Origin of the sequence: Comamonas nitrativorans, assembly GCF_042654765.1 — a bacterium.
Taxonomy (GTDB): domain Bacteria; phylum Pseudomonadota; class Gammaproteobacteria; order Burkholderiales; family Burkholderiaceae_C; genus Comamonas; species Comamonas nitrativorans.
The window spans coordinates 167,431-223,319 of record NZ_JBHSEW010000006.1 but is presented as its reverse complement, the minus strand read 5'-3'; the positions used below and the strand labels follow the sequence as shown (position 1 = coordinate 223,319).

The 55,889-nt window shown below is 63.3% G+C and carries 53 protein-coding genes, 1 tRNA gene and 1 riboswitch (2 of these 55 only partly in view); of the genes, 31 read left to right on the top strand and 23 right to left on the bottom strand.

Annotation, left to right across the window (positions count from 1 at the left end):
* A protein-coding gene (gene hrcA, locus ACFO3A_RS08805) for a heat-inducible transcriptional repressor HrcA (protein WP_377725718.1) crosses the window boundary here: on the bottom strand, positions 1–644 show its 5' portion. 367 nt of this gene lie to the left of the window's left edge; the window shows 644 of its 1,011 coding nt (coding positions 1–644); the start codon lies at positions 642–644; its stop codon lies beyond the left edge, outside the window.
* A gap of 32 nt (positions 645–676) precedes the next feature.
* Here hrcA and ACFO3A_RS08800 point away from each other — a divergent pair, with 32 nt between their 5' ends.
* From ACFO3A_RS08800 to rapZ, 3 genes are read left to right on the top strand one after another with little or no spacing between them, the layout of a single operon-like run.
* The gene (locus tag ACFO3A_RS08800) at positions 677–1,585 is read left to right on the top strand and encodes an NAD kinase (RefSeq protein ID WP_377725717.1); all 909 of its coding nucleotides are present in this window, start codon (positions 677–679) and stop codon (positions 1,583–1,585) included.
* On the top strand, positions 1,582–3,252 hold the full coding sequence (gene recN / locus ACFO3A_RS08795; RefSeq protein WP_377725715.1) for a DNA repair protein RecN: 1,671 nt from the start codon (positions 1,582–1,584) through the stop codon (positions 3,250–3,252). The genes ACFO3A_RS08800 and recN overlap by 4 nt, the downstream gene beginning before the upstream one ends.
* Positions 3,249–4,130, top strand: a complete 882-nt coding sequence (gene rapZ, locus ACFO3A_RS08790; protein WP_377725712.1) for an RNase adapter RapZ — start codon at positions 3,249–3,251, stop codon at positions 4,128–4,130. The genes recN and rapZ overlap by 4 nt, the downstream gene beginning before the upstream one ends.
* A 103-nt stretch (positions 4,131–4,233) precedes the next feature.
* Here the strand turns inward: rapZ and ribB are convergent, their stop codons facing one another.
* From ribB to mutM, 4 genes are all read right to left on the bottom strand, one after another.
* Positions 4,234–4,914, bottom strand: coding sequence for a 3,4-dihydroxy-2-butanone-4-phosphate synthase (gene ribB / locus ACFO3A_RS08785; RefSeq protein WP_377725710.1), 681 nt, complete (start codon positions 4,912–4,914; stop codon positions 4,234–4,236).
* A gap of 96 nt (positions 4,915–5,010) precedes the next feature.
* Positions 5,011–5,199: riboswitch (FMN riboswitch) on the bottom strand.
* 109 nt (positions 5,200–5,308) lie between these two features.
* Positions 5,309–6,448 (bottom strand): A/G-specific adenine glycosylase, encoded by a 1,140-nt coding sequence (mutY, locus tag ACFO3A_RS08780; protein WP_377725709.1) that lies wholly within the window; start codon positions 6,446–6,448, stop codon positions 5,309–5,311.
* An 83-nt stretch (positions 6,449–6,531) separates the two neighbouring features.
* Positions 6,532–8,532, bottom strand: coding sequence for a dynamin family protein (locus ACFO3A_RS08775; protein ID WP_377725707.1), 2,001 nt, complete (start codon positions 8,530–8,532; stop codon positions 6,532–6,534).
* A gap of 88 nt (positions 8,533–8,620) precedes the next feature.
* On the bottom strand, positions 8,621–9,439 hold the full coding sequence (mutM, locus tag ACFO3A_RS08770) for a bifunctional DNA-formamidopyrimidine glycosylase/DNA-(apurinic or apyrimidinic site) lyase (protein WP_377725705.1): 819 nt from the start codon (positions 9,437–9,439) through the stop codon (positions 8,621–8,623).
* A gap of 47 nt (positions 9,440–9,486) precedes the next feature.
* Between mutM and ACFO3A_RS08765 the strand changes: the two genes are divergently transcribed.
* The 12 genes from ACFO3A_RS08765 (at position 9,487) to ACFO3A_RS08710 (ending at position 20,609) form a co-directional block, all read left to right on the top strand.
* Positions 9,487–11,280 carry a tetratricopeptide repeat protein gene (locus ACFO3A_RS08765; RefSeq protein WP_377725703.1) on the top strand — a complete coding sequence of 598 codons (1,794 nt, stop codon included), beginning with the start codon at positions 9,487–9,489 and terminating at the stop codon, positions 11,278–11,280.
* A 140-nt stretch (positions 11,281–11,420) separates the two neighbouring features.
* Entirely contained in the window at positions 11,421–11,816 is a 396-nt protein-coding gene (locus ACFO3A_RS08760; protein ID WP_377725702.1) for a lipoprotein insertase outer membrane protein LolB, read from the top strand.
* 27 nt (positions 11,817–11,843) lie between these two features.
* Positions 11,844–12,701 carry a 4-(cytidine 5'-diphospho)-2-C-methyl-D-erythritol kinase gene (gene ispE / locus ACFO3A_RS08755; RefSeq protein ID WP_377725700.1) on the top strand — a complete coding sequence of 286 codons (858 nt, stop codon included), beginning with the start codon at positions 11,844–11,846 and terminating at the stop codon, positions 12,699–12,701.
* Between the two features lie 21 nt (positions 12,702–12,722).
* Positions 12,723–12,799: transfer RNA gene (locus tag ACFO3A_RS08750), tRNA-Gln, on the top strand.
* Between the two features lie 49 nt (positions 12,800–12,848).
* Entirely contained in the window at positions 12,849–13,808 is a 960-nt protein-coding gene (locus ACFO3A_RS08745) for a ribose-phosphate pyrophosphokinase (RefSeq protein WP_377725699.1), read from the top strand.
* 98 nt (positions 13,809–13,906) lie between these two features.
* Positions 13,907–14,533, top strand: a complete 627-nt coding sequence (locus ACFO3A_RS08740; protein ID WP_377725696.1) for a 50S ribosomal protein L25/general stress protein Ctc — start codon at positions 13,907–13,909, stop codon at positions 14,531–14,533.
* A 121-nt stretch (positions 14,534–14,654) separates the two neighbouring features.
* Entirely contained in the window at positions 14,655–15,302 is a 648-nt protein-coding gene (gene pth, locus ACFO3A_RS08735; RefSeq protein ID WP_377725694.1) for an aminoacyl-tRNA hydrolase, read from the top strand.
* A gap of 44 nt (positions 15,303–15,346) precedes the next feature.
* A complete protein-coding gene (locus ACFO3A_RS08730) occupies positions 15,347–16,315 on the top strand; it encodes an ABC transporter permease (RefSeq protein WP_377725691.1) in 969 nt (322 codons plus the stop codon).
* On the top strand, positions 16,312–17,127 hold the full coding sequence (locus ACFO3A_RS08725; protein WP_377725689.1) for an ABC transporter permease: 816 nt from the start codon (positions 16,312–16,314) through the stop codon (positions 17,125–17,127). Before ACFO3A_RS08730 ends, ACFO3A_RS08725 begins: the two co-directional genes overlap by 4 nt.
* A 2-nt stretch (positions 17,128–17,129) precedes the next feature.
* Positions 17,130–18,170 carry an ABC transporter ATP-binding protein gene (locus tag ACFO3A_RS08720; protein ID WP_377725745.1) on the top strand — a complete coding sequence of 347 codons (1,041 nt, stop codon included), beginning with the start codon at positions 17,130–17,132 and terminating at the stop codon, positions 18,168–18,170.
* An 11-nt stretch (positions 18,171–18,181) separates the two neighbouring features.
* Positions 18,182–19,048, top strand: a complete 867-nt coding sequence (locus tag ACFO3A_RS08715; protein ID WP_377725688.1) for an ABC transporter ATP-binding protein — start codon at positions 18,182–18,184, stop codon at positions 19,046–19,048.
* A 73-nt stretch (positions 19,049–19,121) separates the two neighbouring features.
* A complete protein-coding gene (locus ACFO3A_RS08710; RefSeq protein WP_377725687.1) occupies positions 19,122–20,609 on the top strand; it encodes an ABC transporter substrate-binding protein in 1,488 nt (495 codons plus the stop codon).
* A 34-nt stretch (positions 20,610–20,643) separates the two neighbouring features.
* Here ACFO3A_RS08710 and ACFO3A_RS08705 read toward each other — a convergent pair whose 3' ends face one another.
* From ACFO3A_RS08705 to ACFO3A_RS08685, 5 genes are all read right to left on the bottom strand, one after another.
* Entirely contained in the window at positions 20,644–21,387 is a 744-nt protein-coding gene (locus tag ACFO3A_RS08705) for a hypothetical protein (protein ID WP_377725685.1), read from the bottom strand.
* Positions 21,388–21,513: 126 nt separating this feature from the next.
* Positions 21,514–22,311, bottom strand: coding sequence for an ATP-binding protein (locus ACFO3A_RS08700; protein WP_377725684.1), 798 nt, complete (start codon positions 22,309–22,311; stop codon positions 21,514–21,516).
* Positions 22,312–22,501: 190 nt separating this feature from the next.
* Positions 22,502–23,608 carry a porin gene (locus ACFO3A_RS08695; RefSeq protein ID WP_377725683.1) on the bottom strand — a complete coding sequence of 369 codons (1,107 nt, stop codon included), beginning with the start codon at positions 23,606–23,608 and terminating at the stop codon, positions 22,502–22,504.
* A gap of 211 nt (positions 23,609–23,819) precedes the next feature.
* Positions 23,820–25,016: an aminotransferase-like domain-containing protein gene (locus tag ACFO3A_RS08690; protein WP_377725682.1), complete on the bottom strand. Its 1,197-nt coding sequence runs from the start codon at positions 25,014–25,016 to the stop codon at positions 23,820–23,822.
* Between the two features lie 152 nt (positions 25,017–25,168).
* A complete protein-coding gene (locus ACFO3A_RS08685; protein WP_377725681.1) occupies positions 25,169–25,768 on the bottom strand; it encodes a LysE family translocator in 600 nt (199 codons plus the stop codon).
* 44 nt (positions 25,769–25,812) lie between these two features.
* On the opposite strand from ACFO3A_RS08685, the gene ACFO3A_RS08680 reads away from it, so the two are divergent.
* Complete coding sequence (locus ACFO3A_RS08680) at positions 25,813–26,238, top strand: rhodanese-like domain-containing protein (protein ID WP_377725680.1); 426 nt, start codon at positions 25,813–25,815, stop codon at positions 26,236–26,238.
* 71 nt (positions 26,239–26,309) lie between these two features.
* Here ACFO3A_RS08680 and ACFO3A_RS08675 read toward each other — a convergent pair whose 3' ends face one another.
* Positions 26,310–26,597 (bottom strand): DUF2249 domain-containing protein, encoded by a 288-nt coding sequence (locus tag ACFO3A_RS08675; protein ID WP_377725677.1) that lies wholly within the window; start codon positions 26,595–26,597, stop codon positions 26,310–26,312.
* Positions 26,598–26,827: 230 nt separating this feature from the next.
* On the bottom strand, positions 26,828–28,033 hold the full coding sequence (locus tag ACFO3A_RS08670; RefSeq protein WP_377725675.1) for an NnrS family protein: 1,206 nt from the start codon (positions 28,031–28,033) through the stop codon (positions 26,828–26,830).
* 238 nt (positions 28,034–28,271) lie between these two features.
* Here ACFO3A_RS08670 and ACFO3A_RS08665 point away from each other — a divergent pair, with 238 nt between their 5' ends.
* Complete coding sequence (locus ACFO3A_RS08665) at positions 28,272–28,706, top strand: hemerythrin domain-containing protein (protein ID WP_377725673.1); 435 nt, start codon at positions 28,272–28,274, stop codon at positions 28,704–28,706.
* 113 nt (positions 28,707–28,819) lie between these two features.
* Positions 28,820–30,760 carry an FTR1 family protein gene (locus tag ACFO3A_RS08660; RefSeq protein ID WP_377725672.1) on the top strand — a complete coding sequence of 647 codons (1,941 nt, stop codon included), beginning with the start codon at positions 28,820–28,822 and terminating at the stop codon, positions 30,758–30,760.
* 153 nt (positions 30,761–30,913) lie between these two features.
* Here ACFO3A_RS08660 and paeA read toward each other — a convergent pair whose 3' ends face one another.
* From paeA to hemA, 5 genes are all read right to left on the bottom strand, one after another.
* Positions 30,914–32,269 (bottom strand): polyamine export protein PaeA, encoded by a 1,356-nt coding sequence (paeA, locus tag ACFO3A_RS08655; protein ID WP_377725670.1) that lies wholly within the window; start codon positions 32,267–32,269, stop codon positions 30,914–30,916.
* Between the two features lie 198 nt (positions 32,270–32,467).
* A complete protein-coding gene (gene grxD / locus ACFO3A_RS08650; protein WP_377725668.1) occupies positions 32,468–32,785 on the bottom strand; it encodes a Grx4 family monothiol glutaredoxin in 318 nt (105 codons plus the stop codon).
* Positions 32,786–32,841: 56 nt separating this feature from the next.
* Positions 32,842–33,723, bottom strand: coding sequence for a peptide chain release factor N(5)-glutamine methyltransferase (gene prmC, locus ACFO3A_RS08645; protein ID WP_377725667.1), 882 nt, complete (start codon positions 33,721–33,723; stop codon positions 32,842–32,844).
* Positions 33,716–34,798 carry a peptide chain release factor 1 gene (prfA, locus tag ACFO3A_RS08640; protein WP_377725665.1) on the bottom strand — a complete coding sequence of 361 codons (1,083 nt, stop codon included), beginning with the start codon at positions 34,796–34,798 and terminating at the stop codon, positions 33,716–33,718. Before prfA ends, prmC begins: the two co-directional genes overlap by 8 nt.
* A 127-nt stretch (positions 34,799–34,925) precedes the next feature.
* On the bottom strand, positions 34,926–36,221 hold the full coding sequence (hemA, locus tag ACFO3A_RS08635; RefSeq protein WP_377725663.1) for a glutamyl-tRNA reductase: 1,296 nt from the start codon (positions 36,219–36,221) through the stop codon (positions 34,926–34,928).
* A 75-nt stretch (positions 36,222–36,296) separates the two neighbouring features.
* Here hemA and ACFO3A_RS08630 point away from each other — a divergent pair, with 75 nt between their 5' ends.
* On the top strand, positions 36,297–36,572 hold the full coding sequence (locus ACFO3A_RS08630) for a hypothetical protein (RefSeq protein WP_377725662.1): 276 nt from the start codon (positions 36,297–36,299) through the stop codon (positions 36,570–36,572).
* A gap of 81 nt (positions 36,573–36,653) precedes the next feature.
* Here the strand turns inward: ACFO3A_RS08630 and ACFO3A_RS08625 are convergent, their stop codons facing one another.
* On the bottom strand, positions 36,654–37,070 hold the full coding sequence (locus ACFO3A_RS08625) for a helix-turn-helix domain-containing protein (RefSeq protein ID WP_377725660.1): 417 nt from the start codon (positions 37,068–37,070) through the stop codon (positions 36,654–36,656).
* A 198-nt stretch (positions 37,071–37,268) separates the two neighbouring features.
* Here ACFO3A_RS08625 and ACFO3A_RS08620 point away from each other — a divergent pair, with 198 nt between their 5' ends.
* The gene (locus ACFO3A_RS08620) at positions 37,269–38,873 is read left to right on the top strand and encodes a methyl-accepting chemotaxis protein (protein WP_377725659.1); all 1,605 of its coding nucleotides are present in this window, start codon (positions 37,269–37,271) and stop codon (positions 38,871–38,873) included.
* 87 nt (positions 38,874–38,960) lie between these two features.
* Here ACFO3A_RS08620 and ACFO3A_RS08615 read toward each other — a convergent pair whose 3' ends face one another.
* Genes ACFO3A_RS08615 through ACFO3A_RS08605 form a run of 3 tightly spaced genes read right to left on the bottom strand, consistent with a single transcriptional unit; the run spans position 38,961 to position 41,896 of the window.
* Positions 38,961–40,001: a DctP family TRAP transporter solute-binding subunit gene (locus tag ACFO3A_RS08615; protein ID WP_377725744.1), complete on the bottom strand. Its 1,041-nt coding sequence runs from the start codon at positions 39,999–40,001 to the stop codon at positions 38,961–38,963.
* Positions 40,002–40,046: 45 nt separating this feature from the next.
* Positions 40,047–41,345 carry a TRAP transporter large permease gene (locus ACFO3A_RS08610; protein WP_377725657.1) on the bottom strand — a complete coding sequence of 433 codons (1,299 nt, stop codon included), beginning with the start codon at positions 41,343–41,345 and terminating at the stop codon, positions 40,047–40,049.
* The gene (locus ACFO3A_RS08605) at positions 41,342–41,896 is read right to left on the bottom strand and encodes a TRAP transporter small permease (RefSeq protein WP_377725655.1); all 555 of its coding nucleotides are present in this window, start codon (positions 41,894–41,896) and stop codon (positions 41,342–41,344) included. The genes ACFO3A_RS08610 and ACFO3A_RS08605 overlap by 4 nt, the downstream gene beginning before the upstream one ends.
* 142 nt (positions 41,897–42,038) lie before the next feature.
* On the opposite strand from ACFO3A_RS08605, the gene ACFO3A_RS08600 reads away from it, so the two are divergent.
* The 5 genes from ACFO3A_RS08600 to ACFO3A_RS08580 all read left to right on the top strand — a co-directional run bounded on the left by ACFO3A_RS08600 (position 42,039) and on the right by ACFO3A_RS08580 (position 46,311).
* Positions 42,039–42,983, top strand: coding sequence for a LysR substrate-binding domain-containing protein (locus ACFO3A_RS08600; RefSeq protein ID WP_377725653.1), 945 nt, complete (start codon positions 42,039–42,041; stop codon positions 42,981–42,983).
* A 146-nt stretch (positions 42,984–43,129) separates the two neighbouring features.
* A complete protein-coding gene (locus tag ACFO3A_RS08595; protein WP_377725651.1) occupies positions 43,130–44,029 on the top strand; it encodes an amino acid ABC transporter substrate-binding protein in 900 nt (299 codons plus the stop codon).
* A gap of 90 nt (positions 44,030–44,119) precedes the next feature.
* Positions 44,120–44,875, top strand: coding sequence for an amino acid ABC transporter permease (locus ACFO3A_RS08590; protein ID WP_377725649.1), 756 nt, complete (start codon positions 44,120–44,122; stop codon positions 44,873–44,875).
* Positions 44,876–44,877: 2 nt separating this feature from the next.
* Positions 44,878–45,549 (top strand): amino acid ABC transporter permease, encoded by a 672-nt coding sequence (locus tag ACFO3A_RS08585; protein WP_377725647.1) that lies wholly within the window; start codon positions 44,878–44,880, stop codon positions 45,547–45,549.
* Between the two features lie 24 nt (positions 45,550–45,573).
* Entirely contained in the window at positions 45,574–46,311 is a 738-nt protein-coding gene (locus ACFO3A_RS08580; RefSeq protein ID WP_377725645.1) for an amino acid ABC transporter ATP-binding protein, read from the top strand.
* A gap of 328 nt (positions 46,312–46,639) precedes the next feature.
* Here ACFO3A_RS08580 and ACFO3A_RS08575 read toward each other — a convergent pair whose 3' ends face one another.
* A complete protein-coding gene (locus ACFO3A_RS08575) occupies positions 46,640–47,830 on the bottom strand; it encodes a flagellin (protein WP_377725644.1) in 1,191 nt (396 codons plus the stop codon).
* Positions 47,831–48,022: 192 nt separating this feature from the next.
* Positions 48,023–49,213, bottom strand: coding sequence for a flagellin N-terminal helical domain-containing protein (locus ACFO3A_RS08570; protein ID WP_377725642.1), 1,191 nt, complete (start codon positions 49,211–49,213; stop codon positions 48,023–48,025).
* Between the two features lie 404 nt (positions 49,214–49,617).
* Between ACFO3A_RS08570 and ACFO3A_RS08565 the strand changes: the two genes are divergently transcribed.
* The 6 genes from ACFO3A_RS08565 to ACFO3A_RS08540 all read left to right on the top strand — a co-directional run.
* Complete coding sequence (locus tag ACFO3A_RS08565; protein ID WP_377725639.1) at positions 49,618–50,865, top strand: flagellin; 1,248 nt, start codon at positions 49,618–49,620, stop codon at positions 50,863–50,865.
* Positions 50,866–51,085: 220 nt separating this feature from the next.
* Entirely contained in the window at positions 51,086–51,313 is a 228-nt protein-coding gene (locus ACFO3A_RS08560; protein ID WP_377725638.1) for an acyl carrier protein, read from the top strand.
* A gap of 19 nt (positions 51,314–51,332) precedes the next feature.
* A complete protein-coding gene (locus tag ACFO3A_RS08555; protein ID WP_377725636.1) occupies positions 51,333–52,376 on the top strand; it encodes a ketoacyl-ACP synthase III in 1,044 nt (347 codons plus the stop codon).
* On the top strand, positions 52,376–53,113 hold the full coding sequence (locus tag ACFO3A_RS08550; RefSeq protein WP_377725634.1) for an SDR family NAD(P)-dependent oxidoreductase: 738 nt from the start codon (positions 52,376–52,378) through the stop codon (positions 53,111–53,113). The genes ACFO3A_RS08555 and ACFO3A_RS08550 overlap by 1 nt, the downstream gene beginning before the upstream one ends.
* A gap of 8 nt (positions 53,114–53,121) precedes the next feature.
* The gene (locus tag ACFO3A_RS08545) at positions 53,122–53,763 is read left to right on the top strand and encodes an acetyltransferase (protein ID WP_377725633.1); all 642 of its coding nucleotides are present in this window, start codon (positions 53,122–53,124) and stop codon (positions 53,761–53,763) included.
* Positions 53,764–53,897: 134 nt separating this feature from the next.
* A protein-coding gene (locus tag ACFO3A_RS08540) for a radical SAM/SPASM domain-containing protein (protein ID WP_377725632.1) crosses the window boundary here: on the top strand, positions 53,898–55,889 show its 5' portion. 240 nt of this gene lie beyond the right edge of the window; 1,992 of the gene's 2,232 nt are visible here — the first part of the coding sequence; its start codon is at positions 53,898–53,900; its stop codon lies off the right edge, out of view.

Genomic DNA, 55,889 nt, shown 5'->3' with positions numbered 1-55,889 from the left:
AGGGCTTCGGCACTCAGTTGCACTGCTGCCTGCATCAGGTCGGCCACCTGGCCGCGCAGTTGCTCGACTTCGGTGCGCAGGCGCTCGCGCACCTGTTCAATGTCCATACCGGCATAGTGCGCGTTCAGGTAATTGGCGGCCTGAACGAGCTGGCTGCCGTCCAGTTCGCTGTCGGTGAACATGACGCGGTTCTGCACGTCGCCATCGGGGGCAACGATGATGACCAGCACCCGGCGCTCGGAGAGTTTGATGAACTCGATCTGCTTGAACACCGAACTGCGCTTGGGCGCCATGACCACGCCGACGAATTGCGACAGGCTGGACAGCAGGTTGGCGGCGTTGGCAATGACTTTCTGCGGCTGTTCGGCCAGCAGCTCGGGGGCGACGAAATCGCTGCGCCGGGCGGTGAGCATGGTGTCCACGAACAGGCGGTAGCCGCGTGCCGTGGGGATGCGCCCGGCGGAGGTGTGCGGGCTGGCGATCAGGCCCAGTTCTTCCAGGTCGGCCATGACGTTGCGAATCGTCGCTGGCGACAATTCCAGCCCGGAAGAACGCGACAACGTGCGCGAACCGACGGGCTGGCCGTCAGCGATATAGCGCTCCACCAGCACCTTGAGCAACAACTTGGCACGATCATCCAGCATCGCGCAATTTTAATATGATGTAATTTCTGGTTATGAGTCCCAAGTTCCGCCACGTCGCCCTGATTGGCAAGTACCACCAACTGTCGGGTTACAGCGCCCCGGCCAACCCGGCGCACCAGCCCTTGGCCGAGATTGCCGAGTTCCTGCACGCCAAGGGCTGCGAGGTGGTGATCGAGGCGGACACGGCCATCCACACCGGGCTGCACCAGCGCTTTCCGACGCTGACGGTGGACGAGCTGGGCCAGCACTGCGCGATGGCGGTGGTGGTGGGCGGCGATGGCACCATGCTGGGCATCAGTCGCCATCTGGCCAAGTACGGCACGGCGCTGGTGGGCATCAACCAGGGGCGGCTGGGCTTTGTCACCGACATTCCCTTGAGCAGCTACCGCGAAACCCTGTTCCCCATTTTGCTGGGCGAATACGACGAGGACGTTCGTCCGCTGATGCACGCCCGCGTGGTGCGTGAAGAAAACTGTGTGTTCGAAGCCCTGGCGGTGAACGACGTGGTCGTCAATCGCGGTGCCACGGCGGGGATGCTGGAGCTGCGCGTGGAGGTGGACGGGCGCTTCTTGTCCAACCAGCGGGCCGACGGCCTGATCGTCGCCACGCCCACCGGCTCGACCGCGTATGCCCTCTCGGCGGGCGGGCCGATGATGCACCCCAGCACCCCGGCCTGGGTGATTGCGCCGATTGCGCCGCACATGCTCTCCAACCGGCCCATCGTCATCCCCGACAGCGGGGAGGTCATGCTGCAGGTGATCGGCGGACGGGATGTCAGCGCCAACTTCGACATGCAGTCGCTCTCCACCATCCTGCATGGCGACCGCATCTACGTGCGCCGCTCCGAGCACAGCGTGCGCTTTCTGCACCCCCAGGGCTGGAATTACTTTGCCACCCTGCGCAAGAAACTCGGCTGGAACGAAAGAGGCTACCGGCCATGACGCTCAGGCGCATCACGCTGCGTGACTTTGTCATCGTGCAGGCGCTGGAGCTGGATTTTGCCCCCGGCTTCACCGCGCTGACGGGGGAGACGGGCGCGGGCAAATCCATCTTGCTCGATGCCCTGCAACTGGCCCTGGGCGCCCGCGCCGACGCCAGCGTGGTGCGCGAGGGGGCGGCGGATGCCGACATCTGTGCCCGGTTTCAGGCACCGGCCAGCATCGGTGCGTGGCTGCAATCCCAGGGCTTCAAAAACGCGGCCACCCTGGAACTGCGCCGCCAGATCGACGCCCAGGGCCGCAGCCGGGCCTGGATCAATGGCAAGACCGCCACCGCCACGCAGTTGCGCCAGGTGGGCGAGCAACTGGTGAACATCCACGGCCAGCACGCCTGGCAAAACCTGATGCACGCCGACAGCGTGCGCAGCCTGCTCGATGCCTACGCCGGCATCTCCACCGCCGAACTGCGCCGGCTGTGGCAGCACTGGCGCGAGGCCACCGCCCAGTGGCACGCCGCCGAGCAGCGCCAGACGCAACTCCAGCAGGAACGCGAACGCCTGCAATGGCAGATCGACGAGCTGGAAAAACTGGCCCCCGCCGCCGATGAGTGGGCCGACCTCAACACCCAGCACACCCGCCTGGCCCACGCCCAAACCCTGCTGGAAGCGGCGCAACGCGCCCTGGCCGCCCTGGGCGATGAAGACACCGGGGCCGAGCGCCCCCTGGCCTATGCCAGCAGCCAGCTGGAGGCCCAGGCCCACCTGGAACCGGGCTTTGCCGACATCGGCGCCACCTTGCAATCCTGCCTGGCGCAACTGGACGACGCCCGGCACAGCCTGCAACGCTACCTGGAGCGTGCCGACCTCGACCCCGAACGCCTCGCGGCGCTGGACGAACGCCTGGGCCTGTGGCTGCAACTGGCCCGCCGCCATAAGCATCCGCCCCAGGACTTGCCCCAGCTTTTAAGCCACTGGCATACGCAGCTTGCCGCCCTGGACGCTGCCGCCGACCTGCCCGCCCTGGCCCACGCCGTGGCCCGGGCGCTGGAGCGCTACCGCAGCGCCGCCCAGGCCATTTCGGCCCAGCGCCACCACGCCGCCACGCAGCTGGCACAGGCCATCACCGCCGCAATGCAGGAATTGGGGATGCAGGGCGGCAGCTTCACCGCGCAGGTGCTGCCGCTGGCCGAACCCGGCGCCCACGGCCTGGACGAGGTGCAGTTTCTGGTCGCCGGCCACCCCGGCGCCACGCCCCGGCCCATCGGCAAGGTCGCCTCCGGCGGGGAGCTGTCACGCATCTCGCTGGCGCTGGCCGTGGCCACCAGCGCCCAGGGCAGCGCCGGCACCCTGATTTTTGACGAGGTGGACGCGGGCATTGGCGGCGCGGTGGCGCAAACCGTCGGTGCGCTCATGCAGCGCCTGGGCACCAACCGCCAGGTGCTGGCCGTCACCCACCTGCCGCAAGTGGCCGCCTTTGCCCACCAGCATTACGTGGTGCACAAGCAGCGGCGCAAAACCGGCACCACCAGCCAGGTACTGGCCACCGATGCGCAGCAGCGCGAGCAGGAAATCGCCCGGATGCTGGGCGGCCAGACCATCTCCGACACCACCCTGGCCCACGCCCGCGAAATGCTGGCCCAGGCCCAAGCCACCCGAGGAGCTGCACCATGACGCTGGAAGTGGTTTTGATCACCGGCCTGTCCGGCTCGGGCAAGTCGATTGCCCTCAAAGCGCTGGAGGATGTCGGCTACTACTGCGTCGACAACCTGCCGCCGGAGCTGCTGCCCGCCTTCGTGCGCCTGCAGCACGCCCACCACGGCAAGCGCGTGGCCATTGCCATCGACGCCCGCAGCGCCGCCAGCCTGCCGCACCTGCCGAAAAAGCTGCGCCAGCTCCAGCACCTGCGCAGCCAGGGGGTGCAATTGCACATCCTGTTCCTGGACGCGAACACGCCCACGCTGGTGCGGCGGTTTTCCGAAACGCGCCGCCGCCACCCGCTCTCGCCCACCGACGTGCCCGATGGCGGCGCCCTGGCCCAGGTCATCGAGCACGAGCGCGAACTGCTCGGCCCGCTGCGCGAGCACGCCCACCTGATCGACACCAGCAATATCCGCGGCCCGCAGCTGCAAAGCTACGTCAAGGGGCTGATCCAGGCCCCGGCCAACCAGCTCACGCTGATTTTTCAGTCCTTCGGCTTCAAGCACGGCCTGCCGCTGGATGCGGACTACGTGTTCGACGTGCGCATGTTGCCCAACCCGTACTACGACCCCCTCCTGCGCCCCCTGACCGGCAAGGACGCGCCGGTGCAGCAATTCCTGCGCCAGCAGGCCGACGTGCAGGTGATGCAGACGCATATCCGGCAATTCGTCACCCACTGGCTGCCGGCGCTGCAGGCCAACCACCGCAGCTACGTCACCGTGGCCATCGGCTGCACCGGGGGGCAGCACCGCTCGGTCTTCCTGACCGAACAACTGGCGGCGCATTTCCGTGGGCAGTGGAGCACCTTGCTGCGCCATCGGGAGATGGATGCGCGAGCTTTACAAAAATAAGAGCTGCTTCCGCTTGAAAACAAAGGGATTCAGGTAGTTTTATACCTGAATCCCTTTGTTTATCAGTGGAAAAAGCTACTTTTATCTTCAACCGTAGCGCAGGCTAAGCCTCGATCTCCCGCACGTACTGGAGCAACTCGGCAATCGCCAGCACCGGCAGGCCATGCCGGGCAGCGTAGGCGAAGACATCGCCGCCGCGCATCATGCTGCCGTCCGGGTGCATCAGCTCGCACAGCACGCCCATCGGGCGCAGCCCGGCCAGGCGGGCCAGGCAGACCGAGCCTTCGGTATGCCCCTGCCGCGCCGCCAGCCCGCCGGGGTGCGCCCGCAGGGGAAAGACGTGGCCGGGCCGCACCAGGTCGTCCGGCCGGGCCTCGGGGGCGATGGCGGCCTGGATGGTCGTCAGCCGGTCACGGGCGCTGACGCCGGTGGTGACGCCGTGGCGGGCCTCGATGGTCACGGTAAACGCCGTGCCGTAGGGGCTGCCGTTGTGCGCCACCATTTGCGGCAGGTCGAGGCGCTGCAGGGTGTCGTCGGTCAGGCACAGGCAGACGATGCCGCTGCCGTCGCGGATCATTTGCGCCATGCCACGCTCGGTCAGGCGCTCGGCGGCGAAGATGAGGTCGGCCTCGTTCTCGCGGTCATAGTCGTCCATCAGCACGACGGGCACACCTTCGCGCACGGCCTGCAGGGCTGCCTGCACGCGCTGGCGCAGCGCCTCGGGGGTGGAGGAAATTTCAGGAAAATCCGGCGCAGTGCGCTCGGCAACGGGGGATGAAAACATAGGGAAACGCTCCTCGGTAGAACAAGTGGAGAAGACGTTTTCGGGGCACGCAGCAGCGGTTGCTGCGCCCCGTCGTCCAGGGCGCAGCAACGCGCGGCGCATCTTCTTGCATCCGGACTGTGACCGTCGGCTCTGGAGTGGTGCCAGATCTGCTGACCCCATGGCCGCCTGCTGAATCAACAGCCGCTCGCCATGGGCGCTCGCGGGCTTGCGAAGACCCTGTGGCATTGCGCCACAGCCTCGCCTACCGCCGGTGGGGAATTTCGCCCCGCCCTGAAGACGCTGGTGTTGGCCGGGGCCAACGGGCGGATTGTAAAACCGGCGCCATGAATGAAAAGGGTAGCTTCTCCCACTGACACAATAACGATTCAAGATAAAAATAGCCTTGAAATCTTTATTTAACCAGCGGAAACAGCTCCTCAAAAGAAAGCATCAGCTTGCGCACCGGCGCAGGCAGCCCCAGGGCCAGCGCCTGCGGCCCGGTACACCAGGCCCCGGCGGCAGGGTGGATGTCGGGCACCGCGCAGCCGTCCGTGGCCGGTGCCAGTTGCACCACCACCGGGTGCAGGAACAGGTCGCGGTGCGTGAGCACATGCAGCACCACGGGCAAATCGTGGCGCTGCTGCGCTGGCGATGCCTGCGATGCCTGCGGCAAGGCGGCCAGCATCCGGGCCAGATCGGCCTCGCCGGGGTACACCAAGGGGCTGAACAAACCGGCCCAGATCGCATTGGCGCCGCCTTGCGCCGGGCGGCGTTCCAGCCAGTAGCGCCCCTGCGCATCGCGCAGAAACAGCAGCCACCACGCCTGGCTGCTGCGGCGCAGCTTGCGGGTCTTGACGGGATAGTCCTGCGGATTGCCCGCCTGCTGCGCCCGGCACTGCCATTGCAGCGGGCACTGCCGGCACACCGGCTGGCGCGGCGTACACACCGTGGCGCCCAGATCCATCAGCGCCTGGGTGTAGCGCGGCATGTCGGCACCCGCCTCGGGCAACAGTTGCTCGGCCAGCGCCCACAGCGCTTTTTCCTGCTGCGCCTGGGCCAAGTCGCCGGAAAACGCCAGCACGCGGGTGAGCACCCGCTTGACGTTGGCGTCCAGAATCGCCGCCCGCTCCTGAAAGCAGAACGCCGCAATCGCCGCCGCCGTGGTGCGGCCAATGCCCGGCAGGGAGGCCAGCGTGGCGGCATTGCGCGGGAACTGGCCGCCATGCTCGGCCATGACGGCCTGGGCACAGCGGTGCAGATTGCGGGCGCGGCTGTAGTAGCCCAGGCCGCTCCACAGCGCCATGACCTGATCGGCGGGCGCAGCGGCCAGGCTGGCCACGTCGGGCAGCGCCTGGATGAAGCGCTGATAGTAGTCCAGCACGGTCGTCACCTGGGTTTGCTGCAGCATGATTTCCGACAGCCAGACGCGGTACGGATCCTGCGTATGCTGCCAGGGCAGGTGGTTGCGGCCATGGCGGACCTGCCAGTCGATCAGGGGTGGGGCAATGGCGGGCAGCCGGGCCGAAGCAGAAGAAGAGGAAGGAGCAGGCATGAACGAGCGACCGCGCCGCCCCGTCCACAAGGCCGGGCCGGCGGGCCGGAAGGCAAAGCCCGGCAGTGTAGCGGCGCAGCGCGTTATTGCTGGAGCGGTTCCGTGTCGCCTGCCGCGTCGACAGGAATCACTGCGGGAGTGACCGCACAGGCCGCGCCCTCCAGCACGGGCAGGTGCAGCAATTGCTCGCACCGGGTGTGCAGTTGCTGGTCGAGCTGCTGCAGCAGGCTTTCGGCGCTTTCCACCTGGGCAATGTGCTCCATCAGCCCGCTGGCAGCGTGCTGGATGCGGTCGACGGCCTCGATGCGCCGGGCAAAGCTGCGCTTGCGCTCCTTGAGCTGGGCATCGAGCTGGGCCGTGGCCGCCTTGCTCCACAAATCCAGGTCGTTGGCGGCGTTTTCAAAAATGGAGCGCAGGCGCATTCCCAGCGCCTTGATCAGGCGCTCGCCAAACAGCGGGTTGGCCAGCTTGAGCACGTTGCCAAAACCCAGGTACTGCAGATAGCTTTGCTCCAGCTGGCCCAGCGCCTGCTCGAAGTCGTGCAGCTGCAAAGGCTCCGGCGACAGCAGGGAAAAGCCGAATTCCGCGTTCAGGTCCTTGAAGCTGGCGCCCAGCATGGCCTGCACCTCGGCGGCAGCGGCGCGTACCTTGTCGCCCAGCTCGCGCAGGCGCTCGAAGGTGGAGGCGTAGACCTTGCGCACGCCCAGCTTCAGCCCGGAATGCTCCAGCGCCTGGGCCAGCTGTTCCAGCTCGCGGCGCTGCGAGGTCGCGCCCAGGTGCTGGAAGGCCTGGTTCATCAGGCGCAGGTGCACGGTGCGCAGCGCCAGGATGCGCGTGCTGCTGGAATCGAAGCTGCGCTGTTCCTGCTCGATGCGCTGGCGCATGCTGTCGATCACCGTGGCGTTCTTGCCGCGCAGGCTGCGCAGCTCCAGCATCTGCTCGTCCAGATCGCGGCGGCGGATTTGAATCGCCCGGCGCACCTGGGTCTGCATCTGCCGCACGCCGCCGGTGACGGCGGACAGCAGAATGCTCTGCCGGTGCGCCAGGATGCCCTGGGCCAGGGCGTCCTCGAACGCGGGCAGGCCGCTCTCGGCCAGCAGATCGGGGCGCTGCTCGATCTTGGCCTGCAGCCCTTTCTGCGCCGACAGCGGCAGGATGCGCTGGGGCGAGATGTTCAGCATCTGCGCACTTTGCTGGCGCTGGCGTTCCAGTTGCACCTGCACCTGCGCGGCGCTGTCGATGCCGTTCCACAGCGCATCGATCTTGTTCAGTACCACCAGATGCGATTCGCCCTCGCGGTGGCTGGGCAGCAGGTGTTCGCGCCAGATGGCCAGGTCGGACTTGGTCACGCCCGTATCGGCCCCCAGCAGAAACACCACGGCATGTGCCAGGGCGATCTGATTGACCGTCAGCTCCGGCTCCGCACCCACGGCGTTCAGGCCCGGCGTGTCCAGAATCACCAGCCCCTGCTTGAGCAAGGGATGCGCCATGTTCACCAGGGCGTGGCGCCAGCGCGGCACCTCGACCAGCCCCCGGTCATCGACCATGGGGTTGTCCTGGGGCAGGGCATCGTTCCAGAAGCCCAGGGTGCGGGCTTCGTCCACCGTCACGGTGCGCGTTTCGGCGACCTTGGCAATCTGCGCGGCCAATTGATCGGGGTCATCCACATCCAGCGGCAGCTGCACCCAGGTGGACGGGCGGCTGCGCCATTGGGCCAGGCTGTAGGTCTGCTCGCGCGTCTCGATCGGCAGCAGGCGCATGCAGGCCGGCAGTGCCGGGTCATAGCCCAGCTCGGTCGGGCACATGGTGGTGCGCCCGGGCGAGGCGGGCATGATGCGCCGCCCATAGTGGGCGAAGAAGATGGCGTTGATCAGCTCCGACTTGCCGCGCGAGAACTCGGCTACGAAGGCCACGCACACCTTGTCGTCACGCAACTGCGCTTCCAGGCGCTGCAGATGGTCTTGCACTGCGGCATCCAGCAGCTCCTGCTCGCCCAACCAGCTGCGGAACTCGGCCAATTGGCTGGCAAACCCCTTGCGCCACACCCCCAGCTGGTCAAACTGCTCGTTAAATGATGGGCCCACCTGTTTTCTCCCGAAATGTGGATATTTGTGCGCAACGACTATAACCCCGCTCATGCTGCGGCAGCAGGCGGGTTTGTTACCGCTTGCGCTAGCTTTTCTGGCAGCGCGGGCAGTAGAACGTACTGCGCTGTCCCTGGCGCAGCAGGTGGATGGGCTGGCCGCAGTGGTGGCACGGCTGGCCCGCGCGGCCATACACCTGCACGGCGTGCTGGAAGTGCCCGGCCATGCCCTGCGCATTGGAAAAATCCCGCAGGGTGGTGCCGCCTTGCTCCACCGCCTGGGCGATCACCTGCCCGATGGCCGCAAACAGCCGCCGCGCCTTGACCGGGCCGATGGCACACGCGGGCGTGACCGGGTGGATGCGGCTGGCAAACAGCACCTCGCTGGCATAGATGTTGCCCACGCCCACCACCAGCTTGCCGGCCAGCAGCACCGCCTTGATGGGCGCCCGGCTGGCCTGCAGGCCAGCGGCAAAACGTTCCCAGGTGAAGCTGGCGGGGTCCAGCGGCTCCATGCCCAGGCCGCCCAGCAGTTTTTGCGCCCGGGGGTCGCCCTCCCCGTCCACGGCCACCACGGCGCCGAAACGGCGCGGGTCGTGCAGGCGCAACATGCCCTGGCTGGTCGTCAAATCGAAGTGGTCGTGCGCTCCGGGCGCAGGAAAGCTTCGGGCAAAGCGCAGGCTGCCGGACATGCCCAGATGCAGCAGCAACAGCCCGGCGCTCAAGTCCAGCAACAGGTATTTGCCCCGGCGGCGCACCTGCTGCACCGTCTGCCCGACCAAATCCTGCGGCGGGCAGCCCAGCGGCCAGCGCAAGGGCTTGCCCAGGCGCACCGCCAGAATCTGCGCGGCAGCAATGTCGGCGGCAAAACTGCGCCGGGTGACTTCGACTTCGGGTAATTCGGGCATGGGGCGGACTCTGTAAACCGGCGTTGGCCTTCGATTATTATGGCCGGATGGCCTCTTTACCCCGCCCTTCGCGCCCGTTCTGGCGCACTTCATGGCGCACGCTCGGCAGTGCCGCTGCCGTACTCGGTGCCTTGACTGCCTGCGCCCAGGTGCCGCCTGCGCCGCAAGCAGCCGCCCCGGCAGATACCGCCGACACCGCCATAGACAGCAACGTCGCCCTGGATGGACCGCTGTTCTATGAACTGCTGCTCGGCGAGCTGACCGCCAGCCAGGGCGATGCCCGGGACGCCGTGGCGCTGTTCCTGGACGCTGCCCGCCAGACCGGTGTGGAGGCGCTGTACCAGCGGGCCACCGACGTGGCGTTGCACTCGCGCTCCGGCCCCCAAGCCCTGATGGCCGCGCAGGCGTGGCAGCAGGCGTTTCCCGCTTCGCGCCTGGCCAACCGCTATCTGCTGCAAATTCTGCTGATGCTCAACCGGGTGTCCGACACGGTCGAGCCGCTGACCCGGGAGCTGGCCGCCACCCCCATCACCAGCAAGCCCGCCGCCTATCTGGCCATTGCCCAGCTCTACCGCCACACCAGCGATAAAAAGCTGGCCGCCGCCGTGGTCGAGCAAGCCCTGCAGGACGACCTGGGCCAGACCACGACCGCCCCCGCCGCCTGGGCCATGCTCGGCCACATGCGCCTGGCGGCCAACCAGAAAGAGCAGGCCCTGCAGGCAGCGGCCCAGTCGCAGCAACTGGCCCCGGCCAACGGCGCTGCCGCCCTGCTGGCCCTGGAGCTGCTGGAAAACAAACTGCCCCAGGCCGAGCCCCTGGTGCAGAACTACCTGCAGCACACCCCGAACCCGACCATCCGCCTGGCCTACGCCAAGATATTGCTCGACCAGCGGCGTCTGCCCCAGGCGCTGGTGCAGCTCGATGCGGTCGTGGCCCAGACGCCCGAAAACGCCGAAGCCTGGCTCACCCTGGCCGCCGTCCACGCCCAGCAAGGCCAATGGCCGCAGACCGAGCAGGCCCTGCAAGGCTTTGCCGCCCTCATCCCCGCCATGGCCGACGCCCAGCAGCGCGACACTGCCTGGCTGCAAGCCGGGGTGCTGGGCGCCCGCAGCGCCATGGCCGCCAGAAACGATGCCCTGGCCGCGCAGTGGCTGGCGCAAATCCCCAACGCCGAAGACAACCTGCGCGTCCAGGCGCTGCGGGCCGCCCTGCTGGCCCGCCAGGGCCAGCTCACCCAGGCCCGCCGCCTGATCCAGGCCGTGCCCGCCGAAGGGCCACGGCAGGCGCAGCGCAAAATCCAGGCCGAAGTGCAGTTGCTGCGCGATGCCGGCGCCTACGGCCAGGCCTACGCCCTGCAGGCCAGGCTGCAGGCGCAAGACCCGGAAGATGCCGACATCACCTACGAAACCGCGCTGCTGGCCGAAAAAATCGGCCAGCTGGACACCATGGAGCAGCTTTTGCGCAGCATCATGGCCCGCCACCCGGACTACTACCACGCCTACAACGCCCTGGGCTACTCGCTGGCCGATCGGGGCGTGCAGCTGGACGAGGCCCGCCGCCTGATCGAAACCGCGCTGCAATACGCCCCCGACGACCCCTTCATCACCGACAGCCTGGGCTGGCTGGAATTTCGCCAGGGCAACACGGAGCAGGCCGTCACCCTGCTGGAACATGCCTACAGCCTGCGTGACGACGTGGAAATCGCCAGCCACCTGGCCGAAGTGCTATGGGTGCAGGGCGACCGGCAACGCGCCCGCAGCCTGTGGCGCTCGGCCCTGCAGCGCGAACCGGACAACGAAGTGCTGCGCTCCACCCTGCAACGCCTGAACGTACAGCCCTGAGCCATTTCCCCATGCCCCGCTCCGTATCCCGACGCCAGCTGCTCGGCAGTACTGTTTGTGCTATTTTTTTAGGTGCTTTAGCCGGTTGCAGCACGCCAATTTTAGATAAAAATCATGCTGAAATGGTATGGAACGGGCGGATGGCGCTACAAACCTTCAACCAGGACGGCAGCCAGCAGGATAGCTGGAGCGCCAGCTTCACCCTGCAGGGCACGCCCGCGCAGGGGCAGCTGGACATCTTCAGCCCGCTCGGTGCCCAGCTGGCGCTGCTGCAATGGAGCCCCGCCGGCGCCCTGCTGCGCCAGGGCAGGCAGCAGGTGCCCTCGGATTCCCTGGCCGCCCTGATCGAGCGCAGCCTGGGCACCGCCCTGCCCATCGACGCCTTTTTTGCCTGGCTGCAAGGCCGGCCCCACGCTGCCGAAGGCTGGCAGGCCGACCTGGGCCAATACGCCCAGGGCCGCATCCACGCCCAGCGCCTGCAGCCGCTACCGCAAGCGCAGCTGAAAATTATTTTGCAAGCGCCTGCCGCACCCTGACCCTCTCGCCCCCTGATTCCTGCCGCCATGCGCACCCTCTACGACGTACCGGCCCCGGCCAAGCTGAACCTGTTCCTGCACATCACCGGGCGGCGCAGCGACGGCTACCACCTGCTGCAATCGGTCTTCATGCTGCTGGACTGGCAGGACAAGCTGCACTTCGAGCGCAGCGCCAGCAGCGCCATTGGCCGCGACGACCTGGCCAGCACCACCGCCCTGCCTGCCGACGACTTGTGCGTGCGGGCCGCCCGCACCCTGCAGGCCGCCACCGGCTGCACGCAAGGCGTGCAGATCGGCCTGGAAAAAACCATCCCCGCCCAGGCCGGCATGGGCGGCGGCTCGTCCAACGCGGCCACCACCCTGCTGGCCCTGAACCGCCTGTGGCAGCTCAACCTGCCGCGCCAGGCACTGGAGCGCATCGGCCTGACGCTGGGGGCCGACGTGCCGTTCTTCCTGCGCGGGCACAACGCCTGGGTCGAGGGCGTGGGCGAGCAGATCACCCCGCTGACCGGCCCCGCCGCCCTGCCGCCCGCACGCTTTCTCGTCATCAAGCCCCGGGCCGGACTGGAAACCGGCAAAATTTTTTCCAGCCCCCTTTTGCAAAGGGACACAAAGCAGGCTAGAATAGTCGGCTTTGCAGCAGATCACTACGGGTTTGGTCACAACGACCTGCAACGCGCCGCCAGCGGCCTGTGCCCGGACATGCAAAACGCCATTGCTTTTCTGGAGCAGCAGGGTTTTGTGGCTAGAATGACGGGCTCAGGGAGCGCAGTGTTTGCAAAAATCGAACGCAACCCCGACCTGGCCAAGGCCGCTTCGGACTGGCAGATCAGGGTGTGTGAGAACCTGCAAAAGCACCCATTGCTTGAATGGGCGCAGGATTAAAACTACCGGATTTATTCGTGTAGGGGAGTCGCCAAGTTGGTTAAGGCACCGGATTTTGATTCCGGCATGCGAGGGTTCGAGTCCTTCCTCCCCTGCCACATCCTTCGCGTTTACTTTTGCTTTCAGCACCCAGCACTGGGATAGCTTATGCCCTCCATACCCTCCAATTTTGTGGTGTTTACCGGCAATGCCAACCGTGGCATGGCCGAGGAAATCGCCCAGTATCTCGGCACGTCCCTGGGCGATGCCGACGTTGGCCGCTTCTCCGACGGTGAAGTCACCGTCGAGATCAAGCAGAACGTGCGCACGCGCAACGTCTTCATCGTGCAGCCGACCTGCGCCCCCACCAACGACAACCTGATGGAGTTGCTGGTGATGGTCGATGCGCTCAAACGTGCCTCTGCCGAAAGCATCTGCGCCGTCATTCCTTACTTCGGCTACGCCCGCCAGGATCGCCGCGTGCGCTCCACCCGTGTGCCGATCACCGCCAAGGTGGTGGCCAACATGCTGCAGGCCGCCGGTGTCTCGCGCGTGCTGACCATGGACTTGCACGCCGACCAGATCCAGGGCTTTTTCGACATCCCGGTGGACAACATCTACGCCTCGCCGGTGCTGCTGGGTGACCTGAAGCAAAAGCAGTACGAAGACCTGATCGTCGTCAGTCCCGACGTGGGTGGCGTGGTGCGGGCCCGTGCGCTGGCCAAGCAGCTGGGCTGCGATCTGGCCATCATCGACAAGCGCCGTCCCAAGGCCAACGTCTCGGAAGTGATGCACGTCATCGGCGACATCGAAGGGCGCAACTGCGTCATCATGGACGACATGATCGACACCGCCGGCACCCTGGTCAAAGCCGCCGAAGTCCTCAAGGAACGCGGTGCCAAGCAGGTCTACGCCTATTGCACCCACCCCATCTTCTCCGGCCCGGCCATCGAGCGCATCGCCAAGGGCAACGCCCTGGACGAAGTGGTCGTGACCAACACCATTCCGCTGTCGGCGGCGGCCAGGGCCTGCGGCAAGATTCGCCAGGTTTCCGTAGCCCCGCTGTTTGCCGAAACCATCCGCCGTGTGCAGAACGGCGAATCGGTCAGTTGCCTGTTCGAAGACTGAGCCTCGAACTTTTCCATTTTTCCCCCCAAAGACGGCAACCGCCGTCTTTTCTCAACCCGGTGAGGCTGGTCGCGGCCCACCATTCTGGAGTTAAAACCATGCAATTTGCAGCCACTACACGCGCACAACAAGGTACGGGTGCGAGCCGCCGTATGCGCATTACCGGCAAGACCCCGGGCATCGTCTACGGTGCCGGCGAGCAGCCCCAGCTGATCGAAATGGACCACAACGCCATTTTCCACGCGCTGAAAAAGGAAGTTTTCCACTCGTCCGTGCTGGACCTGGACGTGGACGGCAAAACCACCAAAGTGGTGCTGCGCGACGTGCAATACCACCCCTTCAAGCCCCAGATCCTGCACGTGGATTTCCAGCGCGTGGACGACAAGACCAAGATCGAAATGCGCGTGCCCCTGCACTTCGAAGGCGCCGACAACTCCGTCGCCGTCAAGGAAGACAAGTGCACCGTCACCCCGCTGATCCATGAACTGGCCGTGGTGTGCATGCCCGCCCACCTGCCGGAAAACATCGTGGTCGACCTGTCGGGCCTGACCGTCAAGAGCGCCCTGGGCCTGAACAACCTGGTGAAGATGCCCTACGGCGTCAAGGCCGTGGTGCGCGGCTCCAACAAGAACCCCGCCCTGGTCAGCATCAAGCTGCCGGAAGTGGCCCCTGCAGAAGGCGCTGCCCCGGCGCCCGCCGCTCCTGCCAAGAAGGGCAAGAAGTAATTCTTCGCCCCCGGCAAGCCCGGCCACCGGGCTTGCCCGCTGTCGATGGCCCACCTCGGTGGGCCATTTGTCTTTAGAACGTAAACACGTTCTTTGACCCGCCCCACGATAATCCCCGTCCATGATCAAGTTATTTGTCGGCCTGGGCAATCCCGGCCCGGAATACGCCGCCACGCGCCACAACGCCGGTTTCTGGTGGATCGACGCGCTGGCCCGCGAGCTGAAAGTGCATCTGCAACCCGAGCGCAGCTACTGGGGCCTGGCCGCCCGCGCCAATGTGCAGGGGCAGGCGGTGTGGCTGCTCCAGCCGCAGACGTTCATGAACCTGTCGGGCAAATCGGTCGGCGCCCTGGCGCGGTTCTTCAAGATTCAGCCCGACGAAATCCTGGTGGCGCACGACGAGCTGGATTTTTCGCCCGGCCAGGTCAAGCTGAAAAAAGGCGGCAGCCACGGCGGCCACAACGGCCTGCGCGACATCCACGCCCAGCTGGGCAGCGGCGACTACTGGCGTTTGCGCCTGGGCATCGGCCACCCGGGCCTGAAAGGCGAAGTGACCGGCTGGGTGCTGAAGAAAGCCCCCGCCGACCAGCAGCAGGCGATCGAGGACAGCATTGCCCACAGCCTGAAAGCCTGGCCGCTGCTGGTCGCCGGGGACATGGACAAGGCCACCGCGCAGATCAACACCAACAAGCCCCCGCGCCCCAAGCCGCCCCGCCCGAATGCAAATACCCATGCGCCCCGGGCAGCCAATGAAGAAATAAAGAGCTAGCCCCGCTTTATTCATAGGCATTTACGGTACTTTTATCTTTGAATATGGCGCTATTCCTGCGGCAAAAGCTCCTGATTTTGCTGTTCACCCTGTTCCTGGCCGCCACGGTGATCTTTGCCGTGCTGCACCTGCTGCCGGGCAACGCCGCCCAGGTTCTGATGGGGCCGGACGCCGACCCCGAGGCCGTGGCCGCCCTGGCCACGCAACTGGGGCTGGACGTGCCCGCGTGGCAGCGCTTTGCCGGCTGGCTGGTCGGCCTGCTGCGCGGCGACCTGGGGCACAGCTACGCCTATGGCGAGCCGGTGCTGGATTTGCTGCTGGAGCGCCTGCAACTGACCCTGCCCCTGACCGTGCTGGCGCTGGCCATCAGCGGCCTGCTGGCCCTGCCCATCGGCGTGTACGCCGCCGCGCACCAGGGCCGTTGGCCCGACCGGGTGCTGATGGGGCTGACGCAACTGGGCCTGGCCGTTCCCAGCTTCTGGCTGGCCATGCTGCTGATCGTGTTCTTTGCCGTGCGCCTGCAATGGTTTGCCGCCGGGGGCTTTCCCGGTTGGGGCGCAGACGAAGGCGGCGGCCTGCTGCCCGCGCTGCACGCCCTGGTGCTGCCCACCCTGTCGCTGGCCGCCGTGCAGACGGCCATCCTGGCGCGGCTGACCCGCGCAGCGGTGCTGGAGCATGTCAGCGCCGACTTCGTGCGCACCGCCCGCGCCAAGGGGCTAGGCCGCCACCAAGTGTTGTGGGGCCATGTGCTGCGCAACGCCATGGGGCCGATCCTGACCCTGCTGGGGTTGCAGTTCGCCAACCTGCTGGCCGGGGCCATCGTGGTGGAAAACGTGTTTTACCTGCCCGGGCTGGGGCGCCTGCTGTTCCAGGCGATTGCCAACCGCGACCTGCTGGTGGTGCAAAACGGCGTGCTGCTGCTGGTCACGCTGGTGATCGTGGTGAACTTCGCCATCGACGTGCTGCACGCCTGGCTCGACCCGCGCATCCGCGTGCCGGAGCGCAGCGCATGAACCGCCGCCTGCTGCTCGGATTGATGCTGACCGGCACGCTGGTGCTGGCCGCCCTGCTCTCCTGGGTCTGGACGCCGTATGCCTTCGACGCCATGGCCATCGACAGCCGCCTGCAAGCCCCCGGCGCCCGGCACTGGCTGGGCACCGACGCCTATGGCCGCGACGTGGTCAGCCAGTTGCTGGTGGGCGCCCGCAGCTCGCTGGCCGTGGGCGTGGCCGCCGTGGGGCTGGGGCTGCTGCTGGGCGGCAGCCTGGGCCTGCTGGCCGCCGCCCGCCGGGGCTGGGTCGACCAGCTCACCATGCGGCTGGCGGACTTCACCCTGGCGTTTCCCGCGCTGCTCACCGCCATCCTGCTCACCGCCGTGCGCGGGCCGGGCATGGGCAATGCCGTGCTGGCGATTGCCGTGCTGAACGTGCCCGTGTTTGCCCGTCTGGCCCGCGCCAGCGCCGCCGGCATCTGGGCGCAGAACTACGTGCTGGCCGCCCGCGCCTGCGGCAAGAACCGCTGGCGCATCACCTGGGAACACATCCTGCCCAACATCGCGGGCGTCCTCATCGCCCAGGCCAGCAGCCAGTTCGCCCTGGCGCTGCTGGCCGAAGCGGCGCTGTCCTACCTCGGCCTGGGCGTGCAGGCGCCCCAGCCGTCCTGGGGGCGGATGCTCAGCGAGGCGCAAAGCCTGCTCTACCAGGCGCCGCTGCTGGCCGTTTTTCCCGGCGTGGCCATCGCCCTGGCCGTGCTGGGGCTGAACCTGCTGGGCGAAGGGCTGCGCGACCGGTTCGCCCCGCCGGCGCAAGCCAGATCGGCATGGTGAGCATGGCACTGCTGGACGTTGCCCGCCTGAACCTGCTGCTGCCCGCCCCGGACGGGCGGCGGCTGCACGCGCTGCGCGACATCGGCTTTCAATTGCAGCGCGGCAGTTGTCTGGGGGTGGTGGGCGAATCGGGCAGCGGCAAAAGCCTGCTGGCCCTGAGCCTGCTGGGCCTGGCCCCCGGCGGCAGCCTGGTCAGCGGCCATCTGCGCCTGGACGGGCAGGACATCCTCGACCAGAGCGAGGCCGCCTGGCAGCGCCTGCGCGGCAACCGCATCGCCATGGTGTTCCAGGACCCCGGCAGTGCCCTGAACCCCGTCCACCCCGTCGGCGCCCAGGTGGCCGAGCCGCTGCGCCACCACCAGGGCCTGAGCCGCCGCGCCGCGCTGGCGCAGGCCGCCGATCTGCTGGCCCAGGTCGGCATCAGCCCCCGGCGCCTGCATGACTACCCGCACCAGTTTTCCGGCGGACAGCGCCAGCGCATCACCATCGCCATGGCGCTGGCCTGTGCGCCCGATGTGCTGATTGCCGATGAACCCACCACCGCGCTGGACACCACGGTGCAGCAGCACATCCTCGACCTGCTGCACCGTCTGGTCGAGGAGCGGGACATGGCCCTGCTGCTCATCAGCCACGACCTGGGCGTGATCGCGCAGAACGCCGACGACATCCTGGTCATGTACGGCGGCCAGATCGTCGAAAGCGGCCCCACCGCCGCCCTGTTCCAGCACATGGCCCACCCCTACAGCCGGGCGCTGCTGGCCGCCCGCCCGCGCCTGGGGGCGCCGCGCCAGCCCAGCGGCAGGCCGTATCCGTTGATGACCATCCCCGGCCAGGTGCCCGCCCTGGCGGCATGGGGCAGCGGCTGCCCGTTTGCCAACCGTTGCAGCTTTGCCCAGGCCGAATGCCAGGCGCAAACACCGCCGCGCATCGCCATTCCCAACCTGACCGCCATCCCGCCGCACAGCAGCCTGCAAGCCCACCATGTCTGGTGCCTGCGCCCCGAGGCGTTGCAGGCGGGCAGCACCCAGCGCTGGCAGGAGTAAGTTTTAACCCCATGGACGCCGCCGCCCTGCCTCCGCCGTTGCTGCAAGTGCGCCAGCTGTGCCACAGCTACGCCGCCCCCCGGCCCGGCCTGTTCGCCGGGCCAGCGCCGCACCCGGTGCTGCACAACATCGATTTCACCCTGCACGCCGGGCGCTGCCTGGGGCTGGTCGGCGCTTCGGGCAGCGGCAAGTCCACCCTGGCGCGGCTGGTGCTGGCGCTGGACACCCCCACCAGCGGCCAGGTGCTGCTCGATGGCGAAGACCTGCACCGCCTGCCCGCCGCCGCCTTGCGCCAGGCACGCCAGCGCATGGCCATGGTGTTCCAGGACCCCGCCACCGCGCTCAACCCGCGCCGCAGCGTCGGCTGGAGCGTGGCCGAACCCTTGACCGTGCTGGCGCCGTCCCTGCCCCCCGCCGAAATCCGGCAGCGCGTGGCCCAGGCGCTGGAAGACGTCGGCCTGCACGCCCGGGATGCCCAGCGCTTTCCCCACAGCTTCTCCGGCGGGCAGCGCCAGCGCATTGCCCTGGCCCGCGCCATCGTCACCCGCCCGCGCCTGCTGGTGCTGGACGAGCCAGTCAGCGCCCTGGACGTCTCCGTCCAGGCCCAGGTCCTCAACCTGCTGCTGGAACTGCAACAGCGCCTGGGCCTGGGCTACCTGCTGATCAGCCATGATCTGGCCGTCATCGACCACCTGTGCAACCAGGTGCTGGTGCTGCACCAGGCAGAAGTGGTAGAAAGCGGCACCCCACAGCAACTGTTGCACGCGGCCCGCCACCCGGTCACCCAGGCGCTGCTGCGCAGCGTTCCCACCATGACCCCGGGCGCTGCCCGTCTGCGTTACGCTACCAATAAAAAAGCTGCTTACGCTGATGAATAAACAATTTCAGGCATAAAACCATCTGAAATTGTTTATTTGCCAGCGGTAGCAGCTCTTATTTCAGGAGATACCCATGCCCACCCGCCGCCACCTGCTTGCCCATGCCGCCGCCGCCATGCTGCCGGCGCTGCTGCCCTTGTCCAGCCTGGCCGCCAGCAAGAACAGCCTGACCCTGGGCATGGCGCTGGAGCCGCCGGTACTCGACCCCACCGCCAGCGCCGCCGCTGCGATCGGTGAAATCGTCCACTACAACCTGTTCGAGACGCTGGTCAAGATCACCCCCCAGGGCACCATCGCCCCGCTGCTGGCCCAGCGCTGGGAGGTTGCCCCGGACTGGAAAACCATCACCTTCCACCTGCGCCAGGATGCGCAATTTCACAACGGCGTGCCGCTGACCGCCGACAGCGTGAAGTTCAGCTTCGACCGCGCCGCCAGCAGCGCCAGCACGAACAAGGACAAGGCGCTGTTCGCCCAGCTCACCGTCAGCACCCCCGACCGCTATACCGTGGTCGTGGCCAGCGCCCACAGCAACCCCGACCTGCTCTTTGCCCTGGGCCAGGCCACCGCCATCATCGTGGAACCCGGCAGCGCCGCCACCAACGCCAGCGCCCCCGTCGGCACCGGCCCCTACCGCGTGCAGCAATGGCAAAAGGGCAGCCGCCTCACCCTGCTGGCCTGGCCGCAATGGCGCGAAGCCGGGCGCATCGCCCTGCAGCGCGTCACCTTCCGCTTCATCCCCGATGCTGCCGCCCAGGCCACCGCCTTGCTCGCCGGCGACGTGGACGTCTTCCCGCGCATCGGCGCCCGCAGCGTGGAGCAGTTCCAGAACGACCCGCGCTTCCAGGTCATCGTCAGCGGCTCGCGGGCCAAGACCATCGTCAGCGTCAACAACGCCCGCCCCCCTTTGAACGACGTGCGCGTGCGCCGCGCCCTGGCCGCTGCCATCGACCGCCAGGCCGTCATCACCGGCGCTGCCGACGGCTTCGGCGTGCCCATCGGCAGCCACTACACCCCCGGCGCCCCCGGCTACATCGACACCACCGGCATCAACCCGTTCGATCCGGAAAAGGCCCGCCAGCTTCTGAAGGAAGCCGGCGTGGCCCAGCCGCTCAAACTGCAAATGACGCTGCCACCCACCCCCTATGCCCGCCAGGGCGGGGAAATCATCGCCGCCCAACTGGCGCAAGTGGGCGTGCAGGTGCAGCTCGTCAACGTGGAATGGGCGCAGTGGCTCAGCCAGACCTACGGCGCCAAGCAGTACGACCTGACCCTCATCAGCCACGTCGAACCGCTCGACCTGGGCAACTACGCCAAGGCCGATTACTACTGGAACTACCGCTCCAGCGCCTTCGACCAGCTCTACCAGCGCATCCAGACCAGCACCGACCCCGAGGAACGCAACCAGCACCTGGCCGCCGCCCAGCGCCTGCTGGCCCAGGACTGCGTGAACCTCTTCCTGTACCAGCCCCAGTGGGTCACCATCGCCAAAACCGGCCTGCGCGGCCTGTGGAACGACATGCCGATTGCCGTCAACGACCTCAGCGGCCTCGCGTGGGGGTGAGATTCCACTTCCCCGTCACACCCGCCTCACCCCGTCAAGCGCCCCACACCCCCACCGGCAGGCTACCGAAGTGCTCCTGGCGCTGCCAGATCTTCTCGTCCCACGATGTGCCGGGGTTGCGGTTGAAGATGATCAGGTGCGCCTCGTCTGCCCCCACCTGCCGCGTGTAGTCCGCCGTTTGCTCCAGCCCCACGGCCAGCACCGCATCCAGTGCGCCGCGCTGGATTTTCAGTTCGATGACGATGCGTTGCAGCGGCCCGTACATGCCTTGCTGCGGGTCGGTGGGCCATTCGATGAACAGGTCGGTGCGTTTGCGCCCCAGCCCGTATTCCCGGTTGATGCGCCCACCGCCGTTGATGATGCGTTGCAAAAAGGCCTGCATGAGGAGCTGCGGGGCCGCTTCCTTGTAGCTGAAGCCTTCGCTCCAGATGTCGCTGTGTTCCCGAAAGAATTGCTGGAAGGCGGTTAGCAGCCTGGGCATGTCCAGCCGATGCTCCGGCGTGACGTACCAGCTTTGCTCCTGGTTGGCGATGCGCGTCTGCGCCACCCAGGTCAATTCGCGCGGGATGACTTCGCGGTAAATACGGTTGCTGATGCGCACCGAGGGGCGTGTGACGATCAGGCCCAGATCGGCCACGTATTGCTGGTCGTCGGGTTTGACGGCGCCCAAGTCCTGCTCGTCCTTGCTGCCGATGATGGCGCAGAGCACGCTATGCACGCGCGGCTCGCGCAGCTTGTCGCTCAACTGGTCGAGGTGCGTGGCGCGGGAGTAGATCAACCGATCGCGGGCCTACTGGTAGTCGGCCAGGCTGATCGAGCGTCTGCGGTCACGGGCGGCTTTGTTTTCCCCGATCGCTTCATGCCCCAGGGCATTGACCAGCCAGGGCTGGCCCTCGGTATCGAGTCACAGCGCCGGGAAGATGGCCTCATCAAACACCTGACCCGTCGCTTCGGTGTGCTGTTGCCACAGCGCCTGAATTTCTTGTTGGGTGAAGTTGGGCAGCCGCAAACTTGCTGCCTTGATATTAAAAACACTGCTGCCTGCCATAACAGCTGTGTCGCCGTGGTACATCCGATAATCCCGAATATCACGCTGCCCACATAAAACAATCGACTGCGGAAAAGCATGAGGGCGCTGTTCGTACCGGGAGCGAATTTGGCGCAGTAGAGAAATCAGCGAATCGCCCACCAACGTATCGACCCCATCGAGCAGCAGCACAACAGGTTTGGCGCAGTGCCGTGTCCAATACGAAAGCAAATCTGCAAACTGGCCCAATGCCGAAACATCAGCGCCGGTGTTCTCATACCAATGCAGTAGCTCTGCGCCGGGGCAAGCATCATCTATCGCTTGCGCAACGACTTTGCACACTAAAGGAAGGTCTTGACCGACATCCCCCCGCGTCGCCTGCGCCCCTTCGATGTTGGCGTAGGCGCAGGCATAGCGCCCCCCGGCATTCAGCGCCTTCATCATGGCCAGCAGCGTGGTGGTCTTGCCCGTCTGGCGCGGGGCGTGCAGGACGAAGTAGCGCTGGGTGTCGATCAGGTGCCGCACCTCGTCCCAGTCCAGGCGCTGGAGCGGGTCAAGCTGATAGTGCAAGTCCGGTTTGGTCGGGCCAGCGGTATTGAAGAAGCGCTCCATAGCGGGCATTGTAGGAGTGCCGTTCTGCGGGCAGGTTTTCTGGTTATCAGAATCAATATTCATAGCTTTTATTGCTTATGAATAAACAATTTCAAGGTTAAAAAATATTGAAATCCTTATTGCATCAGCGGCAAAGGCTTCTTTTTTTGAAAATGACTGCTGTTTCCGATTTGCGCCGCCCATAAAAAAACCAGCCCCGAAGGGCTGGTTTTGATACTTTGCTTATCCAAGCCGGGGCAAGCCCAGCATCAGATTAGAAAGCGTGGCGGATGCCCAGTTGCAGGCCGTGTTGAACGCCGCTGTTGGACAGGTTCAACAGTTGGTTGCCTGCAGCATCCTTACCCAGGGACATTGCACCATTCAACTGCAGACCCATGTTGGCATCTTTTTTGTTCTTCAGGTAAGCGTAGGTGCCGTACAGAGCAGTGCGCTTGGACAGGTTGTGGACATAGCCAGCCGACAGTTGGTTAGCCTTGGGGGTCTTGCCGCCATCAGCGCTCACGCGATAGTGGTTATAAGCAACACGCAGTTCACCAGCAGCACCAACGGGAGCAGTTACACCCAGACCAAAGGTCTTGAATTTAGCACTGTCGTTTGCACCAACTTCTTTGTACTTAGTCTGCTTGTAGAAACCCAGCAGTTTGGCCACGCCAAAGTTGTAGGCACCGCCCAGTTGCCAAGTGGTCAGGTCGTCGCTCCACTTCTCTACAACTGCAGGAGTTACAGAATCATCAAGCTCTGCAAAAGCAACATCGTTCATACGATCAAAGCCGACACCCAAGCTCAGAGGGCCGTTGTCATAGGTAGCACCTACACCGATGTAGCGGCTAGTACGGGCTTTTTTCTGTTCGCCGAAACCATACTCACCACCAAACTTGAAACCATTGAAGCTGGGGCTGGTGTAGGAAATAGCGTTTTCAGCACGAGGGGCATAGCCATTACCCCAAGCACGGCTGGCGCCAATACCGGTATCGCCGAAAGCGTCGTAACGGCTGACAGCCAGGTAGGAGCTGGTCAGCATGCGGCCCAGGCGCACTTCACCGAAGTTGCCAGCCAGGCCCACGGTCGAGGTACGGCGGAAAGCCATGCCATTGCCCGTGAAGTAGTCGGTACCATCGTCCACACCCATACCTGCTTCCAGGTTGAAGGTGGCTTTCAGGCCATTGCCCAGGTCTTCCACACCGCGGAAGCCCAGACGGCTGTTCGTGTTGCCGCCGACGTGGGTCAAGCCGTACACAGATTCTTTACCTTTGCTGTAGGTCAGACCGGTGTCCAGCACGCCGTACAGGGTCACGGAAGATTGAGCCATGGCAGCGCCGGAAGCAGCCAGCACAGCCAGGGCGATCAGGGATTTTTTCATTGCAATTACTCCAAGGTTTGACAGAGGGCGCAGTGTTTACCGCCAAAAAAGACGGCCTTTCGGCCGCGCCAACCTCCTTTTCGGGAAGTTGGAGCTATTGCACCAGAGAACCCCCGCCGTCGTAAAGAAAACGGCCCCCGCAGGGGCCAAAAAGGGTGTTTTGTGTTGCACTACCGCAACAGACCGCCGTAAGCCAGTTTACCTGGGCGACTTACCCTTGCGCGGCTTCTTGCGGATAGGCCTGAATAGCCGCCGCCAGGGCGGCAATGCCCTGGGCAATTTGTGCCGGCGGCACCGTCACATACGACAGGCGCAGACAGTTGTGCTGCGGATTGCCCGGGAAGAAAGGGGCACCAGGCACAAAGGCCATGCCGCGCTCCACGGCCAGCGGCAGGAGCTTTTGCGCATCCATGCCTTCGGGCAATTGCACCCACAGGAACATGCCGCCGACAGGACGCGTCCAGCGAACCTCCAGCCCGGCCATTTCCTTGTCCAGCGCGGCCAGCATGGCATCGCGCTGGTCTTTGTAGAGCGTGCGGATGGTGGGGATGTGCTGGTGCAAAAAGCCGTCTTTCATGACCTCGGCAACCACGCGCTGGTTGAAGCTGGGGGTGTGCAGATCGGCCGCCTGCTTGGCCTGTACCAGCTTGCCGTAAACCGATTTGGGCGCGATCAAAAAGCCCAGGCGCAAACCGGGGGCCAGCACTTTGGAGAACGAGCCCATGTAGAGCACGCCCTCGGGATTGCGAGCAGCCAGGGGCAAGGGCGACTCGCCTTCAAAGCGCAGGTCGCCATAAGGGTTGTCTTCGATGAGGGGGATATTCAATTCCCGCGCTTTGTCGACCAGCGCCTGACGGCGTTGCTCGCTCATGGTTCGCCCCGTAGGGTTTTGGAAGTTGGGCAGCACGTAGGCAAAGCGGGCCTTGTCCGCACCGGTGCCAACTTTGGCAGCGAAGTCTTCGACCAGCATCCCCTCATCGTCGCTATCGACACCGACGGCCACCGGCTCCATGGGCGTGAAGGCCTGCAGGGCGCCCAGGTAGGTAGGGCGCTCGACCAGCAAGCGGCTGTCTTTGTCCAAAAAGATTTTGCCGATCAGGTCCAGCGCCTGCTGGGAGCCGCTGACGATCAGTACCTGCTCCGGATCGACATCCCAGGGCAGAAAATCAGCCACGGCCTGGCGCAAGGCAGGCAGGCCTTCGGTGGTGGAGTACTGCAGGGCGGCACTGCCGTCACGCTGCAGCACAGTGTGGCAAGCAGCTTCAAAAGCGCTGATCGGAAAGGTTTTGGCTGAAGGCAAACCGCCTGCCATGCTGATGATGCCGGGGCGGTCGGTAAGCTTGAGGATCTCGCGGATGGCCGACGAGTTCATCTTGGCAGTACGTCCTGCCAGCGTCCATTGGGTCATGATGGTTCTCTCAGAGAAAAAGCCGGGGATCACCCGGACAAAAAATTTTCAACAGGGGACAGCCGCTGATGGCAAGGCTGGCCTGCTCCGAAAAGCGGCCATTGTGGGCATATCTGCCCTTGATGCCTATGGCACAAACCCAGGGGTGTGTTTCAGGCCTTGAGCATCCACAACGCCGTAGCCACCAGCAGTGCGGCCATGCAGCGATTGAACCATAGCAGACGCGCCTCCTGGGCCAACCAATGGCGCAGGGCTGCCCCGACGCAGGCGTAGGCGAGATTGCTGCCAAAGGCAAAAACCACCATCACCGGCACGACGATGCCCAGGCGCTGCAGCGCATTGGGCTGCCCCACGACCCACCCGGCGATGATGGACAACGCCAAAAACCATGCCTTGATGTTCACAAACTGCAGCAGCACGCCCTGCCCAAAACCGACATGCAGCAACTCCCTTCGGGCCTGCGTCAGTTGGCGGCTGCCGGCCAGACGCCAGGCCAGCCACAGCAGGTAGCCGCAGCCCAGCAGTTGAATGGCCCAGCGCAACACGGGAATTTGTGCCACCAGTGCCCCCGCGCCAGCCGCGCACAACAGCAAAAGCAAGCACCACCCCACCGGCACGGCCAGCACAAAGCGCAGGCTGCGGCGCAGCCCGGCATTGGCCGCCATGGCCGTGGCCAAGGTGGTATTGGGCCCGGGGGTAAAACTCATAGCCGTGGCCAGGAGCAACAGGGCGGTAAATTCAGTCCAAAGCATGGGCAAGAATAATGCCCTGTTTCTTTAAGGAAAGTGAGCTTGTGATGCGTGATGCAGACAACCTGGGCACCGTCATGCCCGCCAGCGGCTATGCCGGCGACATCCCCCCTGCCCTGGCCTGGCACTGGGTGCAAACCGGCCAGGCCGTGCTGATCGATGTACGCACCGATGCCGAGCGTGCCTGGGTCGGACAGGTGCCCGGCGCCGTGCCGGTGGCCTGGAAGCAATGGCCGCAAATGCAGATGAATGCAGATTTCGACGCACAATTGCAAGCAGCGGTGCCGGCAGGCGGCAAGGTCGTGCTGCTGTGCCGCAGCGGTGTGCGTTCAGTTGCCGCTGCGCAGCAGGCCACGCAGTTGGGACTGCAGGCGTTCAGCATCCTGGAAGGGTTCGAGGGCGATCTGGACGCCAACGGTCAGCGCGGGCACGTCAATGGCTGGCGCTACCGTGGACTGCCGTGGCACCAATGACGCAGCCCCGCAAGGGGACTGGCATCCGCCCTGCGGGGCTGGTGCAAAAAGAGGTGAAAATGAAGCCGCAATCAGCCGCCGCACGCGCCGCCGGAGCAGCAGCCGCCGTTGGCGTGCGGGTCTTCGGCGGCGCCTTCCGTCCTGGTAATCACGACGCGCCACAGATCGGGGCCTGCCTGGTCATACGCCCATTGCACCTGGCCAGGGGTACGTGATTCGAGCTGAAAGCGCAGGGGAACGGGGTCATGGTCGTTCACGATGGTGATGGATTCACCCGAGGCCAAGGCATCAAACTGGCCAAAAATCTGAGCATGGCGCAGACGCGGTTCAATGGTGCGGACATCGATCACAGTGCTCATGGAAAAGCCTTTCAAAAAGAGCGGTCAGGGGACGAATATGGTGAAGGTGTTGTTGGCAGGGCTGTCTTAGAACGTGTTTACGATCTCGGCGCGAAGGGGTGCGGGAAGCGGATCGGGATGGGCTGCAAGGCGCAAACCGCAGTCATAGCAGTGCTATGGCGAGGATTTGCAACGACGCAGAGCGCCCGAGGCAGCGACTGCACACCCGCGTGGAGATCGTGAACACGTTCTTAGCCGTCCTTGCCGTCCAGGCGCGAACGGAGCAGCCACGGGGTGTAAATCACCAGGTAAATTCCAAAAGCCAGTGCCCAAAAGGTGGCGGAAATTTCCAGGGCGCGAGGGTAGAGCTGGGGCGCAATCACCGGCAGCACAACCCGTACGACGGTGGCCAACAACACCAGCGCGTAGGCGATGGTTTCACCGCGCGTGGCCTGCAGGGGACGGCCCGTATGGCCCCGGGCGGTACGGGTGACCATGCCGATGATCAAGCCGCCAATCACCCCGACTGTCAGGGCATGAACGGCAAAAGTCTGGCCCAGCCAACCCAGTTGGGCGCCAGCCAGCATGGCAAAACCGATCGGCATCCAAGCATACGAGAGGTGCAGCACCCACAAGATCGGGCGCTTGAGCGTGACCCAGGGGCTCCAGCGGTACAGGCGAATGGCGTGCAGGAGGGCTGCAATCGCACAGGCCGCCACAACCAGCAAAGTCGGTGCCGAACACACCCACAGCAGCAACGCGATAGCGGTAACGGCCAGCAAACTCAGCTCGAAGCGGCGTGACGTGTTGATCACCAACCCAGGAGTGACGTTGCGCGTGAACATGGGCACAACGCGCCCGGTCATGACCGAGACGACCATCACAATCAGCGCCAGTTCGGCATACAGGGGATGCAGCGGATCCAGCGCGATGACCTGCAGCTGAATGAGGTGAAAGCACAGATTGGCCACACTCATCAGCAACAACAGGGAAATGAGCGGGATATTGCGCTTGTTGCCCGCCTGCAACAGCACCCGCAGCAGGACGACGGCCACTGCGGGCAGGAACAGCATGTCGATCACTGCAAACACGGCATACGGAGCGCACAGCGCAGCCACCCGCGCGGCCAGCCACAACAGGGCCAGAACGGCCAGCAAAGGTCCACGGGCAGTGTCAAGCCCCGTCCAGGCCCGTACCGCCGTGAGCAGGAAACCTGCAACCACGCCAGCCGCAAAACCGAACAGCATTTCATGCCCATGCCACAGCAGGGCGGACATGGGCAATTGCAAAGGCATATAGCCCAGGAATGCGGCCACCCACACCGGCACGGACAGGCAGGCCATCAGCGCAGTGAGCAGGTAAAACGGGCGAAAACCCAGGCGCAGCAGCGGCCAGCCCACCAGGGCCGGGGGTGCTTGCGGAGGACGGGGCGAAAGGTTCGGCAAAGGCTGTGACATAAGTGTCTGCCGACGGCAAAGCCGGCGGGCAGGAACTGGGAATAATAAGATTTATTTTACATGAATCTTTTGATCTGCATCTAACACCGGGAATGTTTCCCACACTGTGCATCCAGGTACAAAAAGTAACAAACAGGCAGGGAAATGAACCGTCATAAGATTTATATGAAATAAATGTTTGGCAACCGCACCCCCTCTAACCCACTTCTTTCACCCTTCCCCCTCTGGAGCCATCTGTATGAACATCGACAAATTCAAACATCAGCACGTAGACATCCTGTCGCGCATCGACCAGTTGCGCACGCTCACCCACGCAGGTGTGGAAACCAATGCCCAGGCAATTGCCCAGGGCATCATCAATTTCAGCTCTCTCATCAAGCTGCACCTGGCGGTCGAGGACAAAGCGCTGTACCCCGCCCTGCAGCGCAGCGGCGATGCCGCGCTGGCCCGCCTGGGGCAGCAGTTCCAGGAAGATATGGGGCCGATCGCCCAGGCATTCGACGGGTTCGCCCGCCGCTGGAACACTGCCGAGCGTCTGCGCAACGACCCCACCGGTTTTCGCAACGATGCCAACACCGTACTCAAGCGCGTGTACGAAAGAATGCAGCGTGAAAACCGCGATTTCTATCCGCGCATCGAAACCGCCCAGAACGCCGCCACCATGGCTGTCTGACGCCCCCCGAGCGCCGCATTCCCGTAATCAAGAGTACGTTCCAAGGTCAAAGTACGGGATATCCATAAGCTCAGGTAGAATCAAAAACGATTCTCATTCGTTAAGAGCTTATTATGCAACGCAAATTTTGGTGGCTGCTGGCCGTATTGGGGTGTTGGGTAGGACTGGCGGGGCCGGTCGCCTGGGCGGAGGAATCGGCCTCGGCACAGTCCCGCCAGCTGTGGCAATTGCTGGATTACGTAGCCGTTGATTACAGCGGTGCCGTCGAAGACGGGGCCATTGCCGACGAGGGCGAGTACGCCGAAATGCTCGACTTCACCGCCACTGCACAACGGCAGATCACCGCCTTGCCAGCACACGCCGAGCAGGCGGCGATTGCCGACACCATCGCGCAACTGCGCCAGGCCGTGGAAAACAAGGCGGATGCCGCCGAGGTGGCCGAACTGGCACACAGCGCCGCCGATGCCCTGGCCCGGGCCTACCCCTTCCCGATGGCCCCCGCCTTCGAGCCGAACCTGGCTCGGGGTGCCCAGCTGTACGCTGAACACTGTGCCAGTTGCCACGGTGCCAACGGCGCAGCCGACGGCCCCGCTGCGCAAGGCCTGGAGCCAGCGCCGATTGCCTTCACCGATGCCGAGCGTGCCGATGCCCGCAGTCTGGCGGCGCTCTACCAGGTGATTACCCAGGGTGTCGAAGGTACCTCGATGGGCAGCTACGGCAGCCTGTCGGAAGAAGACCGCTGGGCGCTGGCATTTTTCTCCGGCACGTTGTCGTATGACGCGCAGCTGACCGCACAGGGCCAGCAGCAGTGGCAGCAGGACGCGCAACTGCGCAGCCATTTTGCCGAGATGGGCGCCCTGACCACCGCCACCCCGGCCAGCCTGCAGAAAGCGCTGCCGCAGGCTGATGGCCGGGCCACCCTGGCCTACCTGCGCCAGCATCCGGAAGCCATCAACGTGGGCAAACCCACAGGCACCGCCCTGTCGCGCCTGCGTCTGCAGGAGAGCCTGGCGGCCCTACACAGCGGCGACAACGCCACGGCCATGCGCCTGGGCCTGTCGGCGTACCTGGATGGATTCGAGCCGCTGGAGCCTGCCGTGGCCGCCCGCGACAAGGCGCTGATGGTGGCAGTGGAAGCGGCCATGCTGCAGTACCGTGCCGCCATCACGAAAAATGACATCCCCGGGGCGGAAGCTGCCGCCGGGCACCTGGAAGCGCAACTGCAAAAGGTCGATACCCTGCTGCAGGACGGCGCCAACGACACCACGGCCACCTTCCTGGGCGCCTTCACCATCCTGCTGCGCGAGGGGCTGGAGGCGATGCTCATCGTCATCGGCACCATCGCCCTGCTGCGCCGCGCCAAGCGCACCGATGCACTGGGCTATGTCCATGCCGGCTGGGTCAGCGCCCTGGTGGCCGGCGGGCTGACCTGGGTTGTCGCCACCTACATGGTGGAAGTCAGCGGCGCCAGCCGGGAGCTGACCGAAGGTATCGGCTCCATCCTGGCGGCGGTGATTCTGCTCAGTGTCGGCCTGTGGATGCACAGCAAGAGCAGCGCCAACCGCTGGCAGGAGTATCTGGACGGCAAACTCCAGCACGCACTGGGCAAAGGTTCGCTGTGGGGGCTGTTCATGCTGTCCTTCATCGCCGTGTACCGCGAGGTGTTTGAAACCGTGCTGTTCTACACCGCCCTGGCCGCCGATGGCCACTACAACGCCCTGGCGGGCGGCGGCCTGGTCGCCACCGCAGTGCTGGCCGTGATTGCCTGGATCCTGCTGAAAACCAGCGCCCGGATGCCGATCGGCAAGTTCTTCAGCGCCACCTCGATCCTGGTCGGCGTCCTGGCCGTGGTGCTGATCGGCAAAGGCGCATCGGCCTTGCAGGAAGCCGGCTGGTTCTCCGCCACCCCGGTCAACGGCCCGCGCATGGAATGGCTGGGCACCTACCCGACGGTGGAAACCCTGACCGCCCAGGTCGTGATGCTGGTCATCGTGCTGGCCGGGTTTGGCTTCAACATCCTGAGCGCCCGCCGCACGGCAGCTGCCAAAGTCTAAAACCATAGCTGCTATCGCCTGATAGATAATAATTTCAGGCATGAATGACTTTGGATTCCAGGCAGCACTATCGGAGGCTGCTATCCAAAGTCATTCAACGGCCCTATTGAAACAGCATTCACGGTGGCCCCCAACGACCCCGGATTGCTACACTCAGGCAGAGGGGGCGACGGGATTTTCGGTAACGGGGGGCACCGGCACTGGCACGGGGGGCGACTCCGAAGCGAGCCGCGTCACCAGCACCTGGTCGATGCGGTAGCTGTCCACGTCGATCACCTCGAACTTGTAGCCGCCCCAGTCCACGCTGTCGGTGCGCCGGGGCACGCGGCGCAGCATGACCATGAGGAAACCGGCCAGGGTGGCGTATTCCTCGTCATGCGGCAATTCGTCCAGTTGCAGGGCGTGCAGCACGTCGTCGATCGGCGTGATGCCGTCGATGAGCCAGGAGTTGGCATCGCGGCGCACGATCTGTTCCTCGTCGGCATCCGGGCTGACCAGGTCGCCCATCACCGTACTCATCACGTCATTCAAGGTGACGACGCCCACCACCAGGCTGTATTCGTTCAGGATGACGGCGAAGTCCTCGCGCACCTGCTGGAACTGGTCCAGCACTTCGGCCAGGGTGAGCTTGTCCGGCACGATCAGCACGCGGCGGATCAGGCTGCCGTCCTTGAGCGACAGCGGCTGATTGTTCAGCACGCGCTGGAACAAATCCTTGGCGTCCACGTAGCCGATGACGTGGTCGATGTCGCCATCGCACACCGGGTAGGTGGAATACGGCTCCTCCGCAATGCGGGCGCGGATGATGTGGTCGGGGTCGTCGCGCAGAAAGTAGGCGATGCGGTCACGCTGCGTCATGGCCGAGGGCACGGTGCGCGAGTTCATATCCATCACGTTGGCAATCACCTGCTGCTCGCGCAGCGCCAGCACCCCGGCGCGGGTGCCGTCCTCGGTAATCGCCAGAATGTCGTCGCTGGTGATGCGCTCATCACGCACGGCGGGCAGGCGCAGCAGCCGCACCACCGCATTGGCCAGCAGGTTGAACAGCCACACCAGGGGCTTCAGGACCACGATGCACCACAGCATGGGGCGCAGCAGGCGCACGGCCAGGGCCTCCGGCTCGGCCATGCTCACACGCTTGGGCAGCAGATCGGCAAACAAAATGAACAGCGCCGTCACCGTGACGAAGGAAAGCAGAAAGCCCACCGTTTGCGCCTGGCGCTGCGGCAGCCACAGCGCTGCCATGTCGGTCAGGTAAGGCGACAGCGCCCCTTCCCCCACCACACCGCCCAGAATGGCCACGGCATTCAGGCCGATCTGGGTGACGGTGAAGTATTCCCCCGGCTGGCTTTGGACGTGCATCACCCCTTCTGCCCGCCTGTCGCCTTCCTCCAGCATCTGGCGCAGGCGCAGCCGCCGCGAAGCGGCCAGGGCGATTTCCGCCATCGAGAAAAACGCACTGGTGGCGATCAGAAAAGCAATGGTGATAAGGCTTTGTGTCAAAGTCATAAGCAAAGGGGGTGGCGCGGTGATGGCCCAATCTCACCGGAATACATGCCTCCTGCGCATGTGGGCGTGACTATTTTTTTGCGTCGCTGCCACACGACCAAAAACGAAAAAACCGCCCTGGCAGGGCGGTTTTCATCATATCCGTAGAAGCTTTCCATCCATAGCGGGTATGGCCGGACTGCTGCCACAGGCCATGGCTCAGGCGGTCAGCACTTTTTGCAGCTCGCCCGATTCGTACATCTCCATCATGATGTCCGAGCCGCCAACAAATTCGCCCTTGACGTAAAGCTGCGGGATGGTGGGCCACTGGCTGTAGTCCTTGATGCCCTGGCGGATTTCGGCGTCGTCCAGCACGTTCACGGTGGCGATCTTGTCGGCCTCCACGCCGCAGGCTTTCAGGATCTGCACCGCACGGCCAGAAAAGCCGCACATCGGAAAACTGGCGCTGCCCTTCATGAACAGCAGGATGTCGTTGGATTTGACCAATTGGTCGATACGTTGTTGAACGTCGCTCATGCAGATAACTCCAGGGCTAAAAAGACGATGCGCTCCAAAGGCGCAGCAGCCCGGGATTATTTCACTGTCCGGGAGTACGTAGGCATTGCAGGGTTGCAAGCGGCAGCATCCCGCCACTGCCCGCCCGTGCAGCGCCACTGCCCGGCCAGGTCCTGGCGGCTGACCACGCCCTGCAAACCCGCCCCGCGCAGAATGGCCTGCACCGCCTCGGCCTGATCCCAGCCGTGTTCCAGAAGCAGCCAGCCACCCGCTGCCAGATGCACGGGCGCCTGTGCGGCAATGGTGCGGATGTCGTCCAGCCCATCCCGCCCGCTGGTCAGCGCCTGGCGCGGTTCGTGGCGCAGGGCGGGCATGTGGGGGTCGTCCTCGCGGATATAGGGCGGGTTGCTGACGATGAGGTCGAACACCCCCGGCACGCCTGCCAGCCAGGACGACTGAACGCATTGCACCGGCAGTTGCAACCGCTGCGCATTGGCACGGGCCACGGCCAGCGCATCGGCGCTGAAATCCACCGCCGTGACGGCGGCCTGCGGGCGCTGGCTTTGCAGCGCCAGGGCAATGGCCCCGCTGCCGGTGCCCAAGTCCGCCACGCGGCACGGCGCGGCGGCGGGCAGCAGCTCCAGCGCCCATTCCACCAGGGTTTCGGTATCGGGCCGAGGGTCCAGCACGCGGGCATCCACCTGCAAGTGCAGGCCGAAAAATTCCTTGCACCCCGTCAGATACGCCACCGGCACGGCATCCAGGCGCTGGGCGCACAGCGCTTGGTATTGCGCCCACTGCGCGGCAGTCAGTGTGTCCTGGTCATGCGCCAACAGCCAGGCCCGGTCGTGGTGCGGTCGACCCAGCAGGTGCAGGAGCAGGATGTGGGCGTCGATACGCTCCAGCCCCATCTGCCGAGCATGGCGCAGGGCATGTGCCAGCGTGACCGGTTCAGCCATTGATCGCCAGTTCCTCCAGCAGCTCTGCCTCCCGCGCGGCTTGCAGGGCGTTCAGCACTTCGTCCATGTCGCCTTCCATGATGGCCAGCAATTTATAGAGCGTGAGGTTGATGCGGTGGTCGGTCAGCCGCCCCTGCGGGTAGTTGTAGGTGCGGATGCGGTCGCTGCGGTCGCCGCTGCCGATCAGGCCCTTGCGCAGGGCGGCTTCCTTGGCTTCGCGCTCCTTGCGCTCTTTTTCCTGGATGCGGGCTTGCAGCACCTGCAGCGCCTTGGCCTTGTTGCTGTGCTGGCTGCGTCCGTCCTGGCATTCGGCGACGATGCCGGTGGGCAGGTGGACGACGCGCACGGCGGAATCGGTCTTGTTGATGTGCTGGCCGCCCGCGCCGCTGGCGCGGAAGGTGTCGATGCGCAGGTCGGCCGGGTTCAGGGTGATGGCCTGGGTTTCGTCCGGCTCAGGCATGACGGCGACGGTGCAGGCGCTGGTGTGGATACGGCCCTGGGTTTCGGTGGCCGGCACGCGCTGCACGCGGTGGCCGCCGGATTCAAAGCGCAGGCGGCCATAGACGTTTTCGCCTTCGATGCGCAGCACCACTTCCTTGTAGCCGCCGATTTCGCTTTCGTTGGCGCTCATGATTTCCACGCGCCAGCCCTGGTTGGCGGCGTAGCGGGTGTACATGCGGGTGAGATCGCCGGCGAACAGGGCCGATTCGTCGCCGCCGGTGCCGGCGCGGATTTCGATGAAGGCATTGCGCTCGTCATCCGGGTCCTTGGGCAGCAGCAGGCGTTGCAGTTCGTCCTCCAGCTGCACCAGTTCCTGCTCGGCACTGGCGATTTCTTCCTGCGCCATGTCGGCCATGTCGGGGTCGGCCAGCAACTCCTGCGCGGTGGAGCGGTCGGCCTCGCACTGGCGGTAGCGGGCGTAGCGGCCCGCGATCTGCGTGACCTCGGCATGTTCGCGGGAGATGCGGCGGTACTGCTGCATGTCGCCCATGATGTCTTCGCGGGAGAGGAGGAAGTTCAGCTCCTCCAGACGCTGGGCGTAGCGTTCGAGCTGGTTGCGCAGAAAATCTTGCATGATGAAGGCCTGAAACTATTGAATGCATAGCTGCCAGCGCTTGCAATGCAAGGTTTTCAGAATGATTTAGTCTTGAAAATCAATAAACACCGGCGGTAGCAGCTACGGTAAAAGCAGTGCAGCAGCGCTAACGCTGGTGGTTGCGCCCGCGCAGGAACAGGCGCTGCACGGTGGCGGCGGCCTGTTCGCGCTCGGCATCGCTGCCCTGGCGCAGGGCGGTCATGCTGCCGTGCAGCATCTTTTGCGTCAGGCCGCGCGAGAGGGCTTCCAGCACCGTGTCCACGTCCTCGCCCTTGGCCAGCAGCTTTTTGGCGCGGGCGATTTCCTGGGCACGCCACGCATCGGTCTGCTGGTTGAGCTGCTGGATGAGCGACACCGCCCCGCCCTGCGGGTTGCGCTGCTCCAGCCAGTGCAGAAAGCTTTGCACGCCGTGGTCGATGATGACCTCGGCCTGCTCCACCGCCGCCTGGCGCTGGGCCTGGCCGGTGCGCACCACGCTGGCGAGGTCGTCCACGGTGTAGAGGTAAACGTCGCGCAGATCCTTGACCTCGGACTCGATATCGCGCGGCACGGCCAGATCGACCATGAAGATGGGGCGGTGCTTGCGCTTCTTCAGCGCCCGCTCGACCGCGCCCAGGCCGATGATGGGCAGGGTGGACGCGGTGCAGCTGATGACTGCGTCGTATTCGTGCAGATGCTCGGGCAGGTCGGCCAGCGGCATGGTGCTGGCGCCGAACTGCGCGGCCAGCTTCTCGCCGCGCTCGACCGTGCGGTTGGCAATCGTCATCTGCTTGGGATGGCGAGCGGCAAAGTGGGTGGACACCAGTTCGATCATCTCGCCCGCGCCGACGAACAGGATGCGGATTTGCGTCAAATCCTCGAACAGCTGCGCGGCCAGCCGCACCGCCGCCGCCGCCATGCTGATGCTGTGGGCGCCGATTTCGGTGCTGCTGCGCACTTCCTTGGCCACGGCAAAGCTGCGCTGGAACAACTGGTGCAGGGTGGAACCCAGCGCCCCGGCATCTTCGGCGGCCCGCACGGCGTTCTTGAGCTGGCCGAGGATTTGCGCCTCGCCCAGCACCATCGAATCCAGACCCGAGGCAACGCGGAAAGCGTGGCGGGCCACGGAACCGTCTTCCAGCAGGTACGAGTGCGAGCGCAGCGTCTCGGCGCTGACGCCGCCGGACTGGGCCAGCCAGCCCAGGGTGTGGTCCAGCGCCGCCGTGTGCGCGGCACAATAGATTTCGGTGCGGTTGCAGGTGGAGAGGATGGCCGTCTCCACCTCCGGGTGGCGCGTGGCGCTGGTCAGGGCGCTGCGCAGGCCCAGCAGCGTGGGCGCGATCTGATCGAGCGCAAATGCAAAACGGCCCCGCAAATCCAGCGGCGCCGTGTTGTGGTTGATACCTAATGCCCAAACTGCCATAGGCGCCGATTATAAAATCACTCACCAGCCAAGGGTTAGTCCGAAGTCAAAGACTTGATCTTGGTCATGATAAACATGGACGCAAATGTATTTTTCTGGCACTTGCTCAACTTCCTGGCCCCCGCCGCCTTCCTGGCCGTGACCCTGGGGCTGGGTGCCTGGGCGCTGCGCATCCCCCGCCGCCTGCCGCTGTGGACGGGCATCGGCCTGAACTTCGTGCTGGGCAGCATCGTGCTGGGCGCGGGCCTGGCGCTGACGGGCAGCGACGGCAAACTGACCACCTACGGCGCACTGGTGCTGGTCATGGGCAGCTTCCAATGGTTGTTACGGCGCAACACTGGCGCGGCCTGAACTATCAAAACAAAAGCGTTTTACGCTGGCAAACAAAGAATTTCAGGGTGTTTATTACCTGAAATCCTTTATTCATAAACGCTAAAAGCTCTCTCTTTGTCTGCTTTCGGGCGCATCCAGCGCCGGGCGGGCGCCCAGATACTCGCAGCAGACCTTCACGACCTGCTGCACAAAGTTCACGTCCCGCGTCGGCAAGTCGGCCAGCCAGGTCGCCAGCACCAGAACGTCGGAAACGGGCAACTGCGGCGTTTCCTGCAATAAATCCCCGCACGTCGTGCCCAGCACCGCTGCCAGCCGCTCCAGCGTCAGCAGCGAGGGCACATGCTTGCCGCGCTCGAAACGCGACAGGGTTTCCGTTTCCACTTCCAGGCGTTCGGCCACCTGGGCCTGGGTCAGCCCCAGGGCTTTGCGCCGGGCCGCCAGGTTGCGGCCCAGCCGGGCAGGCAGGCCGCTGGGCGGCGCAACGGGGATGAATGAATTGGAATTGTTGTCAACCATTTTTGTTGTATTGGGATTCAACGCAAATAGTCGTTTTTATTTTATTTGAAACCAGAATGTAAAATGTCGTGCAACCACCAGACAATTTACACCGATTGATGCTGCATGTAACTTGATGTAGTATTTTTTAATCGTAGAAAAATTCTTGGGAAATTTATTTTCCATTCATGGGATTCAATAAAAAACCGATTATTCCAAATGCAATTGAAAAATATCTCCATCGGCAAGAAAATCTGGATTTCCCTGTGTTTGATCATGGTATTGCTGACGTGTACGGGCGGCATGGCCATTTACCACCTGAATCGCGTCAGCCTCGATATGGGGGCGCAAACCAAATATGTGGACGACCGCAAGGTGGAAGTGGAACGCTGGCGCGGGCTGTCCCAGCTGTGGCTGGACAGCGTGGAGATTTCCAGCACTTCGGAAAATCCCGACGTTATTTCCGCCGCGCGGCTCAGGCAACAAAACTACATGGGGCAAATACGTAGCCTGTCGAATAAGTTTCTGGAAGAGACCTTTCGGGAAGAAGTCAAAACCATTGTCATGAAGGTGCGTGGCCTGCGTGCCCAGGCCGACGAGATCAACGACAAGGTGCTGGGCCTGCGCGAACGTGGCGAACATGCCCAGGCCATGCAGGCCTGGGAACAGGAATTGCAACCCACCATGCGCCAATGGAATCAGGCCGTGCATGAATTGGCCGAGGTACAAACCCGCATTGGCGACCATTTGATTGCCGAGGGCCGCCACAATTTTGCCGACGCCATCGTGTACAGCGCCCTGGCCGCCGGGGCAACCATCGCGCTGGGGCTGCTGATTTCCTACCTGGTGGTGCGCCAGATCACGGTGCCGCTGGAACGTGCCGTGCAGTTGGCCGACACCGTGGCGGGCGGCGATCTTTCCGTACAGGCACACGATGATCGTCGCGACGAGCTGGGCCAGCTTTTGCGCAGCCTGGATGCAATGGCCGCCAGACTGCGCGGCGTGGTGGGCGAGGTGCGCAGCGGGGTGGAGGCCGTCTCTGCCGCCGCCGGGCAGGTGGCCACGGGCAACCTGGATTTGTCCAGCCGCACCGAGCAGACCGCCAGCAATCTGGAAGAAACCGCCGCCAGCATGGAGGAGCTGACCGCCACCGTCACCCAGTCGGCAGACACCGCCCGGCAGGCCAACCAGTTGGCGGCCACGGCAACGCAGGCGGCCGAGCGCGGCGACGGCGTGATGCAGCAGGTGGTGCAGGGCATGGCGCAGATCAACACGGCCAGTCGCAAGATCGGCGACATCATCGGCGTGATCGACGGCATCGCCTTCCAGACCAACATCCTGGCGCTGAATGCCGCCGTGGAAGCGGCCCGTGCCGGGGAACAGGGCCGGGGTTTTGCCGTGGTGGCCAGCGAGGTACGCAGCCTGGCCGGACGCAGCGCCGAGGCGGCCAAGGAGATCAAGCAGCTCATCACCAACAGCGTGGAGACGGTGGATGCCAACACCTCCCAGGTGGCGCTGGCGGGCGAGCAGATGCAGGAGATCGTTGCCAGCGTGCGGCGGGTGACGGATTTGATGGAGGAGATCACCGCCTCGGCCACGGAGCAGCGCGACGGCATTGCCCAGGTGAATCAGGCCGTGACCAGCCTGGACCAGATGACGCAGCAGAACGCCGCGCTGGTGGAGGAATCGAGCGCCGCCGCCTCGGCCATGAACGAACAGGCGCAGCGGCTGGCGCAGGTGGTGTCGGTGTTCAAGGTGGGCGATGCGGTGGCGGCTGCGCCCCACGAGGGCTGGCGCGGGGACGAGCAGCTGAAGCTATCGTAATCAAAGCACCTTCCGCAAATAAACAAAGGGTTTCGGATATTTATCTATCCGAAACCCTTTGTTTTCAATCGATAGAAGCTCTGTTTTTTACTGCTTGCGGGCAGCGATGGCCTTTTCGGCCATCTCGACCAGATTGGTGCCGATCTGCGGTTTCCACTTGGTGTAGACGCTCTTGGTGGCATCGGCAAAAGCCTTGCGCTGCGCGGCGTCCAGGTCGGTGACGGTCACGCCCAGGGCTTGCAGTTCCTTGACCAGGGGCTTGCCTTCTTCGACCAGCCCTTTGCGGGCGATGGCGATTTCTTCCTTGCCTGCGTCAATGGCGGCCTGGCGCACGATTTCGCGGTCTTCGGGCGTCCAGCTGGCCCACACTTCCTTGTTCACGACGAAGATCAGCGGGTCGTTCATGTAGCCCCACAGGGTGATGTGGTTCTGGCCGACCGATTGCAGCTTGGCCGCCTGGTAGACCGCCAGGGGGTTTTCCTGGCCGTCCACGGCCTTGCTGGCCATGGCGGGCTGGGCATCGGCCCAGCTCATCTGCGTGGGGTTGGCACCCAGGGCGGTGAAGGTGTCCAGGAACAGCGGCGAGCCGACGACGCGCACCTTCAGCCCCTTCAAGTCGCCGGGCTGGACGATGGCGTGCCTGGAGTTGCTGATCTCGCGGTAGCCGTTCTCGCCCCAGGCCAGGGGCTGCACGCCGGCCTTGTCCAGCGCCTTGAAGATTTCCTTGCCGGTGTCGCCCTGCACCACGGCATCGACGGCGGCGTAGTCGGGGAACAGGAAAGGCAGCGAGAACAGGTTCAGCGCCTTGACCTGCGGCGACCAATTGATGGTGGAGCCGACGGCCATGTCGATCACGCCCTGGCGGATGGCGCTGAACTCGCGCGTCTGGTCGCCCTGCACCAGCGAGGTGCCGGGGTAAAGCTTGATGTTGATGCGCCCGTCGGTGCGCTCGCGCACCTTGTCGGCCCACAACTGGCCGCCCTGCCCCCAGGGGAAGGCGGTGCCCAGCACCAGGGACATGCGGTATTCACTCTTGTATTTGGCCGTCTGGGCCTGGGCAGCGGGCAGGCCCACGGCCAGCAGGGTGGCGGCAGCGGCGGTGGCCGTCAGCAGGGTACGCAAACGCAGGGTCATCACGATGTCTCCTTTTTTCGTCGTCAAAAAATGCCGGGGTCAATACCCCAGCCGGGCGGGCAGCCACAGGGCAATCTGCGGCCACTGCAACACGATCAGCATGGCCACGGTCATGGCCAGCACCAGCCACAGCACCCAGCGGGTGGTGGCTTCCATACGCACCTGGGCGATCTTGCTGGCCACCATCAGGTTCACCGCCATCGGCGGGGTGAACTGGCCGATGGCCACCGTCAGCACCAGCAGCACGCCGAACCACACCACGTCCCACTGGTAATGCACCATCAGCGGGTACAGCAGGGGCACGAAAATCAGCAGGATGGAGATGCCGTCCAGGAACATGCCCAGCACCAGCAGCATGACCAGCACCAGCAGCAGGATGCCGGTGGAGCCGAGGCCCGAGTTCACGATGGCCTGCGTGATCGGGTCGATCACCCCCAGGGTGGAAAGCGAGAAGGCGAAGATGCCCGCCAGCGATACCACGATCAGAATGACCGCCGACAGCTCGCCCGCTTCGCGCAGGATTTCAAACAGATCACGCACGCCGATGGTGCGATGCACGACCATGCCGACGAACAGGCCGTAGAACACGGCCACCACGGCGGCCTCGGTCGGCGTGAACCAGCCCAGGCGCATCCCGCCCAGGATCAGCACCGGCGCGGCCAGCCCCCAGGCGGCTTCACGCAGGCTGCGCCAGAACGGCGGGCGCGGCAGGCTGGCTTCGAGCTTGCCCATGCCGTGGCGGCGGGCCAGCCACACGGCAGGCACGATCAGCGCCACCCCGGCCAGCACGCCGGGGAACATCCCGGCCGCAAACAGCGCAGGCACCGATGCGCCGGGCACCAGCACGGAATAGACGATGAAGGCCACCGAGGGCGGAATCAGAATGTCCGTGGCCGCCGCGCCGGCCACCACGCTGGCCGAGAACCCCGCCGGGTAGCCCGCGCGATGCATGGCGGCAATCATCACCCCGCCCACGGCAGCAGCGGTGGCCGGGCCGGAGCCGGAGATGCCGCCCATGAACATCGCCACGCAAATCGCCACCAGCGGCAACATGCCGGGGCCGCGCCCGACGATGGCGACGGCAAAGTTCACCAGCCGCGCCGCCACGCCGGAGCGGTCGAAGATCGACCCCACCAGCACGAACATGGGAATCGCCAGCAGCGGGTACTTGCCCAGCCCGGCGTAAAAATTCTGCGGCACGGCCAGCAGGCCGAACCACTGGCTGTCGCCATTGGCCAGGGCGATGCAGGCCGCGCCCGCCAGCCCCAGGGCGGCGCCAATGGGCACCCCGGCAAACATCATGGCCAGGAAGGCGACGAACAGCAGGGTGACGATCATGGCTGCGCCCCCGGCTCATCTGCATCGGTGACGATTTCCGGCGCAAACGCGCCGGGGCGGCCCTGGCGGACGAACAGGCCCAGCGCCCGCAGCGCAATGGCGATCGAACACACCGGCAGCCAGATCGAATACCACCACTGCGGCACGCCGATACCGGGGGAGGTTTCCTCGTAACGCCAGTCGTCCCACACCAGCCGCACGCTCAAAACGGCCAGCACGGTAAACAGCAGCGCCACCATCAGCGCCCCCAGACGGGCCAGACGGCGGCGGCGCTGCACGCTGCCCTGGCCGCTGAAAAACTCGATGCGGATGTGCTGGTCGCGTGCCACGGCGCTGCTGCCGCCCACCATGGCCAGCACGATCATCAGGAACACGGAAATCTCCTCCGTCCAGGCAAAGGATGCGTCGGTGAAGTAGCGCACCAGCACGTTGGCGAAGGTGATCAGGGCCAGCAGGGCCATGAGGATGACCACCAGCCAATCCTCCACCGCCAGGGCTTTGGCAGAGGACAGGGGGGCAGGCGCATCGGAAGAAGGCTGGGGATCGGTCATAACGGCACGGAAAGTGGCACAAAAGCCAGAAAACAGAGCCTGCCCGGGCGGCGGCAGGCTGCGCTGCATTATTGCGAACTTGCCCCGTGCAAACCGCAAGGCCAGCGCCCGCCAAACACGAAGGCAGCGCCATAATCACGCGATGGAAACCAAATGGCTTGAAGATTTTGTCAGCCTGGCCGAGACGCGCAGCTTCAGCCGCTCCGCCCAGCTGCGCCACGTCACGCAACCGGCCTTCTCGCGCCGCATCCAGGCGCTGGAAGCCTGGGCCGGGGCCGATCTGGTCGACCGCAGCTCCTACCCCACGCGCCTGACGCCGGCAGGCAAGACCATGTACGACCAGGCGCTGGAGATTCTGCAAGCGCTGCAAAGCACGCGCTCCATGCTGCGGGCGCACGCCAGCTCGGACGCCAGCATGGTCGGCTTTGCCGTGCCGCACACCCTGGCGTTCACCTTTTTCCCGCGCTGGGTGGCGCAGGTGCAGGCCAGCTTCGGGCCGTTCAAAAGCAGGCTGATCGCGCTGAACGTCCACGATGCGGTGATGCGCCTGGTCGAAGGCGGCTGCGACCTGCTGATCGTCTACCACCACAGCTCGCAGCCGCTGGAGCTGGACGCCTCGCGCTATGAAATGGTCAATCTCGGCCAGGAGCTGCTCGCCCCCTACTGCAAGCCGGACAACCTGGGGCAGCCGCTGTTCCCCCTGCCCGGCAGCAGCGAGCGGCCCCTGCCCTTCCTGGCCTACGGGCCGGGCGCCTACCTGGGGCGGCTGACCGAACTCATCCTGAAGGAAGCGGGCGTGCCCGTCCACCTGGAGCGGGCCTACGAAACCGACATGGCCGAGGGCCTCAAGGCCATGGCGCTGGAGGGGCTGGGCGTGGCCTTCCTGCCCTTCAGCGCCGTGCGCGACGATCTGCAAAGCGGCCATCTGGTCAGCGCCGCGCTGGCCGACGGGCCGCAGTTTTCCCTGCCGATGAACCTGCTGGCCTACCGCGAAAAGCCCAATCCCAACAACAAGGAAAGCCGGGCCGTCCATGCCCTGTGGCACTTCCTGCAGGAGCAGGCTGCGGGCTTGCCCTTGGCAGGATAAGCAAAAAAATTGCAAAACCAAGGGTTTTTCCGGGGGAAACAACCAATTACCTATTTGCCAGCGTCCTTTACGATGAGCCGCCTGTTCGTTTACGAGACGACTTTCCCCCAGACTTACGCTGTTCAACCAGCAAGGAGCTCTCCTCTATGAAAAAACATTTGCTAGCACTGGCCGTTACCGCTTTGGCCGCCTCCAGCGCCATGGCCCAGGCGGGCGACACTCTGGCCAAGGTGAAGTCCTCCGGTGCCATCACCCTGGGCGTGCGTGAATCGTCGGGCGCCCTGGGCTATACCCTGGGCGACGGCAAGTTCGTCGGCTTCCACACCGAAATGGCCGAGAACATTTCCCGCGACCTGCAAAAGAACCTGGGCCTGTCCAGCCTGAACATCAAGTACCAGCCCGTGACCTCGCAAAACCGCATTCCCCTGGTGACCAACGGCACCGTGGATCTGGAGTGCGGCTCCACCACCAACGACCTGAACCGCCAGAAGGAAGTGGACTTCGCCAACACCACCTATGTGGAGCAGGTGCGCATCGCCGTGCGCAAGGATTCCGGCATCAAGGACGTGGAAGACCTGAACGGCAAGACCGTGGCCACCACCACCGGCACCACCTCGGTGCAACTGCTGCGCCAGAGCAAGCGCGGCAGCAACATCGACTTCAAGAACATCCTGGGCAAGGACCACGCCGACAGCTTCCTGCTGCTGGAAACGGGCCGCGCCGATGCCTTCGTGATGGACGGCTCCATCCTGGCCGGCAACATCTCCAAGTCCAAGAACGCCAAGGACTTCATCCTGGTGGGCGAACCCCTGTCTACCGAACCCATCGCCTGCATGGTGCGCAAGAACGACCCGGCCTTCCTGAAGGCGGTGAACGACTCCATCGCCCGCCAGGCCAAGGACGGCACCCTGGCCAAGCTGTGGGACAAGTGGTTCATCCAGCCCATCCCGCCCGCCAACGTGCCCGTGGGCCTGGCCTTGTCGGCTGCCACCCAGGATGCCTGGAACAACCCGAACAACAAGCCCAAAGAAGACTACAACAAGTAAAGCCCGGTCGTTCGACACACGCCCCTGCCTGCCCTGCTGCGGGCGGGGCGTTTTTTGTTGATGTGACCCGTTGGATGGAAGGAGTGCCCAATGGCATGGGACTGGCAAGTATTTTGTGAAGACACCCTCGACCGCACCGCCGTAGCCGGCTGTTTTGGCAAGAACGGGGACATCACCTATCTGGACTGGATACTCTCGGCCTGGGGCTGGACGGTATCCGTCTCTCTTTTGGCGCTGCTGCTGGCCCTGGCCAGCGGCATGGTGGTAGGTGTGCTGCGCACCCTGCCGGACAGCAAATGGGCCGTGCGCTTTGGCAACGGCTGGGTGGAGTTTTTCCGCAACATTCCTTTGCTGGTGCAGATTTTCCTGTGGTACCACGTGATTCCGGCGATTTTCCCCGCGCTCAAATCCGTCTCCGGCTTCGTCCTGGTGGTGCTGGCACTAGGCTTTTTCACCTCGGCACGGATTGCCGAGCAAGTGCGCTCAGGCATCCAGGCGCTGCCCCGGGGCCAGCGCCACGCGGCAATGGCAATGGGCTTCACCACGTGGCAGGTGTACCGCTACGTGCTGTTGCCCAATGCGCTGCGCATCATCATTCCGCCGCTGACCAGCGAGACGATGAACATCTTCAAGAACTCCTCCGTGGCCTTCGCCGTTTCGGTGGCCGAGCTGACCATGTTCGCCATGCAGGCGCAGGAGGAAACCGGGCGCGGGGTCGAGATGTACCTGGCCGTGACCGGCCTCTACATCGTTTCCGCCTTTGCCATCAACCGCATCATGGCCTGGATTGAAAAGCGCTCGCGCGTGCCCGGCCTGTCCGCACCCAGCGCAGCAGGGGGGCACTAAGCATGAATTTTTCTCTGGATTGGTCGTTTTACAGCTGGGACCTGATCGCCAACTTCGTCCTCAAAGGGCTGGGCTTCAGCCTGATGCTGACCGTCATCGCCACCATCGGCGGCGTGTTCTTCGGCACCCTGCTGGCCATGATGCGCCTGTCCGGCCGCAAATGGCTGGACGTGCCCGCCACCATCTACGTCAACGGAATGCGCTCCATCCCGCTGGTGATGGTGATCCTGTGGTTCTTCCTGCTGGTGCCGTTGCTGATCGGCCGCCCGATCGGTGCGGAAATCTCCGCCGTCATCACCTTCACCGCGTTCGAAGCGGCGTACTTCTCCGAAATCATGCGGGCCGGCATCCAGTCCATCCCGCGCGGGCAGGTGTTCGCCGGGCAGGCGCTGGGCATGAGCTACGGGCAGAACATGCGCCTGGTGGTGCTGCCGCAGGCCTTCCGCAACATGCTGCCGGTGTTGCTGACGCAGACCATCATCCTGTTTCAGGACACCTCGCTGGTCTACGCCATCGGTGCTTACGACATGCTCAAGGGCTTTGAAGTGGCCGGCAAGAACTATGGCCGCCCGGTCGAAGCCTATCTGGCCGCTGCCGTGCTGTATTTCGTGATGTGCTACGGCCTGTCGTGGATCGTCAAACGCATCCACCAGAAGATCGCCATCATCCGGTAAACCCTGCCGCAAAAGGAAAAACCTATGATTGAAATGAAAAACGTCTCCAAGTGGTACGGCAGCTTTCAGGTGCTGAACGAATGTTCGACCAGCATCGAAAAAGGCGAAGTGGTCGTGGTCTGCGGGCCGTCCGGCTCGGGCAAGTCCACGCTGATCAAGACCATCAACGCCCTCGAACCCATCCAGCAAGGCGAAATCTGGGTCAATGGCGTGGGCGTGCACGACCCCAAGACCAACCTGCCCAAGCTGCGCAGCCAGGTCGGCATGGTGTTCCAGCACTTCGAACTGTTCCCGCACCTGACGGTGACGGAGAACCTGACCATCGCCCAGATGAAGGTGCTGGGCCGCAACCCTGCCGACGCCAAGGCCCACGGCCTGAAATACCTGGAGCGCGTCGGCCTGCTGGCGCACAAAGACAAGTTCCCCGGCCAGCTCTCCGGCGGCCAGCAGCAGCGCGTGGCCATTGCCCGGGCGCTGTCGATGGACCCCATCGTCATGCTGTTCGACGAGCCGACCTCGGCACTCGACCCTGAAATGGTCGGCGAGGTGCTGGACGTGATGGTCAGCCTGGCCCACGAAGGCATGACCATGATGTGCGTCACCCACGAAATGGGCTTTGCCAAGAAAGTCGCCAGCCGCGTCATCTTCATGGACGTGGGCGGCAAGATGCTGGAAGACTGCTCCAAGGACGAATTCTTCGGCAATCCCGAAGGCCGCCAGCCACGCACCAAGGAGTTTCTGAGCAAGATTCTGCAGCACTGATCTGCGCAGCACACAACCTGAAAAGAGAGCTGCTACCGCACGTATTCATTAGATTTCAAGGTGTTTTATCCTTGAAATTTATGGATACCAAGCGGTAGCAGCTCTTTTTTATTACTCGAACGGAGAGGCCAAGCCCTCCAGACCTCCATCGGCAAAATACCGGAATGGTGGGAACGCGGCAAGCTGCATGAAGCCTGTCCAGCCACTGCCCCGGCGTGACGCCCGCCCACAAAAAAGCAGCCTTTGTTTGCACAAAGGCTGCTATCAAAAGCAAAACACTCAAAAACCCACCCCTGCCGTTACAGGAAGGGGCGGGCCATACCGCCGTTTAACGCAGCAGGCTCAACACCTGCTGAGGCAGTTGGTTGGCCTGGGCCACCATCGCAGTACCGGCTTGTTGCAGGATCTGCGTGCGGCTCAGGTTGGCCGTTTCTTGGGCAAAGTCGGCGTCAACGATCCGGCCACGGGCAGCCGACAGGTTCTCGTTCTGGATGTCGATGTTTTCCACCGATTTCTCGAAACGGGTCTGGATGGCACCCAGTTGGCCGCGTGCCGTACTCACCTTGTCGATAGCGCTATCAATGCGCTGCAAAGCTTCCCAAGCGTCCTTTTGCGTAGCAATTGTGATCTTGTCAAAGCCCCGGCCAGCGGTGCCAGTCACTTCCGTCGCGCCACTCACAGCACCAATCGAAGCAGAGGAGCCGCCACTCATCGTCACAGCCATAGCGGTGTAGGTACCATCGCTCTCAATGGTGCCGCGCAGCTCAATGCCCGTTTTCGCTTCATTCAGGAAGGCCGTCACGCCGGTATCTGCCGTCTTGGAGTTGATGGCTTCAATCACCTTGCCCAGTGCTTCCTCGTTAGAGGTCTCATTGTCCGACTCGGCGATCGTTGCAGTCACTGCCGTACCGTTCGTACCCGTGATGCTGACCGTCACATCAGCGCCAGTCATCATGGCGCCAGTGACAGCCGGAGCCGTAATCGCGCCCGTGGCATAGCGCGAGTTGCCCAGTTGATCCACCTTGGTATTGGCCAAGGCGCCCACGGTGATGTTGTCGCCCGAGTTCGCTCCCACCTGGAACACTGCGCCGGTGAAGCTGCCGTCCAGCAGTTTGGAGCCGTTGAAGCTGGTGGTTTTGGCCACGCGATCCACTTCATCACGCAGTTGGGACAGTTCGGCCTGCAGGGCTTCACGGTCGGACGTGCTGTTGGTGGCGTTACTGGACTGCACGGCCAGCTCACGCATGCGTTGCAGCATGTCGCCGACCTTGCCCAGGGCGCCTTCAGCGGTTTGCGCCAGCGAGATACCGTCGTTCGCATTGCGCGAGGCCACCGCCAGGCCCTTGACCTGCGTGCTCATACGCTCGGCGATGGCCAGACCGGCAGCATCATCCTTGGCGCTATTGACACGCAGGCCGGAAGACAGGCGCTGCATCGAAGTAGCCAGCGAACCGCCCGACAAGCCCAGATTGCGCTGGGCGTTGATGGACACGACGTTGGTGTTAATTGACATACCCATTTTGATTCCCCTTCTTGATGGATCTACCGTCAGTGATATGCCTTGGCCCAAGCTTTGAAATATGACTTTTCAAATACTTGGGTTTGGGCTTTTTGTGCGGGGGTTGTTACGCCCCCGTTTCCTTGCGCACCGCCGGGCTGCGGGTTGAAGAGGCTGGCAGCCCGATGGCGCATAACGTTTACGCCCTCCCGCTTACTGCAACAGTTGCAGCACTTGCTGCGGCAATTGGTTGGCCTGGGCCACCATCGCGGTGCCTGCCTGTTGCAGGATCTGCGTGCGGCTCAGGTTCGCGGTTTCCTTGGCAAAGTCGGCATCGGTGATACGGCCACGGGCGGCAGAGATGTTCTCGCCCATGATGTCGATGTTCTCGATCGACTTCTCGAAACGGGTCTGAATGGCGCCCAGCTCGGCACGGGCAGAGCTGACACGGTCAAGTGCGCTGTCGATGCGTTGCAAGGCTTCCCAAGCATCCTTTTGCGTGGAGATTGTGATCTTGTCAAAACCCCGGCCATCGGTGCCAGTCACTTCCGTCGCGCCACTCACAGCACCAATCGAAGCAGAGGAGCCGCCACTCATCGTCACAGCCATAGCGGCGTAGGTATCACCGCTCTCAATGGTGCCGCGCAGCTCAATGCCCGTTTTCGCTTCATTCAGGAAGGCCGTCACGCCGGTATCTGCCGTCTTGGAGTTGATGGCTTCGATCACCTTGCCCAGTGCTTCCTCGTCAGAGGGAGCCTGCTCCGACTTGGCGATCGTTGTAGTTATTGCCGAGCCGTTCGCACCCGTGATACTGACCGTCACATCAGCACCGGTCATCATGGCGCCAGTGACAGCCGGAGCCGTAATCTCGCCCGTGGCATAGCGCGAGTTGCCCAGTTGATCCACCTTGGTATTGGCCAAGGCGCCCACGGTGATGTTGTCGCCCGAGTTCGCTCCCACCTGGAACACTGCGCCGGTGAAGCTGCCGTCCAATACCTTCTGGCCGTTGAAGCTGGTGGTCTTGGCCACGCGATCCACTTCATCACGCAGTTGGGACAGTTCGGCCTGCAGGGCTTCACGGTCGGACTTGCTGTTGGTGGCATTGCCGGCTTGCACGGCCAGCTCACGCATGCGTTGCAGCATGTCGCCGACCTTGCCCAGGGCGCCTTCAGCGGTTTGCGCCAGCGAGATACCGTCGTTCGCATTGCGCGAGGCCACCGCCAGGCCCTTGACCTGCGTGCTCATGCGCTCGGCGATGGCCAGACCGGCAGCATCGTCCTTGGCGCTGTTCACACGCAGGCCAGAAGACAGGCGCTGCATCGAAGTAGCCAGCGAACCGCCCGACAGGCTCAGATTGCGCTGGGCGTTGATGGAGACTACGTTGGTATTGATGGACATGGCCATGATGCGATTCCTTTAAACGGACGGTGTTTGAACAATGCTTTGCTTGTCGCAGCCGGTCTGCCTGGCCTCTGTGGGCCGTTGTGGCGTGTGGTGCCTGCTGCGTACAGATGAGTTATCGGGGCGTGCCGAGGAATCTTTAGAACTTTTTATGAAACTGTCGGAAACCCCTTATCCAACAAACATGAAAAGCTCTGATTTCAGAAGCAAAACACGCTCGAAAAAAGCCACAAACCGGGAAGAAGGGCCGCAAACCCCACGCTTATCGCTGCAATAACCGCAGGGCAAGAAGGGAAGAATCCACTCCATCGCTCCTGTTGCCTGCCCGCTTACCGGTGCCCATGGTTTCTAGGCGACGCGAAGCAACTCGCATCCTCCTTTCTTGCCTAACTGAAGGAATCACAGCAATGGCCGCAACTATCAATACGAACATCGCCTCGATCAACGCACAACGCAACCTGACGCTGTCCGGGGCATCGCTGAACACCACCATGCAGCGCCTGTCCTCCGGTCTGCGCGTGAACAGCGCCAAGGACGACGCGGCAGGCTTGGCCATTGCCGAACGCATGAACACCCAGGTCAAAGGCCTGACCGTGGCCTCGCGCAATGCGAACGACGGCATTTCGCTGGCACAAACCACCGAAGGCGCCCTGGGCAAAATCGGCGACATGCTGCAACGCATGCGTGAACTGGCCGTGCAGGCCGGCAACGCCACCAACAGCAAAAGCGACCGCGAAGCGCTGCAACTGGAAGTCAAACAGATGGCCGATGAGGTCGATCGCGTCGCCAAGCAAACCAACTTCAACGGCCAGAAGGTGCTGGACGGCAGCTTTGCCGGTGCCGTCTTCCAGGTAGGCGCCAACTCCGGCGACAACATCACCCTGGGGGCACTGGTGGATACACGTGCCTCGCAGATTTCTTCGGTGTCGTACGCCGAATCCGGCGTTGCCTCCATCGACACCGCAGAAGCAACCACACCGATCACGAGTTTCAGCGCCCCGGCAACCGGCCTGACGATCACCGTCACCAGCCCGGGCGGAAGCACCAACGTCGTAAAACTCCCCGACCCCATCCCTGCTGCCGACAGTCCGCAAGAACGCCTGGGCCAGATCGTGGAGGCCATCAACAACAAAAGTTCAGACACCGGGGTGACGGCCTACCTCACCAAAATCGACGGTACCGAGCAATACAAGATAGAAATCCTGTCCAGCAAGCTGGACGGCAATGGCGAGCCTGTCCAGGTTTCCTTTGACAACTTCTCCGTGGCAGCCACGGGCATGGACGCAACCAGCATTGATATTGCTGGCGGGGCCGGCGCGGGTTCGGTTCTGAAAGCCCGGGGCATTGAAGACATCGACGTCTCCACCCAGGCCGGTGCCTGGGTCGCCCTGCAAAAGATCGACAGCGCCATCGACCAAGTGAACGCTGCCCGCGCTACCCTGGGCGCCGTCCAGACACGCTTTGAAACTGCCGTGAACAACATCGACATTCAGGTCGAGAACCTCGCCTCTGCCCGTGGCCGGATTGTGGATGCCGACTTTGCCAAGGAAACCGCCAACCTGAGCCGCACCCAGATCCTGCAACAGGCAGGCACCGCGATGGTGGCCCAGGCCAACCAGATTCCGCAAAGCGTGCTGCAACTACTTCAAGGGTAAACCCGAAATCAAGGCCCATAGTGGGCCTTTGCTCTTAAAAAATTAGCTGCTAGCGCTTGTTATTTCTAGACTTCAGATAGATTACTATCTGTAAATTAGAAAATACATGCGATAGCAGCTATTTTTCCTGTATTTACAGGGTCTCTCCCTAAAATCGTCACGTTCTCAACCACGACCTGCAGCAGCCAGACAATGCCCAGGCCACTTTTACAGTACCGTTATGACCATCGCCCTCGACCAATTCATTGAAAGCTTCTTGACTGCTGTTGATTTTCAAGAGCCCGTAGAAGTCACCCCGGACACCGTACTGAAAGACCTGCCCGAGTGGGACTCTCTGGCCGCTCTGGGGGTCATCGTCATGTTTGACGTGGAGTTTGGCAAAACCATTACCGGTGACGACATTAAAAACTGCACCACCGTGGTCGACCTGCACAAACTGCTGGGCTAACGTAACAAAGGACTACACCATGGCGCTGTCCACCCTGCACAACGTCCGCTTTGCGGGCATGACAAGCTGCGTGCCGCGACGAGTACTTGACAACTTGCTCGATTGCCCACCACAACTGAAGTCAGATCGTGAACGGCTCGTTCGCAATATCGGTATTCAACACCGCCGCATTTGCCATGAGTGGCAGTGCTTTTCCGATTTGGCTTTTGAGGCTGCACAAAAGCTACTGGACACTTTGCAATGGCAACGAGAAGAAGTCGGCGCCTTAATCGTCATTTCCCAGTCACCAGACTATTTAATGCCTTCTACCGCCATCATCTTGCAAAATCGGCTGGGTCTGCCCCAGACAACCATTGCATTTGATGTCAATCTGGGGTGTTCCGGCTATCCCTTTGGCCTGCACTTACTGGGCAGCATGATTGCAGCAAGTGGCATCAAGAAGGGATTGATCCTTGTCGGAGATAAGTGTGCATCTGTGCAAGACCCCCTTTTCTCCGATGCGGGTACCGCCACAGCGCTGGAATTTGATGCCAACGCCGCCCCTATGCACTTTGATCTGAACAGTGACGGCAGTGGCTACCAAGCCATCATGCTGCCAGCCGGCGGACATCGCGAACCGTTCAGCGCCGAGCATCTGATACCCACACACGACGAAAACGGCCTCAAAAAATGGCCGGGTGCATTGCATTTAGATGGCCCTGCGGTACTCAGCTTTTCTACGCAGCGCGTTCCTCCAGCGGTCAATCGGCTACTCGAATACGCCAACATGCCCAAGGATGAGGTGGATTATTTCGTCTTTCACCAAGCCAATCGCATGATTAACGAAACCATTCGCAAAAAGCTAGGTCTGCCTGTGGACAAAGTACCATCCACTTTGCACGACTTCGGCAATACAAGCGGTGCCTCCTTACCTATTACCATGACGGCGCGGTTGCGCGAGGCACTTACCAGCCACCAACCAAAACGCCTGCTGCTCAGTGGCTTTGGCATCGGCCTCTCGTGGGGAACATGCCTTGTGAATATTGATGGGCAAGCCCAATTTCCTGAATTAATGGTGTCATGATGTCCGCATTCAGCCTGCACGGCAAAACCATCCTGGTCACTGGCGCCAGCTCCGGAATTGGCCGACAAATTGCACTGAGCTGCGCCCAGGCAGGCGCCCAGGTTATTGCCTCGGGACGCGATGCCCAAAGACTGGATGCCACGCTCGAAGCCATGCCAAACACAGGGCACCGAACCCTGCCCCTTGATCTATGCGACGATGCAGCGGTCAAATCCACCGTAGCGGTCTTGGGCAAAGTTGATGGCGTGGTGCATGGCGCTGGTATTTCCTTGCTGGCCCCGCTACGGCTTGCCACTCGCCTGCACATCGAAAGCCAGCTCGCAGCCAACTTGGTTGGCCCCATGCTGCTCACACAACAACTGCTGCTCAGAAACTCCGTACAGCCGGGCGGTGCCATCGTCTTCATTTCGTCTATTTCGGCCCACATCGGGGTGCATGGCGTATCGTCGTACTCTGCCAGCAAAGGGGCGATCGAGGCTATGGCACGCAGCCTGTCTATGGAAATTGCAAAGAAAGGCATCCGTGTCAATTGCTTGGCGCCCGGCCTAGTGCAAACGCCCATGTTTGAGGCAGCTCTCAGCACCACAGGCGGCTTGGACGAAACCATCAAAAACTACCCTCTGGGGCTGGGCCTGCCTGAAGATGTGGCCAACGCAGCCATCTTCTTTCTCTCACCAGCCAGCCGCTGGATCACCGGTGCAACCCTGGTACTCGACGGCGGCCACACAGTCGGTTGAAGCTTCGCATGGGACTACGCAAAAAACTCATCATCGTCGGCGCAGGCGGGCTTGGCCGCATCGTCCATGACGTACTAAGCCAGGACGAAGAAGTCACCCACAAATACACGCTTGCCGGCTTTCTCGACACCCGTGCCGACCCGGAGCTGCCCGCTGAATTGCAAGGCAACGTACTTGGCTCTCCTCTGACCTACCGGCCACAGGCCGACGAAGTCTTCATCCCTGCGGTAGGAGACCCAAAGTGGCGCAAGAACCTGTTGGAGCCATTGATCCAGCAAGGCGCTAGCTTTTATAGCTATACACACCAAGCCTCCATCGCGGCCCGGGCACGCATAGGCCAAGGCGTTTTCCTAACACCCGGTGCGGTCATCTCCACCGATTGCGAAATTGGCGACTACAGCTATATCGATACCTACGTCATCCTCGGTCATGACGTAAAAATCGGCCCCCACTGCATGATTGGAGCCATGAGCTTTCTTGCGGGCGGCGTACGAGTGGAAGATGGCGTAGCCCTGCATCCTCGTACCACGGTTGCCAAGGGAGTGACATTGGGACAAGGCTGCACGGTCGGTATTGGCTCCGTGGTTGTCAAAAACGTACCGTCTCAGGCCACGGTATTTGGCAATCCAGCCAGAGTCATATCCACTTAACCCTAGCGGCGTGCAACGCACAGCTATCCAGCGGTCCTTACGCACTTCATCGACCATTGACCATGCACACCCCCACACGTCTGAGTGGTACACAGTACCCGGAATATTTTCCCTAGCCATTGCCGAGAACAAAGATGTCAGAGATCGACGGTATTGTTTGCATACCCGACCTTCTGCGCGGCACGCGCAACTTCCCCGAAGCTTTTTTTGATTTAGTGCGCGAGCCGATTCGGCAGGGCGCAGGCATCGCTATTGGCTATCCGCCTGGTGGCAGGAAGCCTCACGGGCTAGCACCAGGATTCGATCTTGCTGAATTCCGCACCCGCGCCGGTATGACCGCAGACACTTTTAGCGATAGCGCTGCACGCCAGCGCCAGTGGACGGCGTTCTACCATGAGATAGCTGATAGCGCTATCGAATACCTGTTTCAGCACCTGCCTGCACGCCACCTTCTCCTTACATTCGAGATTCCCCCTTGGCTTGCACGCGCTTGCGTACAGCGCGAAGTCGAGTTCCTTAATCTAGGGGTCTCGCCCTTGCGCTTTGGTCGAGATCTGTATGTGGCCTTGCATTGCTCCAGCAAAGTACTCTGGTCACGCATTGCATCTCATCGCGTATCTGATGAGGAACTGCGTCTAGAGGCCTCGCTTCTCGGAGCCAATGTGCGCATGCACCGGCTTCGGATGGAAACTGAGCGCAACTACCCCATTGAGCATCTGGACGGTGCCCTGCTTTTTGTCGGTCAAGCACCCTACGACGCTTCACTGCTGGCATCAAACGGGCGCTCACTCCGATGTGCAGACTATGCCGACACACTGCGCACATTGAGCCTGAACAAGCGCGTGGTATATAAGCCGCACCCGTTCGGTCTGGATTTTGCTCGGGAGGAATGCCAAGCACTTCAGCGCATCACTGGACAAAAGCCTCAACACTGCCATCAGAACGCTTACCAGATCCTTAGTAGCGAAGATGAAGTGGAGCTCGTCGGGATTTCTTCAGGTCTATTGCAAGAAGCTGAATGGTTCGACAAAAAAGCGCACACCCTGTTTCGGCCTTTTATTCCACTAGCAAAAAAAGGAAGAGGGGGGGGCAATGTCTATCAGCAAGTACATTTCAAAACTATTCTTTCACCCAGTTTCTGGCACCAGGTTTTAGCACCCCAGCGCCAAGCCCCGCAATTAATCGCTTTACCCGACATGGCTCACAACCATGCGCGAGAGACACTTGATCACTGGTGGGACTATTCGAAGGTAATGACCTGGGAGCGCAGCCTCCCTGTCGAGTCCTTCGAGCGCTCCGGGGGCGGTCTGCTGCGCCAGCACATTGAGTCACTGGAACGCTCATTGGCACAGCTATCCGCAGCACAAGTCGAAAGCAACGCAGAGTCGCAAAAAACTACAAGCATTACTCCCGATACACAGCGTTGGCAAAACCTGGATGCACGACACCTGAAGGAATTGACTGATCCCCAGGAAGCCGCTGCACTGTTCAAACACAGCGTACGCATGGTGGAAATTGAAGTGTCCTCATACTGCAACCGCAAGTGCTGGTTCTGCCCCAACTCCACCTATGACCGCATGTCCAACAATAAGTTGATGCCGGCGGGAATGTATTCGTCCATCCTGCGGCAGTTGGCGTCGATTAGTTACGACGGTGCCATCACCTATAGCCGCTACAACGAGCCGTTGGCGGACAAGATGATTCTGGAACGCATCGCCGAGGCCCGGCGCATGCTGCCCAATGCACAGTTGCATACCAATACCAATGGCGATTACCTGAATCTTGAATATATCGAGCAACTCTACGCCGTAGGCCTGCGCAGCCTCAACATCCAAATTTATCTAGCCAACAAAGAGCGCTACGATCACGAAAAAATCAAGATTGCCGGCGATAAAACTCTGAAACGGGTGCAATTGCCCCATACCCTAATAAGGGACACCCCGGGCGAGTGGTATGAGCAACGACTGCATTACCGGAATATGTCCATCCGTCTGTATGGCCGCAATTTCGAAACAGGCGGTACCAGTCGGGGCAGTGAAGTGCCCATTCACATGGACTATCAACGCACCTCTCCTTGCCTGATTCCTTTCTGGGCGGTCTATATCGACCATGATGGCTCCACCATG

What these genes read in the sequence shown, in the direction of transcription:
- prmC (WP_377725667.1), bottom strand. Translation starts at nt 33,723, where the DNA reads ATGGCTGAACCGGTCACGCTGGCACATGCCCTGCGCCATGCTCGGCAG.
- ACFO3A_RS08560 (WP_377725638.1), top strand. Translation starts at nt 51,086, where the DNA reads ATGACCATCGCCCTCGACCAATTCATTGAAAGCTTCTTGACTGCTGTT.
- ACFO3A_RS08745 (WP_377725699.1), top strand. Translation starts at nt 12,849, where the DNA reads ATGCCCTCCATACCCTCCAATTTTGTGGTGTTTACCGGCAATGCCAAC.
- mutM (WP_377725705.1), bottom strand. Translation starts at nt 9,439, where the DNA reads ATGCCCGAATTACCCGAAGTCGAAGTCACCCGGCGCAGTTTTGCCGCC.
- prfA (WP_377725665.1), bottom strand. Translation starts at nt 34,798, where the DNA reads ATGCAAGATTTTCTGCGCAACCAGCTCGAACGCTACGCCCAGCGTCTG.
- ACFO3A_RS08720 (WP_377725745.1), top strand. Translation starts at nt 17,130, where the DNA reads ATGGCACTGCTGGACGTTGCCCGCCTGAACCTGCTGCTGCCCGCCCCG.
- ACFO3A_RS08695 (WP_377725683.1), bottom strand. Translation starts at nt 23,608, where the DNA reads ATGAAAAAATCCCTGATCGCCCTGGCTGTGCTGGCTGCTTCCGGCGCT.
- ACFO3A_RS08675 (WP_377725677.1), bottom strand. Translation starts at nt 26,597, where the DNA reads ATGAGCACTGTGATCGATGTCCGCACCATTGAACCGCGTCTGCGCCAT.
- ACFO3A_RS08765 (WP_377725703.1), top strand. Translation starts at nt 9,487, where the DNA reads ATGGCCTCTTTACCCCGCCCTTCGCGCCCGTTCTGGCGCACTTCATGG.
- ACFO3A_RS08725 (WP_377725689.1), top strand. Translation starts at nt 16,312, where the DNA reads ATGAACCGCCGCCTGCTGCTCGGATTGATGCTGACCGGCACGCTGGTG.
- ACFO3A_RS08610 (WP_377725657.1), bottom strand. Translation starts at nt 41,345, where the DNA reads ATGATCGTCACCCTGCTGTTCGTCGCCTTCCTGGCCATGATGTTTGCC.
- ACFO3A_RS08760 (WP_377725702.1), top strand. Translation starts at nt 11,421, where the DNA reads ATGGCGCTACAAACCTTCAACCAGGACGGCAGCCAGCAGGATAGCTGG.
- ACFO3A_RS08715 (WP_377725688.1), top strand. Translation starts at nt 18,182, where the DNA reads ATGGACGCCGCCGCCCTGCCTCCGCCGTTGCTGCAAGTGCGCCAGCTG.
- ispE (WP_377725700.1), top strand. Translation starts at nt 11,844, where the DNA reads ATGCGCACCCTCTACGACGTACCGGCCCCGGCCAAGCTGAACCTGTTC.
- ACFO3A_RS08555 (WP_377725636.1), top strand. Translation starts at nt 51,333, where the DNA reads ATGGCGCTGTCCACCCTGCACAACGTCCGCTTTGCGGGCATGACAAGC.
- ACFO3A_RS08570 (WP_377725642.1), bottom strand. Translation starts at nt 49,213, where the DNA reads ATGGCCATGTCCATCAATACCAACGTAGTCTCCATCAACGCCCAGCGC.
- ribB (WP_377725710.1), bottom strand. Translation starts at nt 4,914, where the DNA reads ATGTTTTCATCCCCCGTTGCCGAGCGCACTGCGCCGGATTTTCCTGAA.
- ACFO3A_RS08730 (WP_377725691.1), top strand. Translation starts at nt 15,347, where the DNA reads ATGGCGCTATTCCTGCGGCAAAAGCTCCTGATTTTGCTGTTCACCCTG.
- ACFO3A_RS08740 (WP_377725696.1), top strand. Translation starts at nt 13,907, where the DNA reads ATGCAATTTGCAGCCACTACACGCGCACAACAAGGTACGGGTGCGAGC.
- mutY (WP_377725709.1), bottom strand. Translation starts at nt 6,448, where the DNA reads ATGCCTGCTCCTTCCTCTTCTTCTGCTTCGGCCCGGCTGCCCGCCATT.
- ACFO3A_RS08565 (WP_377725639.1), top strand. Translation starts at nt 49,618, where the DNA reads ATGGCCGCAACTATCAATACGAACATCGCCTCGATCAACGCACAACGC.
- ACFO3A_RS08590 (WP_377725649.1), top strand. Translation starts at nt 44,120, where the DNA reads ATGGCATGGGACTGGCAAGTATTTTGTGAAGACACCCTCGACCGCACC.
- ACFO3A_RS08550 (WP_377725634.1), top strand. Translation starts at nt 52,376, where the DNA reads ATGTCCGCATTCAGCCTGCACGGCAAAACCATCCTGGTCACTGGCGCC.
- ACFO3A_RS08630 (WP_377725662.1), top strand. Translation starts at nt 36,297, where the DNA reads ATGGACGCAAATGTATTTTTCTGGCACTTGCTCAACTTCCTGGCCCCC.
- ACFO3A_RS08620 (WP_377725659.1), top strand. Translation starts at nt 37,269, where the DNA reads ATGCAATTGAAAAATATCTCCATCGGCAAGAAAATCTGGATTTCCCTG.
- ACFO3A_RS08685 (WP_377725681.1), bottom strand. Translation starts at nt 25,768, where the DNA reads ATGCTTTGGACTGAATTTACCGCCCTGTTGCTCCTGGCCACGGCTATG.
- ACFO3A_RS08585 (WP_377725647.1), top strand. Translation starts at nt 44,878, where the DNA reads ATGAATTTTTCTCTGGATTGGTCGTTTTACAGCTGGGACCTGATCGCC.
- hemA (WP_377725663.1), bottom strand. Translation starts at nt 36,221, where the DNA reads ATGGCAGTTTGGGCATTAGGTATCAACCACAACACGGCGCCGCTGGAT.
- ACFO3A_RS08690 (WP_377725682.1), bottom strand. Translation starts at nt 25,016, where the DNA reads ATGACCCAATGGACGCTGGCAGGACGTACTGCCAAGATGAACTCGTCG.
- ACFO3A_RS08605 (WP_377725655.1), bottom strand. Translation starts at nt 41,896, where the DNA reads ATGACCGATCCCCAGCCTTCTTCCGATGCGCCTGCCCCCCTGTCCTCT.
- ACFO3A_RS08670 (WP_377725675.1), bottom strand. Translation starts at nt 28,033, where the DNA reads ATGTCACAGCCTTTGCCGAACCTTTCGCCCCGTCCTCCGCAAGCACCC.
- ACFO3A_RS08575 (WP_377725644.1), bottom strand. Translation starts at nt 47,830, where the DNA reads ATGGGTATGTCAATTAACACCAACGTCGTGTCCATCAACGCCCAGCGC.
- ACFO3A_RS08660 (WP_377725672.1), top strand. Translation starts at nt 28,820, where the DNA reads ATGCAACGCAAATTTTGGTGGCTGCTGGCCGTATTGGGGTGTTGGGTA.
- ACFO3A_RS08665 (WP_377725673.1), top strand. Translation starts at nt 28,272, where the DNA reads ATGAACATCGACAAATTCAAACATCAGCACGTAGACATCCTGTCGCGC.
- rapZ (WP_377725712.1), top strand. Translation starts at nt 3,249, where the DNA reads ATGACGCTGGAAGTGGTTTTGATCACCGGCCTGTCCGGCTCGGGCAAG.
- ACFO3A_RS08800 (WP_377725717.1), top strand. Translation starts at nt 677, where the DNA reads ATGAGTCCCAAGTTCCGCCACGTCGCCCTGATTGGCAAGTACCACCAA.
- ACFO3A_RS08625 (WP_377725660.1), bottom strand. Translation starts at nt 37,070, where the DNA reads ATGGTTGACAACAATTCCAATTCATTCATCCCCGTTGCGCCGCCCAGC.
- ACFO3A_RS08580 (WP_377725645.1), top strand. Translation starts at nt 45,574, where the DNA reads ATGATTGAAATGAAAAACGTCTCCAAGTGGTACGGCAGCTTTCAGGTG.
- ACFO3A_RS08680 (WP_377725680.1), top strand. Translation starts at nt 25,813, where the DNA reads ATGCGTGATGCAGACAACCTGGGCACCGTCATGCCCGCCAGCGGCTAT.
- pth (WP_377725694.1), top strand. Translation starts at nt 14,655, where the DNA reads ATGATCAAGTTATTTGTCGGCCTGGGCAATCCCGGCCCGGAATACGCC.
- recN (WP_377725715.1), top strand. Translation starts at nt 1,582, where the DNA reads ATGACGCTCAGGCGCATCACGCTGCGTGACTTTGTCATCGTGCAGGCG.
- paeA (WP_377725670.1), bottom strand. Translation starts at nt 32,269, where the DNA reads ATGACTTTGACACAAAGCCTTATCACCATTGCTTTTCTGATCGCCACC.
- ACFO3A_RS08600 (WP_377725653.1), top strand. Translation starts at nt 42,039, where the DNA reads ATGGAAACCAAATGGCTTGAAGATTTTGTCAGCCTGGCCGAGACGCGC.
- ACFO3A_RS08595 (WP_377725651.1), top strand. Translation starts at nt 43,130, where the DNA reads ATGAAAAAACATTTGCTAGCACTGGCCGTTACCGCTTTGGCCGCCTCC.
- ACFO3A_RS08545 (WP_377725633.1), top strand. Translation starts at nt 53,122, where the DNA reads ATGGGACTACGCAAAAAACTCATCATCGTCGGCGCAGGCGGGCTTGGC.
- ACFO3A_RS08710 (WP_377725687.1), top strand. Translation starts at nt 19,122, where the DNA reads ATGCCCACCCGCCGCCACCTGCTTGCCCATGCCGCCGCCGCCATGCTG.
- grxD (WP_377725668.1), bottom strand. Translation starts at nt 32,785, where the DNA reads ATGAGCGACGTTCAACAACGTATCGACCAATTGGTCAAATCCAACGAC.
- ACFO3A_RS08700 (WP_377725684.1), bottom strand. Translation starts at nt 22,311, where the DNA reads ATGAATATTGATTCTGATAACCAGAAAACCTGCCCGCAGAACGGCACT.